The following is a 57,487-nucleotide window of genomic DNA, read 5'->3' as shown; positions in this document are numbered from 1 at the left end:
CGCCTGCATAAACAGCCGGATGATCGGATTTATTTTCCGGCCTTTCTTCATCACCAGACAAAATGCGGTTTCGCGCCGCAGCGTGTCATCGCCCAGCTCACACAATTGTCCGCGGGCAATAAACGGAGCGGCATAATGTTCCGGTAAATACCCAATAAAGTGACCGGTTAAAATCAGCATGGCTACCGATTCCACCTGCACCGCCTGCACACCGCTCTCCTGCACCGGAATCAGGCGGCGTTCATCGCGCGGGGTAACATATAAATGATTAATAATTTTCTGCTGACGTAATACATCCACCGAAATATTTTTATCGCAAGATCCGCAATAGAGAGGATGTGACGCAGCGCAATATAATTTTGCGTATTCTTTATAAAGTTCGAAGTAATCAAACTCATTTTTCATTTCATACACGGGCGCAATGCCGCAATGAAAACGCCCTTCGCTTATGCCGCGTTCAATATCATCCAGCTGTGCGGTCTGCAGACGAATCTGCACCTTTGGCGCTTTCTGGTGCAACTGTTGCACCGCACTGGTGACCGGCGAGTGCGGATCGCTAATGGTGTTATCCACCACGCAAATCGCGATGTCGCCCAGCAGCTCGTTGCGACTATTGTGCAGCCGCTCGCGAAACAGGTTGAGCGATACGAACAGCTCCAGCGTGGCCTGATAAACATTGATGCCGTACTGCGTCAGCTCAAAACCTTCACGGCCGCGGCTGCACAGCGTCATGCCCAGCCGAATCTCCAGGTCAGAAACCTGTTTACTGATCGCCGCCAGGCCAATATTTAATTCGTGACTGGCGGCGGTTAATCCGCCGGCTTCCACCACGCATTTAAATACCCGCAGCAATTTTAAGTCGATATTACTCAGCGCCAGAACCGCATTATCACCGCGATTATTCGCATTGTTTCCAGACTGGGAAACTTTACTTTCCATTTTTGCTATTCAACTCCGGAATAATTGCGGTGAAAGTACAGTGAATCTGAAATACCACCTATTTGCCAGCGTGGCAATAAAATAAGTTTTTATTATCGCTGCCGGCTGAATCCAAACTTTTTCATATTGCTGCGGCTGATTTGTGAGGGAAATAGCATGTCTGAGAATGCCGAACTGTTATGGGGCGCACGTTTTAAAGCGGCTCCGGCAGCCAGTTTAACCGCGCTGTCGCGTAGCCCGGATTATTACTTTGCGCTGGCGCCGTACGACCTCGCCGGTTGCCGCGCCCATGCGCGCGAGCTGGCGCGTGCCGGGCTATTGAGCGCTGACGAGCTGGATACCATGCTGGCGGCGATTGACGCGCTGGACGCCGATTATCGCGCTGGCCAGCTGCAGCCGATTGCCGCCGATGAAGACGTGCATACCTTCATCGAACGCGCGCTGACAGAACGTCTCGGCGCGCTGGGCGGCAAGCTGCGTGCCGGCCGTTCACGCAACGATCAGACCGTCAACGATCTGCGTCTCTACCTGCGGGATAACGGCCGCAAGCTGGTGAGCGCGCTGTTGCAGCTGCAGCAGGCGCTGGTGACGCAGGCCGCGCAACACACCGACAGCGTCGCGCCCGGCTTCACCCATCTGCAACAGGCGCAGCCGATTGTGTTTGGCCATCAGCTGCTGGCGCATGCCCAATCCTTCGCGCGTGATATCGAGCGTATGCAGGACTGGGATCGCCGCAGCGCGCGCTGTCCGCTGGGCGCGGCGGCGATGGCCGGTTCGGCAATTGCGCGTCAGCCACAGCTGGCCGCTGCCGATCTCGCTTATCTGGCGCCGTGTGAAAACTCGATCGATGCGGTCGCCAGCCGCGACTACGCCGCGGAATTCCTGTTCGTCACCAGCATGATCGGCATCAACCTGTCCCGGCTGTGCGAAGAGGTGTGCCTGTGGGCGTCACGGCAGTTCCGCTGGGTGGAGCTGCACGACAGTTACGCCACCGGCAGTTCGATCATGCCACAGAAGAAAAATCCGGACATTGCCGAGCTGACGCGCGGCCGCAGCGGCCGGCTGGTCGGTAACCTGATGGCGCTGCTGACCACCATGAAAGCCATGCCGCTCTCTTACAACCGCGATCTCAGCGACGACAAACGAAACGTGATTGATGCGGTCGACACGCTGCTGATGGTGCTGCCTGCCATGGCCGGCATGATGGCGACGCTGAAATTCAATACTGAGGTGATGCGCGAGCAGGCGCCGGATGGCTTTACGCTGGCGACCGAAGTGGCCGACTGGCTGGCAATGCGCGGCGTGCCGTTCCGCGAGGCGCACGAGATTACCGGCCAGCTGGTGCAGCTGTGTGAACGCGAAAACTGCGGCCTGGCCGATCTCAGCGATGCGCAGCTGCACGGCGTCGATGCACGGCTCACGCCCGAGGTGCGTCAGGCGTTAACGCTGGAAGCGGCGCTGGCAGCCCGCAGCGGCTACGGCGGCACCGCGCCGGCACGGGTGCGCGAGCAGCTGGCCCGTCTGCAAACCCTGATGCAAGACCAGCAGCGCTGGGCCGATGATTACGCCGGACCGCGCGCCTGAGGAGAGCCTATGTCACACACCACACCGGTTGAACCATCGGTCAACAATGGCCGCGTCCAGCCCCATTACGATCTCGATCGCTATCAGGTGGTGCCGCGCCGCTATTATGGCCGCATCACCGCATCGGCAGTGATCCTCGTGCTGCTGGCGCTGCTGGTTAACGCCTTTGCACACGGCAATATTGAGTGGTCGTTCGTCGGCCAGTTCTTCACCGCGCAGGCAATCCTTAACGGCGTGGTTAATACGCTGATTATGTCGGTGCTGGCGATGGCGCTGGGCATCCTGTTTGGCGTCATCACCGCCATCATGTACATGTCGCCCAATCCGGTGCTGCACTATATCGCGGTGGGCTATGCGTGGATCTTTCGCGGCACGCCGCTGATTCTGCAACTGCTGCTGTGGTTCAACCTGGCGCTGGTGTTTCCCACCATCAGCATTCCCGGTCTGTTCAGCGTGCAAACCGTCACGGTGATGACGCCGTTTCTCGCCGCTCTGCTCGGCCTGAGCATCAATCAGGGCGCGTACACCTCAGAAGTGGTGCGCGCCGGGCTGTTATCGGTAGATACCGGTCAGTATGAAGCCGCCAAAGCCATCGGCATGCCGCGTTTGCAGGCGCTGCAGCGCATCATTCTGCCGCAGGCGATGCGGGTGATTCTGCCGCCGGTCGGCAATGAGTTCATCAGCATGATCAAAACCACCAGTCTGGCCAGCATGATTCAGTACTCCGAGCTGCTGTACAACGCGCAAACCATCTACTTCGCCAACGCGCGCGTGATGGAGCTGCTGTTTGTGGCGGGCATCTGGTACCTGATTATCGTGACGCTGCTGTCGTTCGGACAGAGCCAGCTGGAACGCTACTTCTCACGCGGCCATCGTCGTCGCCAGTAACCGGGAGTGAGAGATGAGAAACATCGTGCGCGCCGTCAAGGTGAACAAATATTTCGATCAGTTCCACGCGCTGAAGGACGTCAGCCTGGAAGTGAACTACGGCGAGGTGATGTGCATTCTCGGCCCGTCGGGTTCCGGTAAGAGCACCTTTTTGCGCTGTATCAACCAGCTGGAGAAAGTGGATCAGGGCGGCATCTGGGTCGACAACGAACTGGCGGGCTATCGCATTGCCGGCAACAAGCTGCACCCGCTGAGTGACAAACAGATTGCGCGCCAGCGGCTGCAGACCGGCATGGTATTCCAGCGCTTCAACCTGTTTCCGCACAAGACCGCGCTGGAGAACATCATCGAGGGACCGTGTCGCGTGCTGCTGCGCCCGAAACGCGAGGCCAGCGAAGAGGCGATGGCGCTGCTGGATCGCGTCGGACTGGCGCACAAAGCGCACGACTATCCGCAGTCACTCTCCGGCGGTCAGCAGCAGCGCGTGGCGATTGCCCGCGCGCTGGCGATGAAACCCAAACTGATGCTGTTTGACGAACCGACCTCGGCGCTCGATCCGGAGATGGTCGGTGAAGTGCTGGCGGTGATGCGCCAGCTGGCAAAAGAAGGCACCACCATGCTGGTGGTGACCCACGAAATGGGCTTTGCGCGTGAGGTCGCCAACCAGGTGGTGTTTATGGATGAGGGACGCATTATTGAGCAGGGCGCACCGGAAGAGATTCTGCTGAACCCGCAAAACCCACGGATGAAAAACTTTATCAACGCGATTCTTCTTTAACGTGACCGGGGTGAATAGATGAAAAAATTGTTATTGAGTGCCATCAGTGCCGCGCTGCTGCTGCAATCCTCTGCCTGGGCGGAGATTGCCGTACCGGCCAGTATCAAAGAGAAGGGGCTGACCGTCGCCATCATGCCGAACTACCCGCCGATGGATTTTAAAGATCCTGCCACCAATCAGCTGAGCGGCGTCGATTATGAGCTGGGCCAGGCAATTGGCGAGAAGCTGGGCGTGAAGGTTAACTGGCAGGAGATCGCGTTTGAACAGATGGTCAACGCGGTGGTGACCAAACGCGTCGATCTGGTGATGTCCGGCATGACCGACACCAAAGAGCGGCAGAAGGTGGTTAACTTTATCGACTACTTCAAAACCGGTCCGCAGTTTTACACCCTGGCGGCGCGCAGCGACATCAACAGCGCCACCGATCTGTGCGGCAAAAAAGTAGGCACCAGCCGCCGCACCACCTTCCCGCAGGAGATTGCCACCTGGTCAAAAGCGCACTGCGAAGCGGCCGGTAAACCTGCGATTATCGTGGTGGGCGCGGAAGGCACCGCCGATGCGCGCACGCAACTGCGTCAGCGTCGTCTGGATGGTGCGGTACAGGGCAGCGAAACCCTGCCGTACATCATGAACCTGGAAAAAGGCACCTTTAAGCCGCTGGATAAAGCCTTCTCCTTCCAGTACACCGGCATGGCGCTGGGTAAAGATGCCGGTGAGCTGACCACGGCGATTCAGGCAGCCATTAATGCCATGATTGCCGATGGCAGCTACCAGAAAATCCTCAGCAAATGGGGCCTGAGCGACAACGGCATTGCCGAAGCCACGGTGAATCAGGGCTAAGGAGCGGGCGTATGCAACAACCGGGCGCAGTACGCTGGCCGCAGGGCAAGCGTGGCTGTATGGCGCTGGCGTTTGATCTTGATGGTCCCACTGGCGATGCCATGCTTAATGGCAGCCTGTGGTCAACACCAGAGTATTTCACCTTTGGCGCCTACGGGCCGTTTCGCGCGCTCGGTCGGCTGCTGGATCTGCTGCGCGCCTTCCAACTGCCGGCCACGTTTTTTGTGCCGGCGTGGGTGGTAGAGCAGTGGCCGCGACAGTGCCAGGCGATCATCGAAAAGGGCCACGAAGTGGCCTATCACGGTTATCGCCACGAATCGTTCTGGGCGATTACGCCAGATGAACAGCGCGCCGTGATGGCGCGCTCTGCCGCCATCTTTCAGCAACATCTTGGTATCCGCGCCTGCGGTTTTCGTACTCCTTCCGGCGACTGGCACGCCGAAACGCCGCAGATTCTGCGGGAAGCCGGGGTGATTTACTCCAGCAGCATGCGTGGTGACGATCGGCCGTACAGCATTGCCGTCGCCGGGCATACGCCGCTGGTGGAGATTCCCGGCAAATGGGAGATGGATGATTACGCCTCGCTGGCCTACACGCGCCAGCCGGATTTTCCACAGGGCGGCGACCGCATTGCCAGCTATGCGCACACCCGTGACAACTGGCAGCGCGAATTTGACGGCGCGATGGCGGAAGGACTGTGCCTGACCACGCTGTTCCACCCGAAAATTTCCGGGCAGCCCGGCCGTTTGCTGTTGCTGGAGCAGCTGTTTGCCCACATGACGGCGCGCGACGATGTGTGGTTTGCGCGCTGTGATGCGGTGGCCGCGTGGTATTTGCAGGAGCAGCAACATGACTGAACATTCACGCTGGCCGTCGGGCAAACAATCGGCGGCCATCATTACCATCGACTATCACGATATTCACGGCATCCTGACGCAGGCGCCTGCGGTTGCCGGGCGCGATAAAACCCTGTCGGTGTGGCGCTATGGCACGCTGCGCGGCGTTGATCGCCTGCTGGATCTGCTGGCGGAGAAACAGCTGCTGGCCAGCTGGTGCTTGCCGGCCATCGTCGCCGAAGAGCAGCCGCAGGTGCTGCAGCGTATTGTCGCCGCCGGGCATGAGATCGCCTGCAGCGGTGAGCGACACGAAGACTTCTCGGCGCTGACGCTGGCGCAGCAGATTACCAGCGTAACGCGCGGCTGCGAGCGGCTGGCGCAGCTGACCGGCCAGCCGATTGCAGGGTTTCGCACGCCGGCCGGCCAGTGGAAACCGGGCCTTGCTGCGGCGCTGGCAACGCACGGCATCCGCTGGTCCTCCAGCTGGCGCGGTGATGACTTACCCTATTTTCATCCCGGCACCCGGCTGGTGGAGCTGCCCATGCACTATACGCTGGAGGATGCGCCCTATTTTGCCTTCAACCTCAGCCCGGCGATTCCGCCCGGACAGTCGCGCATCGCGCCCTATGGCGAAACGCTGGCTAACCTGACGCAGGATTTCCACGGTTTTCACCGTTTCGGCCTGTGCTACCTGCTGCGGCTGCACCCGGAAATTATCGGCACCGCCGGACGCATTGGCCTGCTGCGTCAGCTGCTGGAGACGCTGCAGCAGCATGAGGTGTGGATCGCTACTGCCGGCCAGGTGGCCGCGCACTGGCAGACGCAGCCGGATAACGATGCCGATCATCCGGCAGAGGTGTTTGCCCGGGTCAGCGGAGGCGAACATGGACACCACGCTTGATTGGCTGGCGGATTTCATCGCGGCCACCCGCTTTGCCCAGCTGCCAGAACCGCTGGTAGCGCAGGCGAAGCGCCATCTGCTGGATACGCTCGGCGCGGCGCTGGCGGGCTGTGACAGCCCGATCTGGCGCGAATGCCGGGCGCTGGTGGCCGAAGAGGGCGGCAGCGCCGTGGCGCAGCTGTGGGGCTGTGCGCAGCAAGCTTCCCCGCGCCAGGCGGCGTGGCTCAACGGCGTGGCGGCGCACATGTATGAACTGGACGACACCGGCGGCTGCGATCACTCCGGAGCCGTGGTACTGCCGGCGCTGCTGGCGGCACTGCCGCTGGCAACGCAGCCGGTTAACGGACGGGAATTCCTCACCGCGATGGTGATCGGTTATGACATCGGTCGCCGCGTGCTGGAAGCCTGCGGCGGCTATGCGGCGCATAACGGCGCGGGCTGGCACTCAACCGCCAGCTGCGGCGTATTTGGCGCGGCGGCGGCCGTCAGTGCGCTGTTACGGCTGCCCGCCGCGCAGTGCGCCTCGGCACTGGGCATCGCCGCCAGCTTCAGTGGTGGCCTGTGGGGCTTTATTCATGATGGCTCACACACCAAAAAGCTGCACGCGGCGCGTGCGGCGGAAGGGGGCGTGCAGGCGGCGCTGCTGGCTCAGCGCGGCATCAGCGGACCTGCCGCGGTATTTGAGGCGCGCTGGGGCGGCTTTCTGCAAACGCTGGCTGGTGAAATGCAACAGCCCGCCGCGCTCACGGACCAACTGGGCGAGGTGTGGAAACTGGCGCGCTGTTCCATCAAGCCGTACGCCGCCTGTCGCGGTACGCATGCGGCGATCGATGCGCTGGATCAGCTGCTGCGGCAGCATGCGGTGGCAACCGGGGATATTGCACGCATTGTGGTCGGGCTCAATCCGTTCCTGCTGGAGATGTGCGGCACGCGTGAGCTCACCAGCCTCGCCGCCGCGCAAATGAGCCTGCCGTATGCGCTGACGGCGCGTGCGCTGTATGGCTCCGCGGAGCTGGCGAGTTATGACGACAGCCGTCGCCTGAGTGCGGAAGCTGCCGCGCTGATGGCGCGTATTGAGCTGGAGATTGACGACCAGCAGGGGCGCGATGATGAGCCGTGGGTCCGGCTGGAGACGGTGCAGGGCCAGCAGTGGCAGCAGCACGTCGCGGTGCCGTCCGGATCGCCGGCGAATCCGCTGAGCGACGCGGCGCTGCACGCCAAATACCGCAGCCTCGCCGCGCGCGTCTTGCCGGCGCCACAGGTGCAGCAGCTGGAAACGCTGTGTCTGACGCTGGATAACGTGGCGGATGTGCGGCAAGTCGCGGTGTTGCTGGCGACCCGGTAAAAGTGGGGCGCCAGCCCTGGCGTAATGCCGCTCGGTCAGGCCAGCGCGACCTGATGATGACGGTGCGCATAAATGCGCACCCTACAAAAGCGCGCGCTGGCCCGTAGGGTCGCCGTTTACGGTGACCTGGGATTTGCCGTTTACGGTGACCTGGGATTTACCACATCCATTGCGACCGCAATCAAACCCGTTCCGCCAGCCCTTCAATCCGCGCCATCGCCGCCCGCAACCGCGCTTCGTTGACCGGTTCGGCCATGTTCGCCATATCCGGCGCGTGGACAGACTCACGTATAATCAACGCCAGCTCGCTCTCCTCCAGCGCGGCAATCTCGGCCAGCGTCAACGGTACGCCGCAGTCGCGCGCCAGGCGCATCTCATCCACCAGCTCTTCGTCGCTGCGATCCTCCAGCGCCAGCAGGCACAAATTGCCGTAACCCACCAGCAGGCCGTGACCAAACTCGCGCGTTTTGTCGCAGAAGGTAAAGCCTTCGTAAATGGCATGCGCAGCGGCGGCGTGGGCGCCATTGCTCATCAGCGAGGTCAGACCGGCCCAGGTAAAAATCGCGTCCAGCACCTGATCAAGCGAGGTGCCGCTCTCGCCGCGCAGCACCGCTGCGTAAGCCGCCGGACCGTGCTCTGCGATCACCTCATAGCAGATCTGGCTGTGCGCCAGCGATGACAGCGCATTGCCGGTGCGCGCCGGATGGCGCGTGCTTACCGCGCGGAACTCATACCATTTAGCCAGCGTATCGCCGAGACCCGCGGCCAGCCAGCGGGCAGGGGCGGCTGCCAGCAACTCACTGTCGATGAGCACTGCCGCCGGCGCCTGTGGCAGCGGGAAAATATCAAAGAAGTTGCCGTTATCGTCGTAGCGAATGGTCAGCGGGGTCACCGCAGCGCAGGTGGCGGCAATCGTCGGGACGGTTATCACCGGCAGCCCGAGCTGTGCGCCCACCGCTTTAACCGTGTCCAGCGCCTTGCCGCCGCCCGCACCGATCAGCACTTCTGCCTGTTGTTCAACCGCTAACGCCGCCAGCCGTTCGATATGGTTAAGCGAGGTTTCGCCACCAAACCACACCGGTGCCAGCAGCGTGACGCCAGCGGCGTCGAGCTGCGTCTTTACCTGCGTCGCCACCGCCTGCATCGCGCGCTGGCCGCCAATCAGCAGTGCGCGCTGGCCCAGCCCGGCGCAGATGGTCCCCAACTGGTTAATCACACCCGCACCACGCAGCACGCGCGCCGGGAACAGCAAATTTTGTTGCGACATAGCGAAAGCTCTCTTTTTCAGGGAATGGCTGCATCATCGCCAAAGCGGCTTGCAGAAAAAATCCCTGTCAGCCGATAATCACTTCAGCGATTCGTTAACTATTGTCAGCAATCCCTGAAGGAAGGTGCGGTGCCAACCTTACCCAATCTGAAACTGCTGCAGGTGTTCGCCAGCGTGGTGGAAAACCAGGGCTATTCGCGTGCGCAGCAGGCGCTGAACATGACCACACCGGCCGTCAGCGCCTACATGAGTGAACTGGAAAGTCAGCTGGGCTTTATCCTGTGCCAGCGCGGGCGCGCAGGCTTTGCGCTGACCAGCAAAGGCGAACAGTTCTACGCCTACACCCGGGAAATGCTGGCGACCCTGAGCGGCTGGCAGTCGCAGGTGGAGACGCTGAAAAGCGCGCAGGGCGGCACGTTTGCGCTCGGCGTGGTCGATGCCACCGTCACCGACAGCACGCTGGATCTGCCGGCGGTTATCGCCCGTTTTAACCAGCGCTTTCCGGCGGTGTTTCTCACCCTCAGCGTGTGCGAGCCCAACGAACTGCAGCAGCAGGTGCTGGAAGATCGGCTCGACCTGGCCATCGGACACTTTCCGCTGCGCGCCAGCAATCTGGTGACGCTGCCGCTGTACGAGGAGCAGCAGTGGCTGTACTGCAGTCCGCAGCATGCGCTGGCACAGGGCGATGCGGATGTGCGTCGCGTGCAGCAGACCGGCATGGTAACGCGGCGCTACTGGAACCAGCAGGAGCTGAACAAGCGCGGTTTCCGCCATAGCACCGCGTCGGTGGAGAGCATTGAAGCGCAGCTGACGCTAATTCTCTCCGGGCGCTATATCGGCTTTTTGCCCGAGCATTACGCGCGCAGCCGCGAGCAGCAGGGCCAGCTGCTGCGCCTGCTGCCACACCATTTTCACTTTCGCGCGCCGTTTTCGTTCGCCTTCCGGCGCGGCCGCGCGCGCGAGCCGCTGATCCGTGCGATGCGCGAAATTCTGAATCCAGCGCGAAAAACTGAGCGCGAAAGCTGACGCTGCGGCAATACTGTGTAAAAATACAGGCCGGTTTAACCAACAGTATTCACTATGGCCCTGACAGCAGCGATAAAAAGCCAGATTGCGCAATGGTATAAGGCGCTGCAGCAGCAGGTTCCTGACTTTATCCCGCGCGCGCCGCAGCGCCAGATGATCGCCGAAGTGGCGAAGAGTCTGGCCGGTGACGAGGGTCGCCATCTGGCCATTGAGGCGCCCACCGGCGTCGGCAAAACCCTGTCTTACCTGATTCCCGGCATTGCGGTCAGCCGCGCCGAAGAGAAACGTTTAGTCATCAGCACCGCCAACGTGGCGCTGCAGGATCAGATCTTCAGCAAAGATCTGCCGCTATTAAAGAAAATCATTCCTGACCTCACCTTCACCGCGGCTTTTGGTCGCGGACGCTATGTCTGTCCGCGCAACCTGACCGCGCTGGCAGCCACGGACGATCAGCAGGGCGATCTGCTGCTGTATCTCGACGAACAGGCGGTGACCGGTTCGAAAGAGGAGCAGAAATTCTGCGCGCGGCTGGAGAAAGACCTCAGCAGCTATAAGTGGGATGGCCTGCGCGATCACAGCGACGTGGCGATTGAAGACAGCCTGTGGCAGCGCCTCTCCACTGATAAAGCGAACTGCCTGGCACACCACTGCCGCTGGTACCGCGAATGCCCGTTCTTTGTGGCGCGACGCGAAATCGAGCAGGCCGATGTGGTGGTGGCGAACCATGCGCTGGTGATGGCGGCGATGGAGAATGAGTCAGTGCTGCCGCCGGCCAAACACCTGATGCTGGTGCTGGATGAAGGGCACCATCTGCCGGAAGTGGCGCGGGATGCGCTGGAGATGAGCGCGGAGATTACGCCGGGCTGGAGCAGCCTGCAGCTCGATCTGTTTGTGCGGCTGGTGGAGACCATCATGGCGCAGTTCCGGCCGAAATCCCCGCCGCCGCTGAGCAATCCCGAGCGCCTGAAAGGACACTGTGATGAGATGCGCGAACAGCTGCAGACGCTGTGCAACGCGCTCAATCCTCTGCTGCCGCGCGACAATCAGCCTGGCGAGTTTCGCTTTGTGCTCGGTGAGCTGCCGCCAGAACTGCTGACCCTGTGCGCGCGGCTGTTTAAGCTGAGTGATGCGCTGCGTGGCCTGAGCGAAGGGCTGCTCAACGAGCTGGGCGAACAGACCGGCAAGGCCGATATCATGCGGCTGCACAAAGCCATCCTGCAGCTCAATCGCCACTTCGGCTGGTTTGAATCCATCAGCAAACTGTGGCGGCTGGCGGCGATGGAAAAAGCGTCCAACGCGCCGGTGTCGAAATGGGTGACGCGTGAAATTCGTGACGGCCAGGCGCATCTGCTGTTTCACTGCGCCGGGATTCGCGTCAGCGACCAGCTGGAAAAGCTGCTGTGGCGCAAAATCCCGCACGTGGTGGTGACCTCGGCTACGCTGCGTTCGCTTAACAGCTTTAATCGCCTGCAGGAGATGTCCGGCCTGAACCAAAAGGCCGGCGACCGCTTTGTGGCACTCGACTCGCCGTTTAATCATGTCGATCAGGGCAAGCTGATCATCCCGCAAATGCGCTATGAGCCGCTGCTGGCCAATGAAGCGGAGCACATCGCTGAGATGGCGCGCTTCTTCCGCCAGCAAATGCAGGCGCAGCAGCATAAAGGCGTGCTGGTGCTGTTTGCCAGCGGACGGGCGATGCAGCAGTTTGTCAGCCTGGTGCCGGAGCTGCGTCTGTCGATGCTGGTGCAGGGCGATCAGCCGCGTTCACGGCTGGTGGAGCTTCACCGGCAACGGGTGACCGCCGGACAAAGCAGCATTCTGGTTGGCCTGCAATCTTTTGCCGAAGGGCTCGATTTGAAAGGCGATCTGTTGTCGCAGGTGCACATCCATAAAATTGCTTTTCCGCCGGTGGACAGTCCGGTAATTTTGACCGAAGGGGAGTGGCTGAAGAGCCTCAAACGCTACCCGTTTGAAGTACAAAGTTTACCCAGCGCATCGTTTACGCTGATCCAGCAGGTCGGGCGTCTGATCCGCAGCCATCAGTGTTTTGGTGAAATCGTCATTTACGATCGCCGGCTGCTGAGCAAAACCTACGGCAGCCGCCTGCTGGCCGCGCTGCCGGTGTTTCCGATTGAACAACCGCCGGTGCCGGAAGCGGACAAACCGGCGAAGCGCAGCAAGAAATCCTGAGTATGCGGCAACAGCCGGATGCACGATTGTTGGCCGCCGGGTGACGGCGCGCCCTGGAAGCGGGAAAGTGTGATGGAACTGAATAAGATCATTAAAGAGATTGGCCGCGGCAAGAATCACGCACGCGATATCGACTTTGACACTGCCGTGGCGCTTTACAGCGCGATGCTGGCGGACGAGGTGCCGGATCTCGAACTGGGTGGCGTGCTGATTGCGCTGCGCATCAAAGGCGAAGGGGAAGCAGAGATGCGCGGCTTCTACCACGCGATGCAACAGCGCATGATGCGGCTGCAGGCCCCGGCACAGCGTCCGATGCCCATCGTCATCCCCAGCTATAACGGCGCGCGTCGCCAGGGCAACCTGACGCCGCTGCTGGCGCTGCTGCTGGTGAAGCTGGGTTTTCCGGTGTTGCTGCACGGCGTCAGCGACGACCCAACCCGCGTAACCAGCGAAGCGGTGCTGGCGGCGCTGGATATTGCGCCAGTGACCAGCGCGCAACAGGCGCAGGCGAAACTCGACGCTGGCGAGCTGGCGTTCATCACCATCGATAATTTATGTGCGCCAATGGCTAAACAGCTGGCGCTGCGCTGGCGCATGGGCGTGCGCAACAGCGCGCACACGCTGGCCAAGCTGGCGACGCCGTTTGCCGAACGCGCCGCGCTGCGGCTGGCGAGCGTGTCGCATCCGGAATATGTGCCGCGCGTGGGTAAATTCTTCCAGGATATCGATGCACCGGCCATTCTGCTGAACGGCACAGAAGGTGAAGTCTATGCCAATCCGCAGCGCTGCCCGGCGATTAATTATATTCGCGGTGCCGGCGCAGAAGCGGAAGTGTGGGTCGAGCGGCAGCCAGAGGTCGCGCTGGCGTTAGCAGAGAGCAAAGGCGCCCAGGATACCGCAGCGTGGATCCGTCAGGTGCTGGCCGGTGAACGCGCCGTGCCGCAGGCGCTGCGCCTGCAGCTGGCGTGCTGTCTGGTGGCGACCGGCGAAGCCGCAACGATGGCCGATGCCGAAACGCGGTTACAGCAGGCGGGAATTTAACCGGGCTGCCCGGCCGGCCATGCACCAGAAACCTGGGCGGTGACGGCGGTCACCGCAGCGGTTGCGCAGGGGGGCGCAGCTGAAATGGCTTGCTGAGCAGCGCCATCAGCGTTTAATCAGTACGCTCTCCACCAGCTGCTGCCAGAACGTAATACCAATCGGCAGCAGCGCATCGTTGAAATCATAGTTGGCATTGTGCAGCGGGGCTGAAGGCGTGGCACCGTCAGCGCCGAGCCAGAAATAGGCGCCGGGACAGGCTTCCAGCATGCAGGCGAAATCTTCAGACGCCATCGACGGGTTAACCTGCCAGTGCACCTGCTGTTCACCCAGCAGCTGGCATGCCACGTCACGCACCTGCTCCGCCGGGGCGACATGGTTGGCGGTAACCGGATAGCCGGGATACCAGTGAATCTCGCCGCTGACGCCAAACGGGCGCGGCAGCGTGGTGACAAAATCTTCAATCAGACCGCGCACGCGATTGCGCACGTCGGTCTGCAGACATCGCACCGTACCGCGCAGCGTGATCTGCTCCGGAATGACGTTAATGGCCTCGCCACCGTGAATCTGGGTGACGCTGACCACCGCCGACGCCAGCGGTGACAGGCGGCGCGACGGGATGGTTTGCAGCGCCAGAATCAGCTCGGCGGCGACCACCATCGGGTCGGCACCACTTTCCGGCATCGCCGCATGGCAGCTTTTGCCGTGCAGCGTAATCTCAAACGAATCCAGCGATGCCATCATCGCGCCCGGATTTACCGCCAGCGATCCCACCGGCAATCCCGGCCAGTTGTGCATCGCGTACACGGCATCCATCGGGAAGCGCTGAAACAGACCTTCCTCCACCATTTTGCGCGCACCACCAAGATTCTCTTCGGCCGGCTGAAACAGGAAATGTACCGTACCTTTGAAATTGCGCGTGGCGGCCAGCTGACAGGCTGCGGCCAGCAGTATCGCGGTGTGACCATCGTGACCGCAGGCGTGCATCACGCCAGGCCGGCTCGATTTCCACTGCGGCTCGCCTTTTTCGGTGATCGGCAGGGCATCCATATCGGCGCGCAGCCCGATGACCGGACCGGGACCATTTTCCAGCGTGCCGATCACGCCGGTGCCGGCGAGACCGCGAAACACCTGCAGTCCGGCATCGGTCAGCACCTGGGCAACCAGCTCGCTGGTCTGCTGCTCCTGGTAACCCAGTTCAGGGTGTTGATGTAACTGACGACGCCAGGTGAGGGCGTTTTCCAGCAGGACAGCAGGCAGGCTCATAAGGTAAGGCTCCATCAGCAGCGTCAGCTGCGCAATCTCCGACGCGGGAAGTTAAGTGTCCACTGTAGTGGTAAGCGTGGGGGGCGTCTATCGTGGAAAGGAATAATTTGGCTATAGGCTATAGCGGATTGGCATAAGGGGCAGTGGGCAAGGTCGGCATAAATGCCGACCCTACACAATGCACTCTTTTGGAACAATGTTACGGCTTAACAGGCCAACACGACGTTATTGTTTAGCCGGGGTAACATCCCGTAGGGTGCGCATTGATGCGCACCTGGAACTACTTCAGCATCGGCAAATTGAGACCGTGCTGCTCTGCGCAGGTCTGCGCCAGCTCGTAACCCGCATCGGCATGACGCATCACGCCGGTGGCCGGGTCGTTCCACAGCACACGACCAAGGCGCGCATCCGCTTCAGCCGTACCGTCACAGACGATCACCACACCGGAATGCTGCGAGAAGCCCATACCGACGCCGCCGCCGTGGTGCAGGCTCACCCAGGTGGCTCCGCCGGCGGTGTTCAGCAGCGCGTTCAGCAGCGGCCAGTCTGACACCGCATCCGAGCCATCCTTCATCGCCTCGGTTTCACGGTTAGGTGACGCCACCGAGCCGCAGTCGAGGTGGTCACGACCAATCACGATCGGCGCTTTCAGCTCGCCGTTGCGCACCATCTCATTGAATGCCAGCGCGGCTTTATGACGCTCGCCCAGCCCCAGCCAGCAAATACGCGCCGGCAGGCCCTGGAAGGCGATGCGCTCCTGCGCCATATCCAGCCAGCGGTGCAGGTTTTTGTGTTCCGGGAACAGCTCTTTCAGTTTGGCGTCGGTTTTATAGATATCTTCCGCATCGCCCGACAGCGCCACCCAGCGGAACGGGCCTTTACCCTGGCAGAACAGCGGACGAATATACGCCGGCACGAAGCCCGGGAAATCAAAGGCGTTTTTCACCCCTTCATCCAGCGCCACCTGACGAATGTTGTTGCCGTAATCCACGGTCGGCACACCCATGTGGTGGAAGTCGAGCATCGCCTGCACGTGCTGCGCCATGGAAGCGCGTGCCGCTTTCTCTACCGCTTTCGGATTGCTGACGCGCTCGGCTTCCCAGCGTGCCACGTCCCAGCCCACCGGCAGATAGCCATTGATCGGGTCGTGCGCGGAGGTCTGATCGGTCACGATGTCAGGCTTCATGCCGCCCGCTTTCGCGCGCTGCACCAGTTCCGGGACCAGCTCGGCCGCATTGCCCAGCAGGCCCACGGAGATCGCCTGGCCGGCTTCGGTGGCGTCTTTGATCAGCGCCAGCGCCTCATCCAGGCTGTAGGCTTTATGGTCGAGGTAGCGGGTGCGCAGACGGAAATCGATGCGCGATTCCTGGCACTCAATCGCCAGCACGCAGGCACCGGCCAGCACGCCCGCCAGCGGCTGCGCGCCGCCCATGCCGCCCAGACCGGCGGTGAGGATCCAGCGGCCCGTCAGGTCACTGTTGTAGTGCTGGCGACCGGCTTCGGCGAAGGTTTCAAAGGTACCCTGCACGATGCCCTGCGCGCCGATATAGATCCATGAACCGGCGGTCATCTGGCCATACATCATCAGCCCGGCCTTATCCAGTTCGTGGAAGTGATCCCACGTCGCCCAGTGCGGCACCAGGTTGGAGTTGGCCAGCAGTACGCGCGGCGCATCGGCATGGGTGCGGAACACACCGACCGGCTTGCCGGACTGAATCAGCAGCGTCTCTTCCGGCTGCAGCGCACGCAGCGAGCGCAGAATCTGCTCAAAGCACGCCCAGTTGCGCGCGGCTTTGCCGATTCCGCCATACACCACCAGATCCTCCGGGCGTTCGGCCACGTCAGGATCGAGGTTGTTCTGAATCATGCGGTATGCCGCTTCAATCAGCCAGTTGGCGCAGTGCAGTTCATTACCGCGCGGCGCACGGATTTCACGGGCAACAGCCTGAGTCAAAGTTTCGCTCATCATCGGTTCCTTAATTAGCAGTAGAACGCTGGCTTGGCAGCAGCGCAGTAAGGGTTTCAGGCCAGACGTAACTGCTGGCCCACAGGCGCATGGCATCAATGTCCGGCGCCAGTAAACGGTCCTGATCGAGGAAGGCGACCTGCGCACGAATGCGGCTCATCTCCTGTTCGATCGCGGCAGAACTTTGCAGCGGGCGGTGGAAGTCGATGCCCTGCGCCGCCGCCATCGCTTCAATGCCGACCACGGCAGCGGTGTTGAAGCACATCTCGCCCAGGCGGCGTGCCGCGTAGGTGGCCATCGATACGTGATCTTCCTGATTGGCTGAGGTCGGCAGGCTGTCGACGCTGCCCGGGTGCGCCAGCGATTTGTTCTCCGAGGCCAGCGCGGCAGCGGTAACCTGCGCAATCATGAAGCCCGAGTTCACGCCGCCGTCGCGCACCAGGAAGGGCGGCAGGCCGGAGAGACCGGTGTCGAGCAGCAGCGCCAGGCGGCGTTCGGAGATGGCACCGACTTCGGCAATCGCCAGCGCGATGATGTCGGCGGCAAAAGCCACCGGCTCGGCGTGGAAGTTACCGCCGGAGATCACGTCGCCGCTGTCGCTGAAGACCAGCGGGTTGTCAGAAGCGGCGTTGGCTTCAATCTGCAGCACGCGCGCGGCGTGGCTGAGGTTATCGAGACAGGCGCCCATCACCTGCGGTACGCAGCGGATCGAATAGGGATCCTGCACGCGCCCGCAGTTGCTGTGCGAACTGAGAATTTCGCTGCCTTCGAGCAGCGTCGCCACTGCAGCGGCGACGGCAATCTGCCCGTGCTGGCCGCGCGCCTGATGGATGCGTGCATCAAACGGTTTAACCGAGCCTTTAATTGCTTCCAGCGACAGCGCGCCGGCCATCAGCCCGGCAGCAAACAGATTTTCGGCTTCAAACAGCCCACGCAGCGCCAGCGCGGTAGAGACCTGGGTGCCGTTGAGCAACGCCAGACCCTCTTTTGGCCCCAGCACAATCGGCTGCAGGCCGACGCGAGCCAGGCCTTCGCTGGCAGGCACCAGATGGCCGTCAATGCGCACCTGGCCTTCACCGAGCAGCATCAGGGAGAGGTGCGCCAGCGGCGCCAGATCGCCGGACGCGCCAACCGATCCCTTCGCCGGGATGCACGGCATCACGCCGGCGTTGAACAGCGCCAGCAGCGCGTCAATCAGTTCCATGCGGATGCCCGAGTGGCCGCGTGCCAGGCTAATGATTTTGCTGGCGACTACCAGGCGGGTGACGTTGTCCGGCAGCAGATCGCCGAGGCCGACGCTGTGTGACAGCACCAGGTTACGCTGCAGTTCCGCCAGGCGTTCGGCGGGAATCTGCGTTTGTGCCAGCTTGCCGAAGCCGGTGTTGATGCCGTACACCACCTTGCCGGAGGCGACGATGGCGTCGACGGTTTCACGTGCGCGGTCAATATCCGCCCGCGCTTCCTCTGCCAGCTGCAGGGTCACCTTCTCCTGATAAATACGGCGTAAGGTGGCGAGGTCCACTTCACCGGGAACGAGGCGAATTGCCTGAACCGAACCTGACATAGTCTACTCCTGTCTATACAAGTGATCTGCCACGTTGTGGCGGAGCGTAAGTTGCGATGGCATCCGCCAGGGGCGCTATAAGTGTTGTGAGTGAAGCATAAGTGTCTAATCTTGTCTATACAAGTAGCAAGCGCTGTGCCAGATTGATCGTATTCTGTGAAACGTGCCGCAATGCGGGCGCGGCAACCTCCAGCCTGGTACGCTGCACCAAAAGCGGGCGGCAACTGCACCACGTAAGCAGGCTATGCACCATTGGATGTATATACATTTAGGCGGCGAGACAGTAAACTTCACACATCATTCGGAAAAGGAACAGGAAATGGCGGAGCAAACGGCAATCGCACAGCTGGCGGCAGCGATGGGGGATGAACCCGCGCCCATTTACCAGCGCGTTAAGCAGGCAATCGTCAGCCAGATCCGGGAAGGTCACTGGAAAGCCAATCAGCGGGTGCCGTCGGAGAGCGAGCTGGTCAATGAACTGGGCGTCAGCCGCATGACCATCAACCGCGCGCTGCGGGAACTCACCAGCGAAGGGTTTCTGGTGCGTATGCAGGGCGTCGGGACCTTTGTCGCGGAGATGAAGGGCTACACCGCAATGCTGGAAGTGCATAACATCGCCGATGAAATTGCCCAGCGCGGCCACACGCACAGCTGCAAAATTCTCTCGATAGGTCAGATGAAGGCCGATCCGGAACAGGCGGCGGTGCTGGGACTCTCCACCGGCCAGACGCTGTATCATTCGCTGATCGTGCACTATGAAAATGAGCTGCCGGTGCAGCTGGAAGATCGTCTGGTCAATCCGCTGGTCGCGCCTGACTACCTCAGCCAGGATTACCACAGCCTGACGCCGTACACCTATCTGATGCGCGTCGCCCCGCTGACCGCCGGTGAGCATATCGTTGAAGCGGTACTGCCGGATTTGCGCCAGCGTAAGCATCTGGCGCTGGATGAGCACGAGCCGTGCCTGCTTATCCGTCGCCAGACGTGGAGCGACAACAAAATCGTTACCTATGCGCGCCTGCTCTATCCAGGCTCACGCTACAAATTGCTGGGCCGCTTCAGGGGACACGGCTAAGCGCGATAAACAGCAGGCTGGCCTCTGCCGTTTGCGGCACCAGCTGCTGCTGCTCCTGCAGCCACCACATTCCCTGCTGCGCCTGCAGCGTCTCGCCCGCACTGCTGTGCCATGTACCGGCCAGCACATACGCCACGCCATGCAGGCTGCTGACCGTCTGCTGCTCCACGCTTACCGCCGCGCGCCAGGCGTCGCGCCGCGTCATGATGTTAAAGTCCTGACAGCTGCCGCTGACCTGCGCCTCTATCGCCCATTCGCCGGGAAAGGCCCACGGCTGATGGGGCAGCAACGGCTGTTCGGCCTGTTCACAGCGCAGCAGCACGCTATCGCCCTGAAGCAGGGTAATTACCCGATCGACGCCGGGGAAGGGCGAGAACGGCCCGTCGGCGTCGATGGTGGCGATGCTGGCGCGCCACTGGAACTCTGCTGCGCCCGGCGGATAGCTGATAATTTCGCGCGTTTCCCCACCGCCGTTGCGCCAGCGGCTGACCGGCAGCTGCGCGTAGTCAAAGCGCGCGATCATTGCAGTGCCCGCATTGCCCGGGCGAAGCCAGCGGCGGCCGCTTCTTCCGCCGCGTGGTGGCCTTGCTGAATCACCGGCTGTCCGGCAACAAACACGTCTCGAATTTGCTGGCTGCTGCCGGCAAACAGCCAGCGATTGATCAGCGCGGCGGAGCTGACGCTGGCCAGCAGCGCATCCTCCTCCAGCACCAGCCAGTCGGCGCGTTTGCCCACCGCCAGCTCACCGCTGGCAATGCCACAGGCCTGCGCGCCGCCCTGCGCCGCCTGCTGCCACAGCAGATCGCCGACCGAAGGTTGATCGGTTAGCGTGATGCGGTTGCGGCGACGATCGCGCAGCCGCTGGCCATACTCCAGCCAGCGCAGCTCCTCCAGCGCACTGAGCGAAACGTGGCTGTCAGAGCCAATGCCCCAGCGTCCGCCGCGCCCGATGTACTCCACCGCCGGGAAGATGCCGTCGCCGAGATTGGCCTCGGTGGTGGGACACAGACCGGCAATCGCGCCGCTGTCCGCCATGCGCGCGATCTCCTGCTGATCGAGATGGGTGGCGTGAATCAGGCACCAGCGTGCATCAACGGCAAAGCGGTTATACAGCCACGCCACCGGCCGTTCGCCGCTCCATGCCAGACTGTCATTAACCTCTTTTTCCTGCTCGGCAACGTGAATGTGCACCGGCAGATGCGCAGCGCTGGCGGCCAGCACCTCATGCATCTGGGCTTCGCTTACCGCGCGCAGCGAGTGGAAACACAGGCCGTGGTTGATCAGCGGCTGCTGCGCGCTCCACTGCGCGACGCGCTGCTGCTGTTGCAGATAGGCATCGGTGTGCTGAATGAAGCGTCGCTGACCGTCGCTGGCCGGCTGCGCACCGAAGCCGCTGTAGCTGTACAGCACCGGCAGCAGCGTCTGGCCGATACCGGCAGTGCGTGCCGCCTGCATCAGCTGGTGCAGCATCGCATCGTCGGCATAGGGCTGGCCGTGCGGATCGTGATGCAGATAGTGAAATTCCGCCACCTGGCTGTAGCCGCCCTTGAGCATATCAATGTAGAGATGGGTGGCGATGGCACCGACCTGCTCAGGCGACAGGCGCTGCACCATGCGGTACATCAGATCGCGCCACGTCCAGAAGCTGTCCTGCGGATCGCCTGCCACTTCCGCCAGCCCGGCCATGGCGCGCTGGAAGGCATGGGAATGCAGGTTGGCCATCGCCGGAATCACCGGGCCGGCCAGGCGCACGGCGTCACCGGGCGTACTGTCGGCGGTAAGGGCGCGAATAAATCCCTGATCGTCGGTTGCGATCAGCACGTTTTCCTGCCAGCCGTCGGCCAGCCGTGCGCGTGGGGCAAAATAAACTGCCATGGTTGATCCTCAATGGCGGAAAGTTGTATATACATATACATACTTTGAGGCGCAGTGTAAATCGCCAGACAAAAGGGGAGTGGGATGGCAAGTAAACAGATCGACAGCCTGTGGCTGGGGGCCGATGTGGTCACCATGCGTGACGGTCGCTATAACCTGATTGAGGATGGCGCCGTGGCGGTGGATAACGGCGAGCTGGTGTGGGTCGGCCCGCGCAGCGCGTTACCGGACTTTGCCCCGCGCCGGCAGCAGCAGTTTGACGGCGGCATCATTACGCCCGGTCTGGTGGATTGCCACACGCATCTGGTGTTTGGCGGCGATCGCAGCCAGGAGTTCGAACAGCGGCTCAACGGCGTGAGCTACGCGGAGATCGCCGCGCAGGGCGGCGGCATCCTGTCGACGGTGCGCGCCACGCGCGCGGCCAGCCAGCAGCAGCTGGTCGACTCGGCACGCTGGCGGCTCGATCGCCTGCTGGCTGAGGGCGTGACCACGGTGGAGATTAAATCCGGTTACGGGCTGGATGAAGAGAGCGAGCTTACTCTGCTGCGCGCTATCCGCGAGCTGGCGCAGTCGGTGCCTGCCGATGTGCAGGCCACCTGCCTGGCGGCGCACGGCTTCCCGCCAGAGTTCAGGGATAACCCGCAGGGCTGGATCGATATTATCTGCCAGCGCCTGTTGCCGCGGGTGAAAGCGGAGGGGCTGGCGGATGCGGTCGACGCGTTTTGCGAACACCTGGCGCTGTCACCGCAGCAGGTGAGCGCGGTATTTGATGCCGCCACAGCGCTCGGCCTGCCGGTAAAGCTGCACGCTGAACAGTTGTCGGCACTCGGCGGTGCCGCACTGGCGGCGCGCTATGGTGCGCTCTCTGCCGATCACCTCGAATATGCCACTGAACAGGATGCGCGCGCGATGGCGGAGCATGGCACGGTGGCGGTACTGCTGCCCGGAGCGTTCTATCTGCTGCGCGAGACGCAGCGTCCGCCGGTCGAACTGTTCCGCCAGCACGGCGTGCCGATGGCGCTGGCCAGCGATGCCAATCCGGGCACGTCACCGGCGCTGTCGCTGCGGCTGATGCTGAACATGGGCTGTACGCTGTTTGGCCTGACGCCGGAGGAAGCGCTGGCCGGCGTCACGCTGTGGGGCGCGAAGGCGCTTGGCCTGCAGGCCACGCACGGCTCGCTGGAGCCAGGCAAAGTAGCCAATTTTGTCCACTGGCCGCTGGCTCGCCCGGCTGAGCTGGTTTACTGGCTGGGCGGCGAACTGCCGTGCCAGGTTATCTATCGTGGAGAAGCGCAATGACCCCTTTTCATTTCACCGCCGGTAAGCTGCCGCTGCTGGTCAGTATTCCGCATGCCGGTACCCAACTGACGCCGGAGGTTGACGCCGGGCTGAGCGAGGCCGCGCGCGGCCTGCCGGATACCGACTGGCATATTCCGCTGCTGTACGACTTTGTGCGCGACCTCGGTGCCAGCGTGCTGATTGGGCACTACTCGCGCTTCGTGATCGATCTCAACCGTCCGCCGGACAACCAGCCGCTGTACAGCACGGCCACCACCGGGCTCTATCCGGAGACGCTGTTTGATGGCACGCCGACCTTCAAACCCGGCATGACGCCGGACAGCGCGGCGCGCCAGCGCTATCTCGAGACTATCTGGCAACCCTATCATCAGCAGATTCAGCAGGAGCTGGCGCGGTTAAAAGCCGAACATGGCTATGCGCTGCTGTTTGATGCGCACTCCATCGCTTCGGTGATTCCGCGCCTGTTCGACGGCCAGCTGCCGGACCTGAACATCGGCACCAACGATGGCGCCAGCTGTTCGGCGGCCAGCATCGCGGCGATTGAGCAGGTGTGCGCCGCGCAAAGCGACTACAGCTGGGTGGTGAATGGACGCTTCAAAGGCGGCTACATCACGCGCGCTTACGGCCAGCCAGCGCAGGGCGTGCAGGCGGTGCAGCTGGAGCTGGCGCAGCTGAATTACATGGATGAGGCGCCGCCGTTTGCCTGGCAGCAGGATCGCGCCACGCGGTTGCAGCACGTGCTGAAGCCGCTGCTGCAGGCGTTTCTGCAGGCGGGGAAAGCCGTTTAATTGATGCGGGTCGCCATCACGGTGACCCCGTTTCTCATGTGGCGGATGTACAACCGCTGCCTCACTCCCCAATGCTGTGCAACCCCTGCCCTGAAAGTGTGCACGACGCGGTCCGCCTGACGCCGATCCCCTCCGTTTACCGTCTTTGCCGATCTGGCACAGCCCTTGCTAGCTTGTATGTACAAGTAAAGACCGCGCGGCAATGATGACTATTTATTCTGGCTGGCTCACAAAAAGCTTATGCCGACAATGATCTGCCACAAGCTAACTTGTATATACATGAAATGTCATTTGCGCTGTATCAGCCAACAGAGACAGCCAGATTTGTTAACCACCAGGAGAAGACGTATGACACACCGTGCCCCGTTTCGCCGTTTTTGCCTTACCACGCTGTTTGCCAGCCTGATGCTGGCCGGCGTGTCTGCCGAGGCTAAAGAGTGGAAATCCATCACCATCGCCACTGAAGGCAGCTATGAGCCGTGGAACCTGACGCTGCCGGGCGGCAAGCTGGGCGGCTTCGAACCTGAACTGATGGAAGATCTCTGCAAACGCATGAGCATTCAGTGCAAGCTGGTGGTGCAGAACTGGGACGGGATGATTGCCGGACTAAACGCCGGGAAATATGACGTCATCATGGATGCGATTGTGATTACGCCGGACCGGAAAAAAGTGGTCAACTTCACCACGCCGTACGCGTCAACGCCGGCGACCTTCATCACCAGCAAAGATAACCCGCTGCTGCCGGCCGATAAGAACATCATCAAACTGCACGACGACGAGGCTGCCATCAATGCGGCCATCGCCCCGCTGAAGGCGGCGCTCAAGGGCAAAACCATCGGCATTGCCTCCGGCACCGTGTATACGCCGTTTATCGATAAATACTTCAAAGACGTGGCCGACGTGCGCGAATACACCGCTTCGGCGGATGCGATTCTCGATCTGCAGGCGGGCCGCATTGATGCGGTGTTTGATGACGTGACCTTCGCGCAGTCGATGCTGGCGCGTAAAGAGAACAGCAACCTGACGTTCAGCGGCCCGCAGCTGGGCGGTCCGATCTGGGGGGAAGGCGAAGCGATGGGCGTGCGCATGGCTGATAACGACCTGAAGGCCAAACTCGATGCCGCCATTCACGCTGCGCTGGCGGACGGCACGGTGAAAAAGCTGAGCGAGAAGTGGTTTAAAACTGACGTAACGCCGTAAGTGAGGTGAAAGATGATGAGCCTGCTGAGTTTTGGTGCAGATGGCTGGGGGCGCCTGATTCTGAGCGCCGCCGGTACCACGCTGCTGCTGTCGCTGGCGGCGCTGATGATTGGCGCCGTGGTCGGTTCCGGCGTGGCGGCGGCGAAACTCTCGCACCAGCGCTGGTTGCGCTGGCTGGGTGAAAGCTATTCGGTGGTGTTTCGCGGCATCCCGGAACTGCTGGTGATCTACCTGTTCTACTTCGGTGGATCGGGGTTGATCACGCTGGTCGGCCAGCTGTTTGGTGCAGACGGCTTTATTGAAGCGCCGCCGTTCCTGATTGGCGCGCTGGCTATCGGGCTCATCTCCGGATCCTATCAGGGTGAAGTGTATCGCGCTGCGCGCCTGGCGCTGGCCAAGGGTGAAGTCGAAGCAGCGGTAGCCATCGGGATGCCGCGCTGGCGTATCGCCCAGCGTATCCTCGTCCCGCAGATTGTGCGCTACGCGCTGCCGGGGATGTCCAACGTCTGGCAGATGAGCCTGAAAGATTCGGCGCTGGTATCAGTGACCGGCATCGTCGAGCTGATGCGCGCCAGCCAGGTGGCGGCCGGGTCAACGCGCGATTACTTCACCTTTTACCTGATTGGCGGTGGCTGCTATCTGCTGCTGACACTGCTGTCGAACCATGCGTTTCGCCGCGCGGAATCGCGCCTCGGCCGCGCATGGCAAAGTCGCACTGCGGCACAGCACTAAGGAGCAGCAGCATGATCGACTTCGCTTTTCTTGCCGACACTTTTCTTAAGCTGAGCGCGGCGCTGCCGGTGACGCTCGGGCTGTTTATCAGCGCCTTTGTCTGCGGCGGGCTGCTGGCGCTGGGCATTCTGGCGCTGCGCATGAGCCACTGGCGGCTGCTGAGCGGTTTTGCCTGCGGCTATATTCTGGTGTTTCGCGGCTCGCCGCTGCTGATTCAGCTGTTTCTCATCTACTACGGGCTCGGCCAGTTTGGCGTGATTCGCCACAGCTTCGTCTGGCCGTTTCTGCGCGAGCCGTTTATCTGCGCGGTGCTGGCGCTGTCGCTGTGTACCGCCGCTTACACCGCTGAGATCCTGCGCGGTGCGCTGCTGGCGGTGCCGGCAGGTCAGGTCGAAGCCGGGCTGGCCTGCGGCATGTCACGCTGGCTGCTGCTGCGCCGCATCATCGCGCCGATCATGCTGCGCTATGCGCTACCGGCGTACTCCACCGAGGCGATTCTGCTGGTGAAATCCACCTCGCTCGCCAGCCTGGTCACGGTGTGGGATGTTACCGGCGTGGCGCAGCAGATCATCCAGCGCACCTATCGCACCATGGAGGTGTTTGTCTGCGCTGCGGCGATCTACCTGATTCTCAACTTTATTATCGTCCAGCTGTACGCGCTGTTAGAGCGCCGTCTGACCCCGGTGCACCGCGCTGAAAAAAAGCCGCTGCCCGCCGTTAAACCGCTTGCCGGAGAGTAATATGCATTCCACTTCACCAGTCACCTTGTCTGCCACTGATATCCATAAATCCTTTGGCGCTATGGAGGTGCTCAAAGGCATCTCGCTGCAGGCGCATCAGGGCGATGTTATTTCAATTCTCGGTGCCAGCGGCTCGGGCAAAAGTACCTTGCTGCGCTGCATCAATCTGCTGGAGACGCCGGATGCCGGCGTGGTGAGCGTCGGCGGCGAAACCATTGAAATGAAGCGCCACGCGCGCGGTCATCAGCTGGCGGCGAATCCTAAGCAGATTGAACGCCTGCGCTCGCGGCTGGGCATGGTGTTTCAAAGCTTCAATCTGTGGTCGCACATGACGGTGCTGCAGAACGTGATTGAAGGTCCGCACTATGTGCTGAAGCGCGACAAAAAAAGTTGTATCGCCCAGGCAGAGCAGTTGCTGGATCGCGTCGGGCTGCTTAACCGCAAGGATTTTTATCCGGCGCAGCTCTCCGGCGGCCAGCAGCAGCGTGTGGCAATTGCCCGTGCGCTGGCGATGGATCCGGAAGTGATGCTGTTTGATGAGCCAACCTCGGCGCTCGACCCGGAACTGGTCGGCGAGGTGCTCAAAGTGATGCGCAGCCTGGCGGAAGAGGGGCGCACCATGCTGGTGGTGACGCACGAGATGGGCTTCGCGCGCAACGTCTCTAATCGCGTGGTGTTTATGCATCAGGGCAACATTGATTGCGAGGGCACGCCGGAAGCGATGTTTGGCGCCAGCGGTTCATCGCGCTTTAAGCAGTTTATCTCCAGCCATCAGAGCCATCACGCGGAGCAGCCAGTATGACCGTCGTCTGGGGCGATGCGCCGCTGACCTGGCAGGCGCTAGTACAGGTAGCGCGACATAACGCCGAACTGACGCTGAGCGCCGCCGCCTGGCAGCGCATTGCGCGCGGTCGCGAGATCGTCGAACAGATCGTTGCCAGCGGCCAGATTGCCTATGGCATCAACACCGGGCTGGGGGCGCTGTGTAACATCACGCTGCCGGAAGACCAGCTCAGCCAGCTGTCACGCAATACGTTGCTGAGCCACGCCTGCGGCGTCGGTCCGCTGCTGACGCGCGAGCAGACGCGCGCCATTCTGTGTGCGGCCATCGCCAATTACAGCCACGGCAAATCCGGCGTTTCGGTGGCGCTGGTGCAGCATCTGCTGGCGCTGCTCAATCAGCAGATCACGCCGCAGGTGCCGTCGCAGGGTTCGGTCGGTTATCTCACCCACATGGCGCATATCGGGCTGGCGCTGATTGGCGTGGGCGACGTTGAGTACCAGCAACAGGTGATGCCGGCGGAGCAGGCGCTGCGGCTGGCCGGTTTACAGCCGTATCGCCCCGGTGCCAAAGAGGGCCTGAGCCTGGTCAACGGTACGCCGTGCATGACCGGGCTGAGCTGTCTGGCGCTGGACGATGCGGCGCGGCTGCTGGATTGTGCGGATGTCACCGGCGCGATGAGCTTCGAAGCGCTGCGCGGTCAGCTGGCGGCGTTTGATGCCGAGGTGATTGCACTAAAAGCCAGCCCCGGCATGCAGCACAGCGGCCAGCGTCTGCGTGTGCTGCTGAGCGACAGTCCGCTGCTGGCGGCGAGCTGCGGCATACGCACCCAGGATGCGCTCAGCCTGCGTTCGATGCCGCAGGTGCACGGCGCCAGCCGCGATCAGTTCGCTCACGCGGCGCGTCAGGTTGAGATCGAACTGAACGCATGCACCGATAATCCGCTGGTACTGGGCACGCCGGATAACTGGCGCGTGGTGTCGCAGGCCAATCCGCACGGCGAATCGGTTGCCATGGCGGCCGATCTGCTGGCGATTGCCATGGCGGAGATTGGCAGCATTGCCGAGCGCCGGCTGGATCGGCTGGTCAATCCGCTGGTCAGCGGGCTGCCGCCGTTTCTGGTGGCGCAGCCGGGCGTTAACTCCGGCATGATGATCGCGCAATACGTGGCGGCTTCCCTGTGCGCGGAGAATCGTCAGCTGGCGCAGCCGGCGGTGCTGGACAATTACGTCACCTCGGGACTGCAGGAGGATCACCTCAGCCTCGGTACCGGCGCGGCGCTCAAGCTGCTCAGACTGCTGAATAACCTCTGGCAGGTGCTGGCGATTGAGTACCTGCTGGCGGCACAGGCACTGGATTTTCACGGTGAGGCGCAGCTGGCCAGCGGCACGGGACGGGCGCTACGCGCGCTGCGCGCTGAGGTTGCTACCTGGCAGGAGGATCGCTGGCTGGCACCGGAGATAGCCCGGGCGGTGAAGGTGTTACAGACGCTGGCCTGCTAGCGGCGCAATGTGTCGCGCCGCCAGTGTCCTGATTTAACCGCGGCGCGCGTCCGGGCGCACCAGATCAAAACGCTGATCTTCGCTGATCGCGTAATAGGCGGAAGGACCGCCGGCGCGCAGAATCGGCTGCGCTTTGGCGGTCTGGTAGATGCCGTTCTCCAGCAGCGCTTCATCGATATGAATCGCCACCGCTTCGCCCAGTACCAGCCAGCTCTCCAGCTCGCCTCCCTGTGCATCCTGCAGGCGAATCAGCTGCGTCAGGCGACACTCAAAGTTGACCGGGCTTTCTGCCACCATGCTGACGTTAACGTGGGAAGCGGCCAGCGGCGTCAGGCCGGCGAGGGCAAACTCGTCGTGATCGGGCGGTACCGAGGCGGAACTCTCATTCATGGCTTCTGCCAGCGGACGCGTCGCCAGGTTCCAGACAAACTCGCCGGTTTCACTGATATTCTGCACGCTGTCTTTCCAGCCGCTGCTGGCAAAACCAATGATTGGCGGATGGTAGTTAAAACAGTTAAAGAAACTATAGGGCGCCAGATTGCGCTGGCCGCTGGCGCTTTGCGAGCTGACCCAGCCAATCGGGCGCGGGCCGACGATGGCATTGAGCGGATCGTGAGGCAGACCGTGTCCACTGCGTGGCTGATAAGTGTAACGTTGACGCATTTGCGCTCCTGATTCGTCCTGGATACTGCGTGTTCCGGCGGCGCTGGCGGCTGGACGCAGTATTGCGGATGCAGTTTTAGGGAGAATAGATTTAAATTCGTTGCACTAAATTTTCCTGGCGGATTGTGCGCTGCCGTCATCCAGCGTATCTTACGCGCGCATTAATGTCCGGAGAATCTATGAACAAGCCTGCCGCTACCGCGCTCTTTCATCCGCGTAACCGCCATCAGGGCCGTTATGATTTTGCTGCCCTGACTGCCGCGCATCCGCCGCTGGCGGACAAAGTGCGCCCCAATGGTTACGGTGAGCTGTCGGTCGATTTCGCCGATCCGCACGCGGTGCTGCTGCTGAATCAGGCGCTGCTGAAACTGTTTTATAACCTGAACTGGCAGCTGCCGGAAGGCTATCTGACGCCGCCGGTACCAGGCCGCGCTGACTATATCCATGCGCTGGCGGATCTGCTGGCCAGCGATAACGGTGGCGTGCTGCCGCGCGATCTCGACGTGATGGATATTGGCTGCGGTGCCAACTGCATCTATCCGCTGATCGGTCACGCGGAGTATGGCTGGCGCTTTACCGGCACCGACATCAGCGCGGACGCCGTTAACGCCGCCAGTCAGATTGTGGCCAGCAATCCCGGCCTGCAGCGCGCCATTCGCCTGCGCCGTCAGAAGCAGGAGAGCGCGATTTTTGCTGGCGTGGTGCACAAGAATGAACGTTATCACGCGGTACTGTGTAATCCACCGTTCCACGCCTCGGCGGCCGATGCGGCGGCCGGCAGCCAGCGTAAAGTGCGCAATCTCGGCCTGAGCAGGCAGGCGCCGCTCAACTTCGGCGGTCAGCATAACGAGCTGTGGTGCGACGGCGGTGAGCGAGCGTTTATCGGCCGGATGATCGATGAAAGCGTCGCGTTAGGCGATCGCATCGTCTGGTTTACCTCGCTAGTGTCGCGCAAAGAGCATCTGCCCGAGCTGCGCGATCGGCTGAAGGCGCAGGATGCTTATCAGGTACGCATCGTCGACATGGCGCAGGGCCAGAAGCAGAGCCGCTTTATCGCCTGGACATTTTTACCGCCCGCCACGCGCGCGCAGCGGCTGGCACGCTAAGCGCTGCTCAGGTAAAAAAAAAGCCGCTACGGGGATCCGCAGCGGCTTTGTTGTTTTTATGCTGTCTTAAGAGACGTGCTGCAGGAACTCACGCAGACGGTCGCTCGGCGGATTAGTGATCAGATCGTCCGGATTGCCATCTTCCGCGATGGTACCTTTATCGATAAAGATCAGGCGCGACGCCACTTTCTGTGCGAAGCCCACTTCATGGGTCACGATCACCATGGTCATGCCTTCTTCCGCCAGATCCTGCATCACTTTCAGCACTTCGTGACGCAGCTCGGGATCGAGTGCCGAGGTAGGCTCATCGAATAGCATCATCTTCGGCTTCACCGCCAGCGCACGGGCAATCGCCACGCGCTGCTGCTGGCCGCCGGACAGCTCAGAAGGGAAGTGGTGCGCACGCTCGGCGAGGCCGACCTTGCCCAGCAGCTCACGCGCCAGTTTGTGTGCGGCGTCTTTCTTCGCCCCGCGCACGCGGATCGGACCAAAGGCCACGTTGTCCAGCGCGCTCATCTGCGGGAACAGATGGAACTGCTGGAACACCATACCGGCTTCCTGACGGATCAGGCGTTCATCCACTTTCGGATCGTTAACCTTCATGCCATCGACAATCAGTTCGCCGCTGCTGATCTCTTCCAGCTTGTTGATGCAGCGCAGCAGGGTAGATTTACCGGAGCCGGACGGCCCGATGATCACCACCACTTCACCCTGATTAATTTTCAGGTTGATGTCGTGCAGTACCTGAGTCTGGCCGAAGTTTTTCGAGACGTTTTTAAATTCAATCACAGGATTTTCACCCTTTTCTCAATACGGCGCAGCACAAAGCTCAACACCAGCGTAATAACCAGGTAAATGATGGCAACGGCGCTCCAGATCTCCAGCGCGCGGAAGTTACCGGCGATGATCTCCTGGCCCTGACGGGTCAGTTCCGCCACGCCAATCACGATGAACAGCGAGGTGTCTTTGATGCTGACGATCCACTGGTTACCCAGCGGCGGCAGCATGCGGCGCAGCGCCAGCGGCATGATTACGTAGCGCAGCGTTTCGCGGCGCGACAGGCCAAGCGCCAGGCCGGCTTCACGGAAACCTTTGTTAATCGACAGCACCGCACCGCGGGTAATCTCCGCAATGTAGGCACCGGAGTTGATCATGATGGTCACGACGGCGGCGGTGAACGGGTCGATGCGCAGGTCCGGGAAGGCCATCGGCAGGGCGAAGTAGATGAACATCACCTGCACCACGATCGGCGTGCCGCGAATCAGTTCAATGAACACTAACGCGATGTTGTTGGTGATCCAGCCGCCGTAGGCGCGGGCGAAACCGGCTACGAGGCCGATAACCAGGCCGCCAATCAGGCCGAGGATCGAGATAAGCAGGGTCATTTTGGCGCCTTCGATCAGGATCGGTAAGGCGGGCCAGATGACGCTCCAGTCAAACTCCATGGTGTGACTCCAGAATCTGTTGCAGTGGAAATGTAAAAAGCAGGGAGAACCAAGCTCCCTGCTGATAAAAAGGCGTCAGGCCTGAATTATTTAGGTTCGCTGCCGAACCATTTTTTATAGATAGTGTTGTAGGTACCGTTGTCGTGCAGGGTTTTCAGCGCGCCATTCACTTTCTCACGCAGGTCGTCGCTGCCTTTCGGGAAAGCGATACCATACTGCTGCGCTTCGATGGAGTCACCGACGGCTTTGAAACGGCCTTTGCCAGCGGTGTGGATGAAGTACAGGATGTTTGGCGTGTCGTGCAGCACGGCGTCAGCACGGTTAGTGCCTAACTCCATGTACGCGTTATCGATGTTCGGGAACTGGCGCAGGTCTTTAGTTTTGATATGCGCTTTGGCGTAATCCACCGAACCGGTGCCGCTTTTCACTGCGACCACTTTACCGTTCAGATCGTCGATGCCTTTGATGTCGTTTTCGTTGTTACGCACCATCACCAGCAGGCCGCTTTTGTAGTAGCCGTCAGAGAATTCGATGGCTTTTTTACGTTCTTCGGTAATGGTGATGCCGGCCAGCGCCAGGTCAACGTTTTTGGTTTGCAGCGCCGGAATGATGCCGCTGAAATCCATCGGCTTCAGGGTGTAATCCAGCTTCAGCTGTTTAGCGATAGCGTCCCACAGGTCGATATCAAAGCCGACGTACTTGTCGCCCTGTTTAAATTCAAACGGAACGAAGGCGGTGTCGGTAGCGACTACCAGTTTTTTGTCTGCTGCAGTGGAGGAAAGCGAGAAGGCCAGCGCCAGCGCGGCCACGGAGACTTTAATCAACGACTTCATCATTTTTTTCCTTATTACCCGTCAGGCCTGGTGGCCTGATGTACGGCTCATCATATGAAAAAATTATGCCAACTTTTCTCAAACGCGAAAATCAACAGAATGCCGGGGCAGGCTGACACGATTCTGCACGTCGGGAAAAGTTTGCACCAGAATGAATCACCAAAATGGTGCATTGTGCTGTGGTGGTGCAGGCACAGTGTGCATCAGAGTGATAATAAGGGAAAGAAAGGATTAAGGAATTGTTAACGGCGTCAAAAAAGCCGGGCGGGTAGCAGGCATAAAAAAGGCGGGATAACCCGCCTGTCTGAGCATTACTCGATATTTGATTCGATAAACCACAGGAACTTATCAAGGTCACGCGATGCGGCAGTAAAGATATCGGCCGTATCTTCGTCTTTCACTTCACTGATGGCTTTGCGTGTATCGTTAGCCACCACAGCATAACGGTCGGCCAGCGCTTTCAGGTGATCCTGTACGCTGTGAATGTTCAGCGGGTAGCTTTTCAGCGGTGACTTGTCGTTAACCACCTGCGTGGTGCCCAGCGCCACGCCGCCCAGCTGCACCACACGTTCTGCGATGGTATCCTGGTGGTCGGTAATCGCGGTGCGGAAGCCGTCCAGCATTTCATGTACACCGATAAAGTTTGCGCCGCGCATATTCCAGTGCGCCTGCTTGGTGATCAGCGACAGGTCAATAAATTCCACGACCAGACGGTTGAGCACCTCGATGGTAGCTTTCTTCTCGCTATCAGCCACGTCATTGCGGGTATAAATCAGATCGGAAGATTTTGTTTTAACCAGTTTTGCGGTACTCATCATTAATGTCCTCTTATTGATGGTTGTCCTAATCAAGCACGGGAATAAGTATAGCAGCAGTTTTTCACTCTGCAGGATTGATTAAATCAATGACAGGAATAGCTAAAGCTTAATGTTAAGTTGTGAAAATAACGATTTTATTAAAATTAATTAAAATCAGTGGCTTAGGGTGTGTGTTAATTATTCTTCTATCATGTTGCAAAATAATAACAGCTTACCGTGCGGCTATTTAAGAAATGATAATGAGAATGTGTCTATATACAGCCGGTTAAATAACCGGCTGACCTGTACGGCTTATTGCGGCGTGTTGATATCCACTTCATTTATATGTGCCGCTTTCTGTTTCATGGTGAGCGTCGAGCCGGCAGATGCGGCGATAATCGCCAGCAGCGCCAGCCATTGCTGCAGCGTCAGCAGCTCGCCGAGGAACAGCATGCCGGAGAGCGCCGCCATCGCCGGTTCCAGACTCATCAGCGTGCCGAAAATGCGCGCCGGCAGACGCGTCAGCGCCATCATTTCCAGCGAGTAAGGAATGGCGCTGGAGAGCAGGGCGATGAGCAACGCCAGCGGCAGAATTTCCCACTGCCAGATACCGGGTGCGGCAAAGGTCAGACCGAGCGGCACAAAAATCACTGAGGCGATCAGCGAGCCCATTGCCACCGTGGCCGGGCCGTGTTCGGCGCCTGCCCGCTGGCCCGCCAGAATATAGACCGCCCAGCAGGCGCCGGCACCCACGGCCAGCAGCGCGCCGGTGGGATCAATATGGCTCAGGCCATGACCAATCGGCAGCAGGAACCACAGGCCGGTGACCGCCAGCAGCACCCAGAGAAAATCCAGCGGACGGCGTGCGCCGGCCAGCGCCAGCGTCAGCGGGCCGAGAAACTCCAGCCCCACCGCTACGCCCAGCGGCACGGTGCGGATCGAGAGATAGAACAGGTAATTCATGCAGCCCAGCGCCAGTCCATACATCAGCAGCGGTTTGCGCTGCTTTGCACTGAAGCGCAGGCGCCAGGGTTTGAAAATCGCGCACAGGATGAGCGTGCCCAGTCCCAGACGCAGCGCGGTAATGCCAGGCGCACCGACGGTGGGAAACAGCGATTTCGCCAGCGACGCGCCGCCCTGCAGCGACAGCATGGCGATCAGTAATACGGCAACCGGCAGCACTACCGGCGCCAGTTTGGGGTGGGAAAGAGGTGCAGACATCCTGTGATCAATTCCTGTGATGATGAATAACCAGGCAACGGGCAGCCAGTGTAAAGCAATCGGCGGGAAATAAGGAGGCGGCTGAGGCAATGATGCGGGGTTTCTGTCGCCGCTTTTTTATCGGGCGCGGCCGCCTCGCATTATCCTGGCGTCAGTGACGCCTCATTGACACCGCTTTTCGGGCGAAATTTCCAGCGAATAAAGCGCGACGGCGGAAAAAATGCACCAGCGACTGGCTGAAAAAACACCGTTTTCAGGGCCATTTCCGTAAAGAAATGTCAGGTTAGTTTAGGAATTTACTTAAACCGATAATTTTCTGTGCGCAGGATTATTGCAGAAAGATGATGCTTTTTATAAGAAAAATGAATGACATAGGAAAGTTCATTAACTTTCTGTTACACCAAACAATCTGTTAGACAACAAAATGCGGGCAGAGTTTCTTGCTAAGTTTTGTTATATTTTTAGCGTTGTCAGGAGAGAAGTATATTCACATTTGAGGTGGTTATGAAAAAAATTGCATGTCTTTCAGCACTGGCTTGTGTACTGGCAGTTTCCGCTGGTTCCGCCATGGCACAGAGCACCGTTTCTGCCGGCTACGCGCAGAGCGACTATCAGGGCGTTGCTAACAAAGCTAACGGCTTCAACCTGAAATACCGCTACGAAGACGGTTCTAACCCACTGGGTTGGATCGGTTCTTTCACCTACACCGAAAAAGATCGCACTGAAGATGGCGTGTACAACAAAGGTCAGTACTACGGCATCACCGGTGGTCCGGCTTACCGTCTGAACGACTGGGCCAGCATCTACGGCGTAGTAGGTATCGGCTACGGCAAATACCAGCAGAACCAGACTGCCGGTCAGTCTAAAACCGACAGCAGCGACGTAGGCTTCTCTTACGGCGCAGGTATGCAGTTCAACCCAATCCAGAACGTTGCTCTGGACGTGGGCTACGAGCAGAGCCGCATCCGTAACGTCGACGTGGGCACCTGGATTGCTGGCGTAGGTTACAGCTTCTAAGTTTTTGCTTAGACCAGAGTTGCACAGAAACGGCCCTTTACGGGCCGTTTTTTTATGCCTGAAAACACTGCCGTGAAGGGCGTTTTTCGCAGGCAAAATAAAACCCGCTGCAGGCAGCGGGTCAGACTGTGAAGCCCTGAGGAAACTCAGCCGCGCCAGATCAGATTCGGGCAGGGCTGTGCGGCGATTTTTTTGCCGGTCAGTTTCTCAAGCAGCATCAGGCGCAGGGCAAAAGGCGAGCGGCTAAACAGACACAACAGCGACTTCAGCTCAAAAGCCGGTTTGCTTTGTACGGTCTGGAAGCATTTGCCGCAGTCGAGGCAGCTTTTCATCGTGCTCATCTTTACCTCCTGGAAAACGGGTAACTCAACAGTAAGCACAGCCCTGCAATAAACAGCAGGAAAAGGAGCAGCAACAGCCAGGGTTCGTCCATCGTTGCCTCCTTTGTAGGCTATTCGCTTACAACATGTACAAAGATAGCACTGGCTATACTCTTTAGCCAACACTATTCAGGAAAAATTTGTGCTTATTTGTGCCTGGTTTACAATGAGCGCAGCCAGCCCGCACCGCAGGTAAAGTGCGGCAGATAATAAAGAGGAAGCTGAATGAGTCGTCGTGCGAAAAGCGCCACCCACATGCCCCAGGGGCCGCTGAAAGATATTGAGGAGCATGTCGAAGGATTTCGCCAGGTACGCGAAGCGCATCGCCGTGAGCTGATTGATGATTACGTTGAGTTAATCTCTGATTTAATTCGTGAATTTGGCGAGGCGCGCCAGGTTGACATGGCGGCACGCCTGGGCGTTTCGCAGCCGACCGTGGCCAAAATGCTGAAGCGTCTCAGTACCACCGGTCTGGTTGAGCAGGTGCCGTATCGCGGCGTGTTCCTCACTCCGGAAGGCGAGAAGCTGGCTGAAGCCAGCCGCGTGCGCCATCATATCGTTGAAACCTTTCTGCTGGCGCTGGGCGTCAGCCCGGAAACCGCCCGCCGGGATTCCGAAGGGCTCGAGCATCACGTCAGTGATGAAACCCTCGCCGTGTTCCAGAAATTTTACGAGAATCGCTAACCTACAAGGCCTTCTGCCATCATGCCCATCGTGCTTCGTTCCTTAATGCGTGACCGCGTTTTGCATTTACTGTTGCTGCTGGGCGTGATTTTGTTGCCGCTGGCGGATTACCGCTGGCCGCAGCTGCCCGCCGCCGTTGACTGGCACACCATCATGACGCTCACCGGTTTGCTGATGCTGACAAAAGGGCTGGAAAACAGCGGCTATTTTGATGTGCTCGGTGCGCGGCTGGCGCAGGGCTTCCAGCACGAACGCACGCTGGCGCTGTTTATGGTGTGTGCGGCGGCGCTGCTCTCGACCTTCCTGACCAATGATGTGGCGCTGTTTATCCTGGTGCCGCTCACGCTGACGCTGCGCAAGTTCTCGCGCCTGCCTATCTCCAGACTGATCATCTTTGAAGCGCTGGCGGTCAATGCCGGCTCATTGCTGACGCCGGTCGGCAACCCGCAAAATATCCTGCTGTGGAGCCACGGCACGCTCAGCGTGGCCGGTTTCATCGGTCAGATGGCGCCGCTGGCGGCGATGCTGATGCTGACGCTGGTGGGGCTGACGTGGTTTAGCTTCCCGGCGCGCAGCATTGAGAAGCATGATGCACCAGGCAATCAGCAGTGGCAGAAACCGCTGTTTATCGTCAGCGTGCTGCTGTACGTGGTGTTTATCGTCGCGCTGGAGCTGAAACTCACCGGCTGGGCGCTGCTGCTGGTGGCGGGCTGTTTTCTGCTGATGGCGCGTCAGGTGCTGGCGACCATCGACTGGAGCCTGCTGCTGGTGTTCGTGGCGATGTTCATTGATGTCTTTTTACTGATGCATCTGCCCATTCTGCAGCCGCATTTTGCCGCCATCGGTCAGCTGGGCGAGGGGGGTATCTATCTGCTGGCGATTGGCCTGTCACAGGTGATCAGCAACGTGCCGGCCACTATTCTGCTGTTACAAAAAGTCCCGCCTTCCGAAGTGCTGGCCTGGGCGGTGAATATCGGCGGCTTTGGCCTGCTGCCGGGATCGCTGGCCAACCTGATTGCGCTGCGCATGGCACAGGACGCCAAAGTGTGGTGGCGTTTCCATCTGTTTTCCCTGCCGATGCTTGCCTGGTCGATGCTGTGCGGCTGGCTGTTGTTACAGCTGCTGCGTTAACCCTGACCCACCTGTCCGCCTTTGCAAGACGCGCTGATTTATCAGCGCGTTAAGTGATGTGGCAGAAAATGCGTCGGATGTTAGCTTATGTAAAGTTACACTGGCATTTGTCAATTTCCCATCTAAGGTTAAGTTGACCGTTTCGCCCGGGGATCGGGATTACCAGCCAGTGATGACAAATTATGAGTGAAAACCACAATCCGCCATCCGCCGATGAGCAAAAAGATAACAACACGTCAGATTCCAGTCAGGATAACGAGCAATCACCCCGTAAACGCCCCGGCAAAAAGCCGCTGATCATTCTGGCGATTGTGGTGGTGATTATGCTGCTGGTGGGATTCTGGTTCTGGTTTAGCACGCGCAACATTGAAACCACCGACGATGCGTTCACCGAAGGCGATGCCGTGACCATCGCGCCCAAAGCGTCGGGCTACGTGGTGCAGCTGCTGGTAAAAGATAACCAGCGGGTGAAGAAGGGCGATCTGCTGGTGCTGATCGATCCGCGTGACAACGCCGCACAGCGCGATCAGGCCAAAGCACAGCTTGGTCTGGCACAGGCGCAGCTGCATCAGGCGCAGGCGCAGCTGGCGCTGGCACGGGTGCAATATCCGGCGCAGCGCGATCAGGCGCTGGCCGACCAGGCACGGGCGCAGGCCAATTTACTCAATGCGCAGGCGGATTACCGTCGTCAGCGCGGTGTTGACCCGCGCGCGACCTCGCAGCGCAATATTGATACCGCCGCCGCGCAGTTACGCTCGGCTGAAGCGCAGCTGCAGAGCGCCAAAGCGCAGGTCGAAGTGGCCTCGCAGGTGCAGTTGCAGATTCGCCAGCAGGAAACCAATGTCGAAGCGCGGCAGCAGCAGGTCGAGCAAGCCCGGGCTCAGCTCAACACTGCCGAGCTTAACCTCTCTTACACCGAAGTACGGGCGCCGTATGACGGTTTCGTCACCAAACGCAACGTGCAGCCCGGTACGCTGGTACAGGCCGGCAGCGCGCTGTTTTCGCTGGTATCGCCGGATATCTGGATCACCGCCAACTTCAAAGAGTCGCAGCTGGCACGCATGAATCCGGGCGATAAAGTGGAGATTGGCGTTGATGCCTGGCCGGACATGAAGCTGGAAGGGCACGTCGACAGCGTGCAGATGGGCTCCGGCTCGCGCTTTTCTACCTTCCCGGCCGAGAACGCCACCGGTAACTACGTGAAGATTGTGCAACGCGTGCCGGTGAAAATTGTGATTGATAAAGGACTCGACCCGAATCATCCGCTGCCGCTTGGCCTGTCGGTTGAACCGAAGGTGACGGTGGAATGAGTGCGAGCGAAAGCTGGCGTCCGGCCAGCAATCCCTGGCTGGTTGCCATCACGGTAACGCTGGCGGTGTTCATGGAAATTCTGGACACCACCATCGTTAACGTCGCGCTGCCGCACATCGCCGGGTCGCTGTCATCCAGCTACGATGAATCCACCTGGGTACTGACCTCCTATCTGGTTGCCAACGGCATTGTGTTGCCGATATCGGCCTTTTTCAGCCGCCTGTTTGGGCGCAAGCAGTTCTTCCTGATCTGCATCGTGATGTTTACTATCTGCTCCTTCCTGTGCGGCATTGCCACCGAGCTGTGGCAAATCATTCTGTTCCGTGTGCTGCAGGGCTTCTTCGGCGGCGGGCTGCAACCGGTGCAGCAGTCGGTGCTGCTGGATTACTTCAAGCCGGAAGATCGCGGTAAGGCTTTTGGCCTGTCATCGATTGCCATTATCGTCGCGCCGGTCATTGGCCCGACGCTCGGTGGCTGGATCACCGACAACTACAGCTGGCGCTGGGTGTTCTTTATTAATATTCCGGTGGGGATCCTCACGGTGCTGGCGATCTATCAGCTGCTGGAAGATCCGCCGTGGGAGCGCAAGTGGGAGAAGGGCCGGCTGAAAATCGACTATATCGGTATCAGCCTGATTACCCTGGGTCTCGGCTGTTTGCAGGTGTTTCTCGATCGCGGTGAAGACGAAGACTGGTTCGCTTCACACTTCATTCGCCTGTTTGCCATGCTGGCGGCCGTCGGCATCGTCGGTGCGGTTTACTGGCTGCTGTATGCGCGCAAGCCGGTGGTGGATATCACGGTGATGAAGGATCGCAACTTCTGGGTGGCCGGTCTGCTGATGGCGGGCATGGCGATGATTCTTTATGGCAGCTCGGTGGTGTTACCGCAGCTGGCACAGCAGGATCTCGGTTATACCGCCACCTGGTCCGGGCTGGTGCTGTCGCCCGGTGCGGTCCTGATCGTGCTCACCATCCCGCTGGTGCTGAAGCTGATGCCGATTGTGCAGACGCGCTACATCATCGCCTTTGGCTTTACCTGTCTGGCGCTGGCCTTCTTCTATTCCAGCACCCTGACGCCCAACGTGGATTTCACCACGCTGGTGCTGATGCGCAGCGCGCAGTCGATTGGCCTCGGCTTCCTGTTTGTGCCGCTCACCACCATCGCCTTTGTCACCGTGCCGCAGCGCCTGAATGCGGATGCCTCCGCGCTGTTCACCATGTTCCGTAACGTGGCCGGTTCGATCGGCATCTCGCTGGCCACTGCCGGCATCACCGAACGTGAACAGGTGCGATCGGCCCACATGGTGCACAACATGTCGCCGCTCAATGAGCAGTTCAACCTCACGCTGCAGCACTGGGCGCAGGCAATTCGTGACTTTACCAGTGCGGTGGGCGATCCGCTGACGCTGGCCAGCGGTCAGCTCTATCAGGAGATGATTGCCCAGGCGCGCATTCTGGCTTACATCGACGTGTTCATGGGCCTGAGCATTGTCGCCGTGCTATTGATTCCTTTTTGTTGGTTGCTTTCGCCGATCAAGAGCGAAGGCAGTGCAGGAGCACATTAACATGATCACCTCTTCGCGCGTTACGCCGTCGCTGACGCTGCTGGCGCTGTCCATGCTGCTGGCGGGTTGTGCCGTCGGGCCCGATTATCAGCCGCCGCAGGCGCACACGCCCGGTAGCTACCGTGATTTGCCCTCTCAGGAAGCTTCAAAACCGCTGGCGTCCGCGACCAATCCTTCGTGGTGGAAAAGCTTTAACGACCCGCAGCTCGATAGCCTGATTGAGCGCGCCATCGCTGGCAACCTGACGCTGCAACAGTCGGTGCTGCGCATCGCCGGTGCGCGCGAACAGCTGGCGCAGGCACGTGGCGGGCTGTTCCCGTCGCTTAACGGTTCCGCCAAAGTGACGCGTCAGCAGCTCGGCCTGAAAGGCATGCTGAAATCCAACGGGGTGTACGATCAGGTGGATGATGACGTGGCGGATCAGCTCAACGGTCTGACCCATTCGGTCACGCTGTATCAGGGCAGCTTTGACGCCAGCTGGGAACTGGATTTATGGGGCAAAGTACGACGCCAGATGGAGATGGCGGACGCGCAGCAGCAGGCGGCGATTGAGCAGCGTAACGATGCGCTGGTGTCGCTGGAAGCTGAGGTCGCGCGCGCGTATCTGCAGCTGCGCGGCGCGCAGGCGGTGCTGGCGACGCTGCAACAGCAGATTAACGTGGCGCAGCAAACCTGGGAGCTGACGCAGAGCCAGCAGCGTAACGGTCTGGCGCCGCTCACCGACGTTGAGAATGCCCGTGCGCAGCTGGCCTCCCTCAACGCGCAGCTGCCACAGTATCAGGCCCAGGAACGTCAGGCGATGAACGGGCTGGCAGTGCTGCTGGGCAAAACGCCGGGCGCACTGGATAACGAACTGATGAGCAGCAAAGCGCTGCCGGCGTTGCCGAAGCTGGTGGCGGTGGGCATTCCCTCGACGCTGGCGCGTCGTCGTCCGGATATCCGCCAGGCTGAAGCGAATCTGCATGCACAGACCGCCAATATCGGCGTATCGGTCGCGAACCTGTTCCCCAGCCTGTCGCTCACCGGGCAGCTGGGGGTGCGCAACACCGATGCCAGCTACCTTGACGACTGGAGCAGCCACTTCTTCAGCGTCGGCCCGGCGCTGTCGATCCCGATTTTTCAGGGCGGACGTCTGGTTTCCAGTGTGAAACTGGCGCGCGCGCAGCAGGCGAGCGCGGCGCTCGATTATCGCCAGACGGTATTGACGGCGCTGCAGGATGTGGAAAATGCGCTGGTCAGCTACCGCGCCGATCAGCAGCAGGTCACCGCGCTGGATGAGACCACCGGTGCACTGCAGCGCGCCTTTGACCTCGCCAGTGACAGTTACAAACAGGGCATCTCCACCTTCCTTGAGGTGCTGGATGCCCAGCGTCAGCTGGCACAGTCGCAGGCGCAATCCACCCAGGCGCGCATGCAAAGCGCGCTGGACCTGGTAGCGCTGTACAAAGCGCTGGGCGGCGGCTGGGAGCCGTATCAGCAGGTGACGCTGCCGGACTATGACGTCTTTGGTCCGGCCACCGCAGTCAATTAATCTGCCATCGCTGACCGCATTCACTGCGTGCGGTCAGCGCCTTTCGTGAAATAAATATTCTCCCTTCTGTTTGTTGTGCAAAATTTGAACTGCCTTCTCTGCGCCATGAATCAGGCTGTGTGATCATTATCTCAATTAAAGGCAAAGATAATGACTCGTGGCGCAAAATTTAAATTTCATATTTATTCATTGTGGTGGAAATAATCTATTTTAAGACTTCTTATCTCAGGAAAGGAGTTGGTTATGTCCCGCGAAACCTGGATGACGCCCAATCCGGCATCAGGGCCAAACAGCAGCACGCGCACCGAGCCTTTTGTGAAGGTCATTGCGCTGATTGCCACCCTCGGTGGTTTGCTGTTTGGCTACGATACCGGCGTAATCTCCGGCGCACTGTTATTCATGGGCGACGATCTGCATCTCACCCCATTTACCACCGGGCTGGTGACCAGCAGCCTGCTGTTTGGCGCGGCGTTTGGCGCACTGGCTTCCGGTCACTTTGCCGCCGCGGTCGGGCGGAGAAAAATTATTCTGGTACTGGCGATTATTTTTGCGCTCGGCGCGCTGGGTACCGCACTGGCACCCGATGTCAGCTGGATGATTTTCTTCCGCCTGGTCCTTGGCGTGGCCGTGGGCGGTGCGTCCGCCACCGTACCGGTGTATATCGCCGAAATGGCACCGGCCAACAAACGGGGTCAGCTGGTGACCATGCAGGAGCTGATGATCGTTTCCGGCCAGATGCTGGCCTATATGTCGAACGCCGGCTTCAACGCGGCCTGGGGGGGCGACACGACCTGGCGCTGGATGCTGGCGGTCGCCACGCTACCGGCGGTGCTGCTGTGGTTCGGGATGATGTTTATGCCGGACACGCCGCGCTGGTATGCCATGAAAGGCCGTCTCGCTGAGGCGCGCAAGGTTCTGGAACGCACCCGCGCGCGCGAAGACGTTGAGTGGGAGATGATGGAGATCGAAGAGACGCTATCGGACGAGCAGCAGCAGCGTCCGCGTCTGCGGGAACTGCGCCAGCCGTGGCTGATCAAACTGTTCCTGATCGGTATCGGTATTGCCGCCATCCAGCAACTGACCGGCGTAAATACCATCATGTACTACGCGCCGACCATGCTGAAAGCGGTGGGGATGAGCAATGACACTGCGCTGTTTGCCACCATTGCCAATGGCGCGGTCTCGGTATTAATGACCTTTGTGGGGATCTGGCTGCTGGGGCGCATCGGTCGCCGCACCATGACGATGATAGGTCAGTTTGGTTGTACCGCCTGTCTGGTGTTTATTGGCACCGTCAGTTACCTGATGCCGGAAACAGTTAACGGTCAGCCGGATATCTTGCGTAGTTATATGGTGCTGCTGGGTATGCTGATGTTTCTGAGTTTCCAGCAGGGCGCGTTATCGCCGGTAACCTGGCTGCTGCTGTCAGAAATTTTCCCCACACGGTTACGCGGTATTTTTATGGGCGGCGCGGTATTTGCGTTGTGGATCGCCAATTTTCTTATTTCTCTGCTGTTCCCGGTTCTGCTGGCGTCGGTTGGCTTATCCGGCGCGTTCTTTATTTTCGCGCTGATTGGCATAGGCGGCGCGATTTTTGTTATTCGCTGGGTACCGGAAACACGCCATCGTTCGCTGGAGCAGATTGAACATTATTTGCACGACCGGCTGTCTGATGCGTCGGTGCCCCAGGTATTGCGACCGGCAGTGAAGAAAAGCGGATAACCACAGACATACGATTTTTGCATGATGGCCGGTGAACAACCGGCCTTTTTTTATTTATTTAATGGCAAAATGAGATATTGCTCGCATCTGTGACGCTAATGCCATCCGCGTTAAAAACGGATTTTACTTACACTATTAATGTTTTTTTACCTTTATGCTGACTACTGCCTCAGCGCACAATAAGCGCTAAACGCTTGTTTCCTACGCGTGAATAAGCAATGAAATCGATTCCAGTTCCAGCCGGTGGTACTGAACCGCTGATGTTAATTCACCGTTAATTCACGCCGCACATTGGGTTTAAACGCGCCTGCCAGGAATATGCTAATCCATTCGGATTAATCCGGTCTGCAAAATTAATTTATTTTTTTATTTGAATTGGGTAATCTTGCCACTACAGTTTATTTAACCCCCTTAAGCAAGGACATTGTGATGAGTGACGCATTTAAAGTTCTGAACAACATTCGCACATTACGTGCACAGGCTCGTGAACTGCCACTGAGCGATCTGGAAGAAATTCTGGAAAAATTAACCGTCGTGGTGACTGAGCGCCGCGACGAAGTTGAAGCGGAAGAAGCGCAGAACCGCGAAAAAGAAGAGAAGCTGTCTAAATACCGTGAAATGCTGCTGGCAGACGGTATCGACCCGAACGAATTACTGGGTGCACTGGAAACCGGTAAAAAACGCGCCAAGCGTGCGCCGCGTCCGGCGAAATATTCTTACACCGACGAAAACGGTGAAGAGAAATCATGGACCGGTCAGGGCCGTACCCCAGCTGCGATTAAAAAAGCGCTGGATGCAGGTAAAAGCCTCGACAGCTTCCTGATCAAATAATCTGCACAATCCTTGTAAGCGGGAGCCGGAGGCGTCAGCGTCTCCGGCTTTTTTATTGGCCTCGCTCCGGGCACGGGCGGCGGTTCACTTCCCGCGCCGTGGATAACCTGTCCGGCACGGTCGCAATTATTTTACCTCTGGCAACAAGGTGTTCTCCGCCTTGCCTCTGCGTATCCGGGTGCAGAGGTGGCTCATCCAGGCCGCTTCTGGCATAATGCCCGCTGTTTTTTCCTCCACTGCGTAACAAAGGTCAATGCCGTGTTAGTTTCCAGCAATATCACTATGCAGTTCGGCAGTAAGCCACTGTTTGAGAATATCTCCGTTAAATTTGGCGGCGGTAATCGTTACGGTTTAATCGGTGCGAACGGCAGCGGTAAATCGACCTTCATGAAAATACTGGGCGGCGACCTGGTTCCCACTAACGGAAATGTTTCCCTCGACCCCAATGAGCGCATCGGTAAGCTTCGCCAGGATCAGTTTGCTTTCGAGCAATATAGCGTGCTGGATACCGTGATTATGGGTCACCAGGAATTGTGGGCGGTGAAGCAGGAGCGCGATCGCATATATGCATTGCCGGAAATGAGCGAAGAGGAAGGCTATAAAGTCGCCGACCTTGAGGTCGCCTACGGTGAAATGGACGGTTACAGTGCCGAATCACGCGCCGGAGAATTATTACTCGGCGTGGGCATTCCGGTGGAGCAGCATTACGGTCCGATGAGTGAAATTGCCCCTGGCTGGAAATTGCGTGTGCTGCTGGCGCAGGCATTATTTGCTAACCCGGATATTTTGTTACTCGACGAACCGACCAACAACCTGGATATTGACACCATTCGCTGGCTGGAGCAGGTGCTTAACGAACGTGACAGTACCATGATCATCATTTCGCATGACCGTCACTTCCTGAATATGGTGTGTACGCACATGGCGGATCTGGATTACGGTGAGCTGCGCGTTTATCCCGGCAATTATGACGAATATATGACGGCGGCGACCCAGGCGCGCGAGCGTTTATTAGCGGATAACGCCAAGAAGAAAGCACAAATTGCCGATCTGCAATCCTTCGTTAGCCGCTTTAGCGCCAACGCCTCAAAATCGCGTCAGGCCACTTCGCGCGCGAAGCAGATTGATAAAATCAAACTGGATGAGGTAAAAGCCTCCAGCCGTCAGAACCCGTATATTCGTTTCGAGCAGGATAAAAAGCTGTTCCGTAATGCGCTGGAAGTGGAAGCGCTGACCAAAGGATTTGATAACGGTCCGCTGTTTAAAAATCTTAACCTGCTGCTGGAAGTGGGTGAGAAACTGGCCATCCTCGGCGCCAACGGTATTGGTAAATCCACGCTGCTGAAAACACTGGTTGGCGAACTGCAGCCGGATAGCGGCACGGTGAAATGGTCGGAGAATGCGCGCATTGGTTACTACGCGCAGGATCACGCCGAAGATTTTGCTGACGACCTGAGCGTGTTCGACTGGATGAGCCAGTGGAAGCAGGAAGGCGACGACGAGCAGGCGGTGCGCAGTATTCTTGGTCGTCTGCTGTTCAGCCACGACGACATCAAGAAGCCAGCGAAAGTGCTGTCCGGTGGTGAGAAGGGCCGCATGCTGTTTGGCAAGCTGATGATGCAGAAGCCAAACATCCTGGTGATGGACGAACCGACTAACCACCTGGATATGGAGTCGATCGAGTCACTGAACATGGCGCTGGAGATGTATGAAGGCACGCTGATTTTCGTCTCGCACGACCGTGAGTTCGTCAGCTCGCTGGCGACGCGCGTGATCGAGATGAAAGGCGATCGCATCGTTGACTTCACCGGCAACTACGAAGATTACCTGCGCAGCCAGGGCATCGTCTAATGGCGTAGCCGTTTAGCAGCCGCCATCATCAGCGGCGCAATTTATCGCCTGATAATTTGCGCCGCTCAGCAATACCTGACGCTTATGTCACGCCCTGACGTTATTCCTCACGCTGGCCACACACTTCACATTGCGCATCCTGCGCCACTTTCAGGCTGCGAAACTCGGCGCTCATCGCATCGTACATCAGCAGTCGCGCGCTGGCCGGCTGGCCAAAGGCGCTCAGCACCTTCAGCGTTTCCATCGCCTGCATCGCACCTACCACGCCGACCAGCGGAGCCATCACGCCGGCTTCGACACAGCTCAGCGTCTGCTCGCCGAACAGACGGCTGATGCAGCGGTAGCAGGGCTCGCCGGGCTGCCAGGTGAATACGCTGAGCTGGCCTTCCATGCGGATGGCGGCGCCGGAGATCAGCGGCACCCGATGCTGAAAACATCCGCGGTTCACCTGTTCGCGCGTGGTGACATTGTCGCTGCAGTCCAGCACCGCATCGTGACGCGCAATCAGTTCGCCGAGCGCGGCTTCATCCAGCTGCGCATCGATCGCCTCCAGCGTGCAGTGTGGATTGAGCGCCGCCAGTTGCTGACGGGCCGAGGCGACTTTTGCCATGCCGATGCGCTCATCGCTGTGCAGAATCTGGCGCTGCAGATTACTCAGGCTGACACGATCGAAATCCAGCAGCGTCAGATGACCGACGCCGGCGGCGGCAAGATAGGGCGCGGCAGCACAGCCCAGTCCGCCCAGGCCAACGATAAGCACCCGTGAGGCTTTCAGCCGTTCCTGGCCGTCGAAATCGAAGCCGCGCAGCACAATCTGCCGGTTGTAGCGCAGCATCTCTTCATCGCTCAGCTCTGTGTGCATTAGCCCTCCAGCAGGCTGTTGAAGGCCTCGACATCAACCCATTCGCCCGGCTCAACGTCACCGCGATCGCGCTCCAGCACAATAAAGCAGTCGGCCAGCGCAAAGGAACTGAACACGTGCGAGCCCTGCGCACCGGTGCTGCGCACTTCCAGTACAGCATCATCGCCGCGACTGAGGATGCCGCGCTGAAAATCGAGCCGGCCCGGCGCTTTCTTCAGACGCTGCGTTGCGCGCGCGCGCTGGCGCAGCGGCATGATGCGCGTGGTCTGGCCGGTCAGCGTGGCCAGCAGCGGCTGCACCAGCTGATAGAAGGTTACGGCCGCCGACACCGGATTGCCCGGCAACCCGCAGAACCAGCTGTTGGCCAGACGGCCAAAGGCAAACGGCTTGCCGGGCTTGATTGCCAGCTTCCAGAAGGTAATCGCGCCCAGCTCTTCGAGCATCGCTTTGGTGAAATCCGCCTCGCCCACTGACACGCCGCCGGTGCTGATCACCACATCGGCCTGGCGATCGGCTTCGCTGAAGGCCTGGCGCAGCTTCGCGGGATCATCAGCGATCACGCCAAGGTCGATCACCTCGCAGCCAAGTTTGCGCAGCATCAGCGCCACGGTGAAGCGGTTGGTGTCATAAATCTGGCCCTCAGCCAGCGGCTGGCCCACCGCCTGCAGTTCGTCACCGGTGGAGAAAATGGCCACGCGCAGCTTACGCAGCACGCTGACCTCCGCAATACCCAGCGACGCCAGCAGCGGCAGCTCTGCCGCACCGAGCCGCACGCCGGCATCCAGTACCTGCTTACCGGCCTGAATATCCTCCCCGATGCGGCGAATATTTTGCCCGGCACGCACTGGCGCGGTGATAACAATGCCGCCGTCACGCGGTTCGGTTTGCTCCTGCATCACCACGGCGTCGCAGCCGGCCGGGACTGGTGCGCCGGTCATGATGCGAATCACGCTGCCGGCTGGCCACTCGCCATTAAACGGGGCGCCGGCAAACGCTTTGCCCGCTACCGGCAGCACGCGGTCAGCGGACAGGTCGCTCAGGCGCAGCGCGTAGCCGTCCATCGCGGAGTTATCGAACGGCGGCACGTCCAGCGGCGAAATCACCGGCTTCGCGGTAATGCGCCCGGCGGCATCGGCCAGCGCGACACTCAGGCAATCGCTAATCGGTTGCAACTGCTGCAGCATTTTCTGCTGCGCGTCTTCAAGGGAAATCAGTCCGGCGGTAAAAGGTTCCATGTCCATCTCTGTCGGGTTAAAGGCGAATGCTGCCTATTATGGTGGCTGTTGTCGGCTGAGTCACATGCGAGATCAAAGGGAATGGAAATTAGTGCGCGGTGACGAATCCGCCGGCGAACATGCTTTGTTCAGACTGAAAGTGAGTATCATGTTAACAACCGTGCTGACGTTATGATGTGAGTGCGGCAGATACTTTCTTATGCACCAGTGACAGAAACGCGCCCGCAGTGGTATCCCAGTTGGCCGGAACAAACTCTCTTTTATAGCGGTCACGGAAATCAGATTCGACATCATCGCACTCTGCCAGAAACAGCTCGATGTCTGCCAGCATGGCGTGCAGGTTTCCTTTATGCGCTTCTCTGATATACGCCTCGATTTTGGGCTCGATCTCATCACCCGGTTCAAACAGGTCATAATCCTGCCCAAACCAGATGCCAATAAAATTATCCAGTTCACTGATACTGATACGGTCCATCATAACTCCGGGAAAGCGGTAATGATAAAGTAAGGTTTGCCGTTGTAGGGCTTAAAATCCAGTATGACGCGAACGGCGTAGCAGGTCTCAACCTCTTCACGCCCTTTACTCACGACTATACCAACCGGATGTGAAAAACGCCGACTCAGGCGCATACGGGCTTGCAAGCCTGGAGGGATATTTTTCACCCACATCTGAATTTGATGCTTATTATCTGCCAGCACCTTACTGATCAGTGCTTCCGCCTCGCTCAGAGACTTAAAGCTACTGGCTTCATCGAGACGAGGCCGGTTACGAAGCCTCTCCCGCAGCTCATCCGGCGTTTTGCCGATATGTCGCTCAATCGTGTGCCCACCGGGTGCTCGCCCTGAGAGCGACTCATGCTCGGCGATTTTGACCCGCCCGGCACGCACCGCGATGACGCGCTCTGCTCCGGCTGCAAAGGCAAATGCCATCGGAATGGCGATATCTACCGTCAGGCCGACATTCATGGCGGTCTGACGGTCAGCGCCGAGCGATTCTGCGAGTGCCACGGCCGAATTAAACGTGTCGGTAGCGACCTGTCTGCCAGTCCATACCTGGCGCAGGCTGGCCTGAAGCGTGTCGAGACTGTGAGTGCCGACAAAGACGCAGCCAGCTTTGGTCAGCATGGTGGGCTCAGGCACGACGCACAGTGCGCCAGCACCAAAAAGCTCAATCACTCCGCCAGCGAGCCCGAGCCCTCCGAAAATGCGGTTGCTGGTCGTTTCACCCTCGCTGACGCTGCGATCTGAAAGGACGGCTGCCAGCTGCACCGGGGAGAGTGCAATCCTTAGCCCTTTTTCATCTTCCACTGAATATTCCTTTTCATGAATGGGCCTTTAACTTACCCGATTTTTAACCGGCACTGAAGCCACACAAAAAGTAAGGGCGAAGAGGTTGTTCACTGCCTTGCCGGTGCCAGACGTAAGCGCGCCAGCCATAATATTAAAGCTGGTGCGTTCTCTCCCTTAATTCACAAAAAAGCATAATCCACATTAAAAGGTTATGACCGCTGATACACTTTCTGCTTTACAAGCAGGGAGGGGCTTTCTATAGTCGAAAATTGCCAAAAAAAGATGAAAACCATTCTAAATCAGTGTTTTTGGCTCTGATTCCTTGACAGGGTAACGGTTATGGCTAAAGCAGTTATCGCAATTCACGGCGGCGCCGGCGCGATTACGCGTGCGGCAATGAGCGCCGAAAAAGAGCAGCACTATCGTCAGCAACTGGCCGCGATTGTCAGCGCCGGCCAGCAGATTCTGGCCAGCGGCGGTAGCGCGCTGGATGCCGTGACCGAAGCGGTGCGGCTGCTGGAAGAGTGCCCGCTGTTCAATGCCGGCAGAGGGGCCGTGTTCACCCATCAGGGCACCCATGAACTGGATGCCAGCCTGATGGATGGCCGTACGCTGGATATCGGCGCCGTCGCTGGCGTCAGCCGTATCCGCAATCCGATTCTTGCCGCGCGTAAAGTGCTGGAAGCCAGTCCGCACGTGCTCTTTATTGGCAGCGGGGCGGAAGCCTTTGCCGCGCAACAGGGGCTGACGCCGGTCGAGCCTGATTTCTTCTCGACGCCAGAACGCTGGGAGCAGCTGCAGCGCGCGCTGGGCAGCGAACAAATGCTGCTGGATCATGATGGCGCGGCGCAGGAGAGCGATCCGCTGGACCCGGATCGCAAATTTGGCACCGTGGGCGCGGTGGCGCTCGATTTGCAGGGTAATCTGGCGGCCGCCACCTCGACCGGCGGCATGACCAACAAGCAGGCGGGCCGCGTCGGCGATTCACCGCTGGCGGGCGCCGGCTGCTATGCCAACAACGCCACCGTGGCAGTCTCCTGTACCGGTACCGGCGAAGTGTTTATTCGTACGCTGGCGGCTTACGATGTCTCAGCGCAGATGGAATATGGCGGTCGTTCGCTGCAACAGGCCACCGCCAGCGTGATTCATGACAAAGTGCAGGAGCTGGAGGGTAGCGGCGGGCTGATAGCCGTTGATGCCCACGGCAACGTGGCGCTGCCGTTTAACAGCGAAGGCATGTACCGCGGATTCGCTTATGTGGGCGGCGAGGTTGAGGTAGCGATTTACCGCGACAGCTAAGGAGCAGGCATGACGGATCTACAGCAGCAGTTTGCGCCGCAGCAGGTGCTGGCGGTACGCGATCTCTGTGTGCGCTTTGAGCATGAAGGGCGCGTGACGGACGCCGTGCGGCAGCTTTCACTCGATCTGCACCGCGGAGAAACGCTGGCGCTGGTGGGCGAATCGGGCTCGGGCAAATCGGTGACGTCGCTGGCGCTGATGCGTCTGATTGCACAGGCCGGCGGCGCGGTCAGCGGTGAAATTCTGCTGCGGCGGCGCAACGGCGAGGTGCTGGATGTGATGCGGGCGTCCTCCAGCCAGATGCGCCGGGTACGCGGTGCGGACATGGCGATGATCTTTCAGGAGCCGATGACGTCGCTTAACCCGGTGTTCACCGTCGGTGAACAGATCGCCGAATCCATTCGTTTGCATCAGGGGAAAAGTCACCAGCAGGCGCAGGCCGAAGCGCGACGCATGCTGGATCTGGTGCGCATTCCGGAAGCGCACAATGTGCTGTCGCGCTATCCGCATCAGCTCTCTGGCGGTATGCGCCAGCGCGTGATGATCGCCATGGCGCTGTCGTGCAAGCCGGCGCTGCTGATTGCCGATGAGCCGACCACCGCGCTGGACGTCACCATCCAGGCGCAGATTCTGCAGCTGATTCGCGTGCTGCAAAAAGAGATGCAGATGGGCGTCATCTTTATCACGCACGATATGGGCGTGGTGGCGGAGATGGCCGATCGCGTGCAGGTGATGTATCGCGGCGATGTGGTTGAGCGCGCGCCGGTGCAGCAGTTGTTCGATGCGCCGCAGCAGCCGTATACCCGCGCGCTGCTGGCGGCCGTGCCAAAGCTCGGGGCGATGAGTGGCCAGCCGCTGCCGGCGAAGTTTCCGCTGCTGCATACCAACGGCCGCGAAGAAGCCAGCACGCCGCAGGATACCGTGCGTCACGATCGTCCGCCGATTTTACAGGTGCGCGATCTGGTTACGCGCTTTGATATTCGCGGCGGGCTGCTCAATCGGGTTAAGCGTCGCGTCCACGCGGTGGAAAAAGTCAGTTTCGATCTTTATGCAGGCGAAACCCTCGCGCTGGTGGGCGAGTCCGGCTGCGGCAAATCCACCACCGGACGCTCGCTGCTGCGGCTGGTCGCCAGCCAGGGCGGCAGCATCACCTTTGACGGCCAGCGCATTGATGCACTGCAGGGCAGGGCGCTGGCCACGCTGCGCCGCGATATTCAGTTTATCTTTCAGGATCCGTATGCGTCGCTCGATCCGCGCCTTACCGTCGGCTTTTCAATTATGGAGCCGCTGCTGGTGCATCGCAGCATGGGGCGCGCGCAGGCAGAGAAACGCGTCGCCTGGCTGCTGGAACGCGTTGGTCTGCTACCCGAACACGCGCAGCGCTACCCGCACGAATTTTCTGGCGGTCAGCGCCAGCGTATCTGCATCGCACGCGCGCTGGCGCTCAATCCTAAAGTGGTGATCGCCGACGAATCCGTCTCCGCGCTGGATGTGTCGATTCAGGCGCAGATCATCAATCTGATGCTGGATTTACAGCGTGAATTTGGCATCGCCTTCCTGTTTATTTCGCACGACATGGCGGTGGTGGAGCGCATCAGCCATCGCGTGGCGGTGATGTATCTCGGACAGATTGTGGAGATGGGACCGCGTCAGGCGGTGTTCGAACAGCCGCGCCATCCTTATACCAGAAAACTGATGGCCGCGGTGCCGGTGGCCGATCCGGCGCATCGGCACCGCGAGCGGGCGCTGATGGTGGATGAGATCCCCAGCCCGATTCGCCCGCTGGGTGATGAGCCGGAAGTGGCACCGTTACTGGAAGTGGCACCGGGCCATTTTGTCGCCCGCCATGCCATTAGCGGCGCCTGAGCAGCAACCAACCGCGCCCTCCGCGCAGGGCGCGCAAGACAGGGACTACAGGAGAACGATAACGATGCACCATATCATGCGAAAAGGGGTTATCACTGCCGGGTTGTTGAGTTCGGCGCTGGCGCTGCCCGCCTGGGCGGCCAAAGATGCGGTGATTGCCGTGGCGTCGACCTTCACCACGCTGGATCCGTACGACGCCAACGACACGCTGTCGCAGGCGGTGGCCAAGTCTTTCTATCAGGGCTTGTTCGGCTTCGATAAAGACATGAAGCTGGTCAACGTGCTGGCGGACAGCTACCAGGCCAGCAGCGATGGTTTGACTTACACCATCAAGCTGCGTCCGGGTGTGAAATTCCAGGATGGCACGGATTTCAATGCCGAAGCGGTGAAGGTCAACCTCGACCGCGCCAGCAATCCGGAAAATCATCTCAAGCGCTATAACCTGTTTAAATATGTCGCCACCACCGAAGTAGTCGATCCGTCCACGGTGAAAATTACCCTGAAGCAGCCGTTCTCAGCGTTTATCAACAATCTGGCACACCCGGCTGCGGTGATGATCTCGCCAACCGCGCTGAAAAAATATGGCAAGGACATCGGTTTCCATCCGGTAGGCACCGGACCTTATACCTTTGACACCTGGAACCAGACCGATTTTGTCAAAGTGAAAAAGTGGTCGGGCTACTGGAAACCGGGCTATCCAAAACTCGACAGCATTACCTGGCGTCCGGTGGTGGATAACAACACCCGCGCGGCGATGCTGCAAACCGGCGAGGCCAGCTTTGCCTTCCCGGTGCCGTTAGAGCAGGCCAAACTGTTGCAGGGCAATAGCAAGCTGGATGTGGTGACCACACCATCGATCATGCAGCGTTACATCAGCCTCAACGTGACGCAAAAGCCGTTCGATAACCCGAAAGTGCGTGAAGCGCTGGAGTACGCCATCAATCGCCAGGCGCTGGCGAAAGTGGCCTTTGCCGGTTACGCCACGCCAGCCACCGGCATCGTGCCGCCGCGCATTGATTTTGCCCAGAGCTATCCGGCCATCAAATACGATCCGGCCAAAGCGCGCGAGTTGCTGAAGGAAGCGGGCTACCCGAATGGTTTTGAAACCACGCTGTGGTCATCGCATAACCACAGCACCGCGCAGAAAGTGCTGCAGTTCACCCAGCAGCAGCTGGCGCAGGTAGGCGTGAAGGTAAAAGTCACGGCGATGGATGCCGGCCAGCGCGCGGCGGAAGTAGAGAGTAAAGGGCAGAAAGAGAGCGGGGTGCGCATGTTCTACACCGGCTGGTCAGCCTCCACCGGCGAAGCCGACTGGGCGCTGACGCCGCTGTTCGCCACCAGCTCGTGGCCACCGGCGATCTTCAACACCGCGTTCTACAGCAACCCGCAGGTGGATAAAGACCTGGCGGATGCGCTGAAGACCACCGATCGCGACCAGAAAGCCAGACTGTATAAAGACGCGCAGGACCGCATCTGGAACGATCACCCGTGGATTCCGCTGGTGGTGGAGCAGCTGCTGTCTGCGAACAATAAAAACCTGACCGGTTTTTACGTCATGCCCGATACCTCATTCAATTTTGATGAGGCGGATCTGAAGTAACAGACGCGGCCAGCCTTACGGGGCTGGCCGATGCTGCGCGGGATTTCGCATGCTCAACTATTTTCTTAAACGCCTGCTCGGGCTGATTCCCACGCTGCTGATTGTCGCAGTGCTGGTGTTCCTGTTCGTGCATCTGCTGCCGGGAGACCCGGCGCGCCTGATTGCCGGACCGGAAGCGGATGCCTCAGTGGTGGCGCTGGTGCGTCAGGAGCTGGGACTCGATCAGCCGCTGATTCAGCAGTTCTGGCACTTTATCCTCAATGCTTTGCAGGGTGATTTTGGTCAGTCGATGGTGTCAAAGCGGCCGGTCTCTGCCGAAATTGCCGCGCGCTTTTTTCCTACTCTGTGGCTGACGCTGAGCAGCATGGTGTGGGCGGTGGTGTTTGGCATGGCGATCGGCATCGTTTCGGCGGTATGGCGCAATCGCTGGCCGGACCGCATCGGCATGACGCTGGCGGTTTCCGGCATCTCCTTCCCGGCGTTTGCGCTGGGCATGCTGCTGATGCAGGTCTTTTCGGTCGAGCTCGGCTGGTTGCCAACGGTGGGCGCCGACAGCTGGCAGCACTACATTCTGCCGTCAATTACGCTCGGTGCCGCCGTGGCCGCGGTGATGGCGCGCTTTACCCGCGCTTCGTTCGTTGAGGTGATGCAGGAAGATTATATGCGCACCGCGCGTGCCAAAGGGGTGCGCGAATCGCTGGTGGTGGTCAAACACGGGCTGCGCAATGCCATGATTCCGGTGGTCACCATGATGGGGCTGCAGTTCGGCTTTCTGCTCGGCGGCTCGATTGTGGTGGAAGTGGTGTTTAACTGGCCCGGACTGGGCCGTCTGCTGGTGGATTCGGTGGAGATGCGCGATTACCCGGTGATTCAGGCCGAGGTGCTGCTGTTCTCGCTGGAGTTCATTCTGATTAACCTGATCGTCGATATGCTTTACGCGGCGATCAACCCGGCTATTCGCTACAGGTAAGGAGTCGCAATTGAAGAACTGGCGACGCGATGCGGCACTGAAATCCCTGCCGCTGATGACGGAAAACCGGGTTCGCACGCCGTGGCGTGAATTCTGGCGGCGCTTTCGCCGTCAGCATGTGGCGCTGCTGGCGGGCGCATTTGTACTGCTGCTGATTGTGGTGGCGTTTATCGCCCCGTGGATCGCCCCGTTTGATGCCGAAAACTATTTTGACTACGACCGGCTCAACCAAGGTCCGTCGTGGATGCATCTGTTTGGCGTCGATTCACTTGGACGCGATATCTTCAGCCGGGTGCTGGTCGGGACGCGCATTTCGCTGATCGCCGGCTTCTTCTCGGTGGCGATTGGAACGGTGATCGGCACCGTGCTGGGGCTGCTGGCGGGCTATTACGAAGGCTGGTGGGATCGTATCACCATGCGCATCTGCGACGTGTTGTTTGCGTTTCCCGGCATCCTGCTGGCGATCGCGGTGGTGGCGATAATGGGCAGCGGCATGAGCAACGTGATTGTGGCGGTGGCGATTTTCAGTATTCCGGCATTTGCCCGTCTGGTGCGTGGCAATACGCTGGTGCTGAAACATCAGACCTATATCGAGTCGGCGCGCAGTATTGGTGCTTCCGACTGGACCATTATCATGCGTCACATTTTGCCCGGTACGGTGTCGTCGATTGTGGTCTATTTCACCATGCGTATCGGTACTTCGATCATCACCGCTGCCAGCCTGTCCTTTCTCGGTCTGGGCGCGCAGCCACCGACGCCGGAGTGGGGCGCAATGCTCAACGAGGCGCGCGCCGATATGGTGATTGCGCCGCACGTGGCGATCTTCCCCAGCCTGGCGATTTTTCTCACCGTGCTGGCGTTCAATCTGCTGGGCGACGGCCTGCGCGACGCGCTGGACCCGAAACTGAAGAGCTGAGGGTGAACACCGCATTGCAGTTGTAGCGGTGCGATTCATCGCGCAATAAATTGCGCCGCTACGATAAGTGCAATGCCTGGCGCATGACCCTTATTCAGGTCATTGATTTTATTAACACTTCAGCGCATCAAAACGTTTCCCAGTTATCGTTACCGTGGCTCACCGCCGCGGGCAGGGCGCGGGTCGGGGCGGGCAGCACCGGTTTCACCACCCGCTCGGTTACCGCAGCAGGCGGGCGGGCGCCGGTGTTGAACCGTGCCACCGCTGATGACAGCCGGCTGGCCTGCTGCTCCAGCGATGCCGAGGCGCTGGCCGATTCCTGCACCAGCGTGGCGTTCTGCTGCGTCACGCGATCCATCTCATTCACCGCCTGGCCAATCTGGTCGATACCGCGGCTCTGCTCATCGGAGGCAGAGGCAATCTCGCCCATGATATCGGTGACGCGCGTCACCGCGCTGACAATCTCCTGCATGGTATCGCCAGCGCTGCTGACCTGCTGCGAACCGAGGTCCACGCGCTGCACGGAGTTTTCAATCAGCAGTTTGATCTCTTTCGCCGCCTGCGCGCTGCGCTGGGCCAGGTTGCGCACTTCGCCCGCCACCACCGCAAAACCGCGCCCCTGCTCACCGGCACGCGCCGCTTCTACCGCGGCGTTAAGCGCCAGAATGTTGGTCTGGAAAGCGATACCGTCGATGACGCTGGTAATGTCGGCGATTTTTTTCGAGCTGTCCGCAATGTCACGCATGGTTTTCACCACGCCTTCCACCACGCTACCGCCTTTATCGGCGGTGTCCGACGCGGTTTTCGCCAGCTGCGTGGCCTGACGCGCGTTGTCAGCATTCTGCTTCACGGTCGCGGTCAGCTGTTCCATGCTGGCGGCGGTCTCTTCCAGTGAGGCAGCCTGCTGTTCGGTGCGCGCCGAGAGATCGTTATTACCGTTGG

52 protein-coding genes (2 of these 52 running past the window's edge) are annotated in these 57,487 nt (G+C 59.8%); 33 read left to right on the top strand and 19 right to left on the bottom strand.

All coding sequences use genetic code 11. The annotated features are described in order from the left end of the window. Positions 1-939: the 5' portion of a LysR family transcriptional regulator gene (locus OXR61_RS04685; RefSeq protein ID WP_021508451.1), read on the bottom strand. The gene continues 33 nt to the left of window position 1, outside the view; the window shows 939 of its 972 coding nt (coding positions 1-939); its start codon is at positions 937-939; its stop codon lies beyond the left edge, outside the window. 156 nt (positions 940-1,095) lie between these two features. On the opposite strand from OXR61_RS04685, the gene argH reads away from it, so the two are divergent. From argH to OXR61_RS04650, 7 genes are read left to right on the top strand one after another with little or no spacing between them, the layout of a single operon-like run. Continuing rightward, a complete protein-coding gene (gene argH, locus OXR61_RS04680) occupies positions 1,096-2,523 on the top strand; it encodes an argininosuccinate lyase (RefSeq protein ID WP_058780849.1) in 1,428 nt (475 codons plus the stop codon). A gap of 9 nt (positions 2,524-2,532) precedes the next feature. Next, on the top strand, positions 2,533-3,411 hold the full coding sequence (locus tag OXR61_RS04675; protein ID WP_021508449.1) for an amino acid ABC transporter permease: 879 nt from the start codon (positions 2,533-2,535) through the stop codon (positions 3,409-3,411). 13 nt (positions 3,412-3,424) lie between these two features. Then, positions 3,425-4,189 (top strand): amino acid ABC transporter ATP-binding protein, encoded by a 765-nt coding sequence (locus OXR61_RS04670; RefSeq protein WP_021508448.1) that lies wholly within the window; start codon positions 3,425-3,427, stop codon positions 4,187-4,189. Between the two features lie 18 nt (positions 4,190-4,207). After that, complete coding sequence (locus OXR61_RS04665) at positions 4,208-5,029, top strand: ABC transporter substrate-binding protein (protein WP_021508447.1); 822 nt, start codon at positions 4,208-4,210, stop codon at positions 5,027-5,029. Positions 5,030-5,040: 11 nt separating this feature from the next. Then, the gene (locus OXR61_RS04660) at positions 5,041-5,886 is read left to right on the top strand and encodes a polysaccharide deacetylase (RefSeq protein ID WP_267410951.1); all 846 of its coding nucleotides are present in this window, start codon (positions 5,041-5,043) and stop codon (positions 5,884-5,886) included. Continuing rightward, positions 5,879-6,766 (top strand): polysaccharide deacetylase, encoded by an 888-nt coding sequence (locus OXR61_RS04655; protein ID WP_267410949.1) that lies wholly within the window; start codon positions 5,879-5,881, stop codon positions 6,764-6,766. Before OXR61_RS04660 ends, OXR61_RS04655 begins: the two co-directional genes overlap by 8 nt. Next, entirely contained in the window at positions 6,750-8,111 is a 1,362-nt protein-coding gene (locus OXR61_RS04650) for an MmgE/PrpD family protein (protein ID WP_267410947.1), read from the top strand. The genes OXR61_RS04655 and OXR61_RS04650 overlap by 17 nt, the downstream gene beginning before the upstream one ends. Positions 8,112-8,292: 181 nt before the next feature. Here the strand turns inward: OXR61_RS04650 and OXR61_RS04645 are convergent, their stop codons facing one another. Beyond that, a complete protein-coding gene (locus OXR61_RS04645) occupies positions 8,293-9,378 on the bottom strand; it encodes an iron-containing alcohol dehydrogenase family protein (protein ID WP_267410946.1) in 1,086 nt (361 codons plus the stop codon). Positions 9,379-9,507: 129 nt separating this feature from the next. Between OXR61_RS04645 and OXR61_RS04640 the strand changes: the two genes are divergently transcribed. The 3 genes from OXR61_RS04640 to ybiB all read left to right on the top strand — a co-directional run bounded on the left by OXR61_RS04640 (position 9,508) and on the right by ybiB (position 13,635). Continuing rightward, positions 9,508-10,404 (top strand): LysR family transcriptional regulator, encoded by an 897-nt coding sequence (locus OXR61_RS04640; RefSeq protein WP_267410945.1) that lies wholly within the window; start codon positions 9,508-9,510, stop codon positions 10,402-10,404. Between the two features lie 54 nt (positions 10,405-10,458). Next, positions 10,459-12,594 carry an ATP-dependent DNA helicase DinG gene (gene dinG, locus OXR61_RS04635; RefSeq protein WP_021508441.1) on the top strand — a complete coding sequence of 712 codons (2,136 nt, stop codon included), beginning with the start codon at positions 10,459-10,461 and terminating at the stop codon, positions 12,592-12,594. A gap of 72 nt (positions 12,595-12,666) precedes the next feature. Beyond that, a complete protein-coding gene (ybiB, locus tag OXR61_RS04630) occupies positions 12,667-13,635 on the top strand; it encodes a DNA-binding protein YbiB (RefSeq protein ID WP_021508440.1) in 969 nt (322 codons plus the stop codon). Between the two features lie 105 nt (positions 13,636-13,740). On the opposite strand, the gene OXR61_RS04625 is transcribed toward ybiB, so the two are convergent. From OXR61_RS04625 to hutH (OXR61_RS04615), 3 genes are all read right to left on the bottom strand, one after another. Beyond that, on the bottom strand, positions 13,741-14,898 hold the full coding sequence (locus OXR61_RS04625; protein WP_021508439.1) for a M20 aminoacylase family protein: 1,158 nt from the start codon (positions 14,896-14,898) through the stop codon (positions 13,741-13,743). A 280-nt stretch (positions 14,899-15,178) separates the two neighbouring features. Continuing rightward, a complete protein-coding gene (gene hutU / locus OXR61_RS04620; protein ID WP_021508438.1) occupies positions 15,179-16,864 on the bottom strand; it encodes a urocanate hydratase in 1,686 nt (561 codons plus the stop codon). A 10-nt stretch (positions 16,865-16,874) separates the two neighbouring features. Then, positions 16,875-18,428: a histidine ammonia-lyase gene (gene hutH, locus OXR61_RS04615; protein ID WP_021508437.1), complete on the bottom strand. Its 1,554-nt coding sequence runs from the start codon at positions 18,426-18,428 to the stop codon at positions 16,875-16,877. A gap of 319 nt (positions 18,429-18,747) precedes the next feature. On the opposite strand from hutH (OXR61_RS04615), the gene hutC reads away from it, so the two are divergent. Next, positions 18,748-19,503: a histidine utilization repressor gene (gene hutC / locus OXR61_RS04610; protein WP_021508436.1), complete on the top strand. Its 756-nt coding sequence runs from the start codon at positions 18,748-18,750 to the stop codon at positions 19,501-19,503. Here the strand turns inward: hutC and OXR61_RS04605 are convergent. Continuing rightward, positions 19,487-20,026, bottom strand: coding sequence for a HutD family protein (locus OXR61_RS04605; protein ID WP_021508435.1), 540 nt, complete (start codon positions 20,024-20,026; stop codon positions 19,487-19,489). The genes hutC and OXR61_RS04605 overlap by 17 nt on opposite strands. Further along, the gene (locus OXR61_RS04600; RefSeq protein WP_021508434.1) at positions 20,023-21,378 is read right to left on the bottom strand and encodes a formimidoylglutamate deiminase; all 1,356 of its coding nucleotides are present in this window, start codon (positions 21,376-21,378) and stop codon (positions 20,023-20,025) included. Before OXR61_RS04600 ends, OXR61_RS04605 begins: the two co-directional genes overlap by 4 nt. A gap of 84 nt (positions 21,379-21,462) precedes the next feature. Here OXR61_RS04600 and hutI point away from each other — a divergent pair, with 84 nt between their 5' ends. From hutI to hutH (OXR61_RS04565), 7 genes are all read left to right on the top strand, one after another. Next, on the top strand, positions 21,463-22,677 hold the full coding sequence (hutI, locus tag OXR61_RS04595) for an imidazolonepropionase (RefSeq protein ID WP_021508433.1): 1,215 nt from the start codon (positions 21,463-21,465) through the stop codon (positions 22,675-22,677). Next, on the top strand, positions 22,674-23,465 hold the full coding sequence (gene hutG / locus OXR61_RS04590) for an N-formylglutamate deformylase (RefSeq protein ID WP_021508432.1): 792 nt from the start codon (positions 22,674-22,676) through the stop codon (positions 23,463-23,465). The genes hutI and hutG overlap by 4 nt, the downstream gene beginning before the upstream one ends. A 348-nt stretch (positions 23,466-23,813) precedes the next feature. After that, positions 23,814-24,665: a transporter substrate-binding domain-containing protein gene (locus tag OXR61_RS04585; protein WP_021508431.1), complete on the top strand. Its 852-nt coding sequence runs from the start codon at positions 23,814-23,816 to the stop codon at positions 24,663-24,665. A 12-nt stretch (positions 24,666-24,677) separates the two neighbouring features. Further along, positions 24,678-25,397 (top strand): ABC transporter permease subunit, encoded by a 720-nt coding sequence (locus tag OXR61_RS04580; protein WP_031279871.1) that lies wholly within the window; start codon positions 24,678-24,680, stop codon positions 25,395-25,397. A gap of 11 nt (positions 25,398-25,408) precedes the next feature. Further along, a complete protein-coding gene (locus OXR61_RS04575; protein WP_021508429.1) occupies positions 25,409-26,137 on the top strand; it encodes an ABC transporter permease subunit in 729 nt (242 codons plus the stop codon). 1 nt (position 26,138) lies between these two features. Then, the gene (locus OXR61_RS04570; protein WP_021508428.1) at positions 26,139-26,939 is read left to right on the top strand and encodes an ATP-binding cassette domain-containing protein; all 801 of its coding nucleotides are present in this window, start codon (positions 26,139-26,141) and stop codon (positions 26,937-26,939) included. After that, positions 26,936-28,420 carry a histidine ammonia-lyase gene (gene hutH, locus OXR61_RS04565; protein ID WP_021508427.1) on the top strand — a complete coding sequence of 495 codons (1,485 nt, stop codon included), beginning with the start codon at positions 26,936-26,938 and terminating at the stop codon, positions 28,418-28,420. The genes OXR61_RS04570 and hutH (OXR61_RS04565) overlap by 4 nt, the downstream gene beginning before the upstream one ends. A gap of 33 nt (positions 28,421-28,453) precedes the next feature. Here hutH (OXR61_RS04565) and OXR61_RS04560 read toward each other — a convergent pair whose 3' ends face one another. Further along, on the bottom strand, positions 28,454-29,083 hold the full coding sequence (locus tag OXR61_RS04560; RefSeq protein WP_021508426.1) for a flavin reductase family protein: 630 nt from the start codon (positions 29,081-29,083) through the stop codon (positions 28,454-28,456). Between the two features lie 179 nt (positions 29,084-29,262). On the opposite strand from OXR61_RS04560, the gene rlmF reads away from it, so the two are divergent. Then, on the top strand, positions 29,263-30,189 hold the full coding sequence (gene rlmF, locus OXR61_RS04555) for a 23S rRNA (adenine(1618)-N(6))-methyltransferase RlmF (protein WP_021508425.1): 927 nt from the start codon (positions 29,263-29,265) through the stop codon (positions 30,187-30,189). A 66-nt stretch (positions 30,190-30,255) separates the two neighbouring features. Here the strand turns inward: rlmF and glnQ are convergent, their stop codons facing one another. The 5 genes from glnQ to rhtA form a co-directional block, all read right to left on the bottom strand. Further along, positions 30,256-30,978: a glutamine ABC transporter ATP-binding protein GlnQ gene (gene glnQ, locus OXR61_RS04550; protein WP_021508424.1), complete on the bottom strand. Its 723-nt coding sequence runs from the start codon at positions 30,976-30,978 to the stop codon at positions 30,256-30,258. Next, on the bottom strand, positions 30,975-31,634 hold the full coding sequence (glnP, locus tag OXR61_RS04545; RefSeq protein ID WP_021508423.1) for a glutamine ABC transporter permease GlnP: 660 nt from the start codon (positions 31,632-31,634) through the stop codon (positions 30,975-30,977). The genes glnQ and glnP overlap by 4 nt, the downstream gene beginning before the upstream one ends. Before the next feature lie 86 nt (positions 31,635-31,720). Further along, positions 31,721-32,467 (bottom strand): glutamine ABC transporter substrate-binding protein GlnH, encoded by a 747-nt coding sequence (glnH, locus tag OXR61_RS04540; protein ID WP_021508422.1) that lies wholly within the window; start codon positions 32,465-32,467, stop codon positions 31,721-31,723. Between the two features lie 311 nt (positions 32,468-32,778). Further along, positions 32,779-33,282, bottom strand: coding sequence for a DNA starvation/stationary phase protection protein Dps (dps, locus tag OXR61_RS04535; protein WP_021508421.1), 504 nt, complete (start codon positions 33,280-33,282; stop codon positions 32,779-32,781). Between the two features lie 294 nt (positions 33,283-33,576). Beyond that, positions 33,577-34,485 (bottom strand): threonine/homoserine exporter RhtA, encoded by a 909-nt coding sequence (gene rhtA, locus OXR61_RS04530; protein ID WP_031279870.1) that lies wholly within the window; start codon positions 34,483-34,485, stop codon positions 33,577-33,579. Positions 34,486-34,989: 504 nt separating this feature from the next. Here rhtA and ompX point away from each other — a divergent pair. After that, entirely contained in the window at positions 34,990-35,502 is a 513-nt protein-coding gene (gene ompX / locus OXR61_RS04525; protein WP_031279869.1) for an outer membrane protein OmpX, read from the top strand. Between the two features lie 146 nt (positions 35,503-35,648). Here ompX and OXR61_RS04520 read toward each other — a convergent pair whose 3' ends face one another. Continuing rightward, positions 35,649-35,843 carry a hypothetical protein gene (locus OXR61_RS04520; RefSeq protein WP_021508417.1) on the bottom strand — a complete coding sequence of 65 codons (195 nt, stop codon included), beginning with the start codon at positions 35,841-35,843 and terminating at the stop codon, positions 35,649-35,651. Positions 35,844-36,107: 264 nt separating this feature from the next. Here OXR61_RS04520 and mntR point away from each other — a divergent pair, with 264 nt between their 5' ends. The 8 genes from mntR (at position 36,108) to OXR61_RS04480 (ending at position 46,507) form a co-directional block, all read left to right on the top strand. After that, complete coding sequence (gene mntR / locus OXR61_RS04515; protein WP_021508415.1) at positions 36,108-36,566, top strand: manganese-binding transcriptional regulator MntR; 459 nt, start codon at positions 36,108-36,110, stop codon at positions 36,564-36,566. Between the two features lie 21 nt (positions 36,567-36,587). Continuing rightward, the gene (locus OXR61_RS04510; RefSeq protein ID WP_031279868.1) at positions 36,588-37,697 is read left to right on the top strand and encodes an SLC13 family permease; all 1,110 of its coding nucleotides are present in this window, start codon (positions 36,588-36,590) and stop codon (positions 37,695-37,697) included. A 182-nt stretch (positions 37,698-37,879) separates the two neighbouring features. Continuing rightward, positions 37,880-39,007, top strand: coding sequence for an HlyD family secretion protein (locus tag OXR61_RS04505; RefSeq protein ID WP_021508413.1), 1,128 nt, complete (start codon positions 37,880-37,882; stop codon positions 39,005-39,007). Continuing rightward, a complete protein-coding gene (locus tag OXR61_RS04500) occupies positions 39,004-40,572 on the top strand; it encodes a DHA2 family efflux MFS transporter permease subunit (protein WP_021508412.1) in 1,569 nt (522 codons plus the stop codon). Before OXR61_RS04505 ends, OXR61_RS04500 begins: the two co-directional genes overlap by 4 nt. Position 40,573: 1 nt before the next feature. Next, positions 40,574-42,103 (top strand): efflux transporter outer membrane subunit, encoded by a 1,530-nt coding sequence (locus OXR61_RS04495; RefSeq protein WP_021508411.1) that lies wholly within the window; start codon positions 40,574-40,576, stop codon positions 42,101-42,103. A gap of 243 nt (positions 42,104-42,346) precedes the next feature. Next, on the top strand, positions 42,347-43,825 hold the full coding sequence (locus tag OXR61_RS04490) for a sugar porter family MFS transporter (RefSeq protein WP_021508410.1): 1,479 nt from the start codon (positions 42,347-42,349) through the stop codon (positions 43,823-43,825). Positions 43,826-44,254: 429 nt separating this feature from the next. Beyond that, positions 44,255-44,656 carry an H-NS family nucleoid-associated regulatory protein gene (locus OXR61_RS04485; RefSeq protein ID WP_021508409.1) on the top strand — a complete coding sequence of 134 codons (402 nt, stop codon included), beginning with the start codon at positions 44,255-44,257 and terminating at the stop codon, positions 44,654-44,656. Positions 44,657-44,914: 258 nt separating this feature from the next. After that, complete coding sequence (locus OXR61_RS04480) at positions 44,915-46,507, top strand: ABC-F family ATPase (protein WP_031279866.1); 1,593 nt, start codon at positions 44,915-44,917, stop codon at positions 46,505-46,507. 100 nt (positions 46,508-46,607) lie between these two features. Here OXR61_RS04480 and moeB read toward each other — a convergent pair whose 3' ends face one another. The 4 genes from moeB to OXR61_RS04460 all read right to left on the bottom strand — a co-directional run bounded on the left by moeB (position 46,608) and on the right by OXR61_RS04460 (position 49,912). Further along, positions 46,608-47,369, bottom strand: coding sequence for a molybdopterin-synthase adenylyltransferase MoeB (gene moeB / locus OXR61_RS04475; protein WP_021508407.1), 762 nt, complete (start codon positions 47,367-47,369; stop codon positions 46,608-46,610). Continuing rightward, positions 47,369-48,604 carry a molybdopterin molybdotransferase MoeA gene (gene moeA, locus OXR61_RS04470; protein WP_031279865.1) on the bottom strand — a complete coding sequence of 412 codons (1,236 nt, stop codon included), beginning with the start codon at positions 48,602-48,604 and terminating at the stop codon, positions 47,369-47,371. Before moeA ends, moeB begins: the two co-directional genes overlap by 1 nt. A gap of 169 nt (positions 48,605-48,773) precedes the next feature. Further along, positions 48,774-49,079: a contact-dependent growth inhibition system immunity protein gene (locus OXR61_RS04465; protein ID WP_021508405.1), complete on the bottom strand. Its 306-nt coding sequence runs from the start codon at positions 49,077-49,079 to the stop codon at positions 48,774-48,776. Next, complete coding sequence (locus tag OXR61_RS04460) at positions 49,079-49,912, bottom strand: RNase A-like domain-containing protein (RefSeq protein ID WP_021508404.1); 834 nt, start codon at positions 49,910-49,912, stop codon at positions 49,079-49,081. Before OXR61_RS04460 ends, OXR61_RS04465 begins: the two co-directional genes overlap by 1 nt. 321 nt (positions 49,913-50,233) lie before the next feature. On the opposite strand from OXR61_RS04460, the gene OXR61_RS04455 reads away from it, so the two are divergent. The 5 genes from OXR61_RS04455 (at position 50,234) to gsiD (ending at position 56,545) form a co-directional block, all read left to right on the top strand. Next, the gene (locus OXR61_RS04455; RefSeq protein ID WP_021508403.1) at positions 50,234-51,193 is read left to right on the top strand and encodes an isoaspartyl peptidase/L-asparaginase; all 960 of its coding nucleotides are present in this window, start codon (positions 50,234-50,236) and stop codon (positions 51,191-51,193) included. Between the two features lie 9 nt (positions 51,194-51,202). After that, positions 51,203-53,059 (top strand): glutathione ABC transporter ATP-binding protein GsiA, encoded by a 1,857-nt coding sequence (gene gsiA, locus OXR61_RS04450; RefSeq protein WP_021508402.1) that lies wholly within the window; start codon positions 51,203-51,205, stop codon positions 53,057-53,059. A gap of 64 nt (positions 53,060-53,123) precedes the next feature. Beyond that, complete coding sequence (gene gsiB, locus OXR61_RS04445; RefSeq protein WP_021508401.1) at positions 53,124-54,659, top strand: glutathione ABC transporter substrate-binding protein GsiB; 1,536 nt, start codon at positions 53,124-53,126, stop codon at positions 54,657-54,659. 49 nt (positions 54,660-54,708) lie between these two features. Further along, positions 54,709-55,629, top strand: a complete 921-nt coding sequence (gene gsiC, locus OXR61_RS04440; protein ID WP_021508400.1) for a glutathione ABC transporter permease GsiC — start codon at positions 54,709-54,711, stop codon at positions 55,627-55,629. 10 nt (positions 55,630-55,639) lie between these two features. Next, positions 55,640-56,545, top strand: a complete 906-nt coding sequence (gene gsiD, locus OXR61_RS04435) for a glutathione ABC transporter permease GsiD (protein WP_021508399.1) — start codon at positions 55,640-55,642, stop codon at positions 56,543-56,545. Between the two features lie 127 nt (positions 56,546-56,672). Here the strand turns inward: gsiD and OXR61_RS04430 are convergent, their stop codons facing one another. Continuing rightward, a protein-coding gene (locus tag OXR61_RS04430) for a methyl-accepting chemotaxis protein (RefSeq protein ID WP_021508398.1) crosses the window boundary here: on the bottom strand, positions 56,673-57,487 show its end. 853 nt of this gene lie beyond the right edge of the window; 815 of the gene's 1,668 nt are visible here — the last part of the coding sequence; its start codon lies beyond the right edge, outside the window; it ends in the stop codon at positions 56,673-56,675.

Origin of the sequence: Pantoea sp. GM_Pan_4 (assembly GCF_026541005.1) — a bacterium.
GTDB lineage: Bacteria > Pseudomonadota > Gammaproteobacteria > Enterobacterales > Enterobacteriaceae > Pantoea > Pantoea dispersa.
Note: the sequence above shows the minus strand (reverse complement) of the source record. Positions and strands in the feature narration are given on the sequence as shown.

Bases quoted from the DNA above. Each gene is read 5' to 3' on its own strand.
- argH (WP_058780849.1), top strand. From the start codon at position 1,096: ATGTCTGAGAATGCCGAACTGTTATGGGGCGCACGTTTTAAAGCGGCT.
- OXR61_RS04675 (WP_021508449.1), top strand. From the start codon at position 2,533: ATGTCACACACCACACCGGTTGAACCATCGGTCAACAATGGCCGCGTC.
- OXR61_RS04670 (WP_021508448.1), top strand. From the start codon at position 3,425: ATGAGAAACATCGTGCGCGCCGTCAAGGTGAACAAATATTTCGATCAG.
- OXR61_RS04665 (WP_021508447.1), top strand. From the start codon at position 4,208: ATGAAAAAATTGTTATTGAGTGCCATCAGTGCCGCGCTGCTGCTGCAA.
- OXR61_RS04660 (WP_267410951.1), top strand. From the start codon at position 5,041: ATGCAACAACCGGGCGCAGTACGCTGGCCGCAGGGCAAGCGTGGCTGT.
- OXR61_RS04655 (WP_267410949.1), top strand. From the start codon at position 5,879: ATGACTGAACATTCACGCTGGCCGTCGGGCAAACAATCGGCGGCCATC.
- OXR61_RS04650 (WP_267410947.1), top strand. From the start codon at position 6,750: ATGGACACCACGCTTGATTGGCTGGCGGATTTCATCGCGGCCACCCGC.
- OXR61_RS04645 (WP_267410946.1), bottom strand. From the start codon at position 9,378: ATGTCGCAACAAAATTTGCTGTTCCCGGCGCGCGTGCTGCGTGGTGCG.
- dinG (WP_021508441.1), top strand. From the start codon at position 10,459: ATGGCCCTGACAGCAGCGATAAAAAGCCAGATTGCGCAATGGTATAAG.
- ybiB (WP_021508440.1), top strand. From the start codon at position 12,667: ATGGAACTGAATAAGATCATTAAAGAGATTGGCCGCGGCAAGAATCAC.
- OXR61_RS04625 (WP_021508439.1), bottom strand. From the start codon at position 14,898: ATGAGCCTGCCTGCTGTCCTGCTGGAAAACGCCCTCACCTGGCGTCGT.
- hutU (WP_021508438.1), bottom strand. From the start codon at position 16,864: ATGAGCGAAACTTTGACTCAGGCTGTTGCCCGTGAAATCCGTGCGCCG.
- hutH (WP_021508437.1), bottom strand. From the start codon at position 18,428: ATGTCAGGTTCGGTTCAGGCAATTCGCCTCGTTCCCGGTGAAGTGGAC.
- hutC (WP_021508436.1), top strand. From the start codon at position 18,748: ATGGCGGAGCAAACGGCAATCGCACAGCTGGCGGCAGCGATGGGGGAT.
- OXR61_RS04605 (WP_021508435.1), bottom strand. From the start codon at position 20,026: ATGATCGCGCGCTTTGACTACGCGCAGCTGCCGGTCAGCCGCTGGCGC.
- OXR61_RS04600 (WP_021508434.1), bottom strand. From the start codon at position 21,378: ATGGCAGTTTATTTTGCCCCACGCGCACGGCTGGCCGACGGCTGGCAG.
- hutI (WP_021508433.1), top strand. From the start codon at position 21,463: ATGGCAAGTAAACAGATCGACAGCCTGTGGCTGGGGGCCGATGTGGTC.
- hutG (WP_021508432.1), top strand. From the start codon at position 22,674: ATGACCCCTTTTCATTTCACCGCCGGTAAGCTGCCGCTGCTGGTCAGT.
- OXR61_RS04585 (WP_021508431.1), top strand. From the start codon at position 23,814: ATGACACACCGTGCCCCGTTTCGCCGTTTTTGCCTTACCACGCTGTTT.
- OXR61_RS04580 (WP_031279871.1), top strand. From the start codon at position 24,678: ATGATGAGCCTGCTGAGTTTTGGTGCAGATGGCTGGGGGCGCCTGATT.
- OXR61_RS04575 (WP_021508429.1), top strand. From the start codon at position 25,409: ATGATCGACTTCGCTTTTCTTGCCGACACTTTTCTTAAGCTGAGCGCG.
- OXR61_RS04570 (WP_021508428.1), top strand. From the start codon at position 26,139: ATGCATTCCACTTCACCAGTCACCTTGTCTGCCACTGATATCCATAAA.
- hutH (WP_021508427.1), top strand. From the start codon at position 26,936: ATGACCGTCGTCTGGGGCGATGCGCCGCTGACCTGGCAGGCGCTAGTA.
- OXR61_RS04560 (WP_021508426.1), bottom strand. From the start codon at position 29,083: ATGCGTCAACGTTACACTTATCAGCCACGCAGTGGACACGGTCTGCCT.
- rlmF (WP_021508425.1), top strand. From the start codon at position 29,263: ATGAACAAGCCTGCCGCTACCGCGCTCTTTCATCCGCGTAACCGCCAT.
- glnP (WP_021508423.1), bottom strand. From the start codon at position 31,634: ATGGAGTTTGACTGGAGCGTCATCTGGCCCGCCTTACCGATCCTGATC.
- glnH (WP_021508422.1), bottom strand. From the start codon at position 32,467: ATGAAGTCGTTGATTAAAGTCTCCGTGGCCGCGCTGGCGCTGGCCTTC.
- dps (WP_021508421.1), bottom strand. From the start codon at position 33,282: ATGAGTACCGCAAAACTGGTTAAAACAAAATCTTCCGATCTGATTTAT.
- rhtA (WP_031279870.1), bottom strand. From the start codon at position 34,485: ATGTCTGCACCTCTTTCCCACCCCAAACTGGCGCCGGTAGTGCTGCCG.
- ompX (WP_031279869.1), top strand. From the start codon at position 34,990: ATGAAAAAAATTGCATGTCTTTCAGCACTGGCTTGTGTACTGGCAGTT.
- OXR61_RS04520 (WP_021508417.1), bottom strand. From the start codon at position 35,843: ATGAGCACGATGAAAAGCTGCCTCGACTGCGGCAAATGCTTCCAGACC.
- mntR (WP_021508415.1), top strand. From the start codon at position 36,108: ATGAGTCGTCGTGCGAAAAGCGCCACCCACATGCCCCAGGGGCCGCTG.
- OXR61_RS04510 (WP_031279868.1), top strand. From the start codon at position 36,588: ATGCCCATCGTGCTTCGTTCCTTAATGCGTGACCGCGTTTTGCATTTA.
- OXR61_RS04505 (WP_021508413.1), top strand. From the start codon at position 37,880: ATGAGTGAAAACCACAATCCGCCATCCGCCGATGAGCAAAAAGATAAC.
- OXR61_RS04500 (WP_021508412.1), top strand. From the start codon at position 39,004: ATGAGTGCGAGCGAAAGCTGGCGTCCGGCCAGCAATCCCTGGCTGGTT.
- OXR61_RS04495 (WP_021508411.1), top strand. From the start codon at position 40,574: ATGATCACCTCTTCGCGCGTTACGCCGTCGCTGACGCTGCTGGCGCTG.
- OXR61_RS04490 (WP_021508410.1), top strand. From the start codon at position 42,347: ATGTCCCGCGAAACCTGGATGACGCCCAATCCGGCATCAGGGCCAAAC.
- OXR61_RS04485 (WP_021508409.1), top strand. From the start codon at position 44,255: ATGAGTGACGCATTTAAAGTTCTGAACAACATTCGCACATTACGTGCA.
- moeB (WP_021508407.1), bottom strand. From the start codon at position 47,369: ATGCACACAGAGCTGAGCGATGAAGAGATGCTGCGCTACAACCGGCAG.
- moeA (WP_031279865.1), bottom strand. From the start codon at position 48,604: ATGGAACCTTTTACCGCCGGACTGATTTCCCTTGAAGACGCGCAGCAG.
- OXR61_RS04465 (WP_021508405.1), bottom strand. From the start codon at position 49,079: ATGGACCGTATCAGTATCAGTGAACTGGATAATTTTATTGGCATCTGG.
- OXR61_RS04455 (WP_021508403.1), top strand. From the start codon at position 50,234: ATGGCTAAAGCAGTTATCGCAATTCACGGCGGCGCCGGCGCGATTACG.
- gsiA (WP_021508402.1), top strand. From the start codon at position 51,203: ATGACGGATCTACAGCAGCAGTTTGCGCCGCAGCAGGTGCTGGCGGTA.
- gsiB (WP_021508401.1), top strand. From the start codon at position 53,124: ATGCACCATATCATGCGAAAAGGGGTTATCACTGCCGGGTTGTTGAGT.
- gsiC (WP_021508400.1), top strand. From the start codon at position 54,709: ATGCTCAACTATTTTCTTAAACGCCTGCTCGGGCTGATTCCCACGCTG.